Source organism: Aeromonas sp. 95A, from assembly GCF_051919235.1.
Taxonomy (GTDB): domain Bacteria; phylum Pseudomonadota; class Gammaproteobacteria; order Enterobacterales; family Aeromonadaceae; genus Aeromonas; species Aeromonas veronii.
This window is the reverse complement of sequence record NZ_JBQBFC010000001.1, coordinates 2,692,523-2,750,000: the sequence shown is the minus strand read 5'-3', so window position 1 is coordinate 2,750,000 and position 57,478 is coordinate 2,692,523. Positions and strand designations below refer to the sequence as shown.

At 61.2% G+C, this 57,478-nt stretch carries 49 protein-coding genes, 1 tRNA gene and 3 rRNA genes (2 of these 53 cut by a window edge); 37 read left to right on the top strand and 16 right to left on the bottom strand.

The features are described from left to right. The 11 genes from ACTG2U_RS12440 to ACTG2U_RS12390 form a co-directional block, all read left to right on the top strand. Positions 1-1,175 (top strand): 23S ribosomal RNA (locus ACTG2U_RS12440); it begins 1,715 nt to the left of the window's first position. 81 nt (positions 1,176-1,256) lie between these two features. After that, positions 1,257-1,371, top strand: a 5S ribosomal RNA gene (gene rrf / locus ACTG2U_RS12435). Between the two features lie 46 nt (positions 1,372-1,417). After that, a tRNA-Thr gene (locus ACTG2U_RS12430) sits at positions 1,418-1,493 on the top strand. A 27-nt stretch (positions 1,494-1,520) separates the two neighbouring features. After that, positions 1,521-1,635 (top strand): 5S ribosomal RNA (rrf, locus tag ACTG2U_RS12425). A 165-nt stretch (positions 1,636-1,800) separates the two neighbouring features. Continuing rightward, positions 1,801-2,766 carry a transcriptional regulator EbgR gene (gene ebgR, locus ACTG2U_RS12420; RefSeq protein ID WP_429013353.1) on the top strand — a complete coding sequence of 322 codons (966 nt, stop codon included), beginning with the start codon at positions 1,801-1,803 and terminating at the stop codon, positions 2,764-2,766. Positions 2,767-3,087: 321 nt separating this feature from the next. Beyond that, a complete protein-coding gene (gene ebgA, locus ACTG2U_RS12415) occupies positions 3,088-6,162 on the top strand; it encodes a beta-galactosidase subunit alpha (RefSeq protein WP_439974546.1) in 3,075 nt (1,024 codons plus the stop codon). Further along, entirely contained in the window at positions 6,159-6,614 is a 456-nt protein-coding gene (locus ACTG2U_RS12410; RefSeq protein ID WP_439974544.1) for a beta-galactosidase subunit beta, read from the top strand. Before ebgA ends, ACTG2U_RS12410 begins: the two co-directional genes overlap by 4 nt. A gap of 103 nt (positions 6,615-6,717) precedes the next feature. Beyond that, positions 6,718-8,163, top strand: coding sequence for an amino acid permease (locus ACTG2U_RS12405; RefSeq protein ID WP_439845270.1), 1,446 nt, complete (start codon positions 6,718-6,720; stop codon positions 8,161-8,163). Between the two features lie 76 nt (positions 8,164-8,239). Next, on the top strand, positions 8,240-8,578 hold the full coding sequence (locus tag ACTG2U_RS12400; protein WP_202005127.1) for a tRNA-binding protein: 339 nt from the start codon (positions 8,240-8,242) through the stop codon (positions 8,576-8,578). A 166-nt stretch (positions 8,579-8,744) separates the two neighbouring features. Further along, positions 8,745-10,190, top strand: coding sequence for an amino acid permease (locus ACTG2U_RS12395; RefSeq protein WP_439974543.1), 1,446 nt, complete (start codon positions 8,745-8,747; stop codon positions 10,188-10,190). 293 nt (positions 10,191-10,483) lie between these two features. Continuing rightward, positions 10,484-11,434: a bile acid:sodium symporter family protein gene (locus ACTG2U_RS12390; RefSeq protein WP_439974542.1), complete on the top strand. Its 951-nt coding sequence runs from the start codon at positions 10,484-10,486 to the stop codon at positions 11,432-11,434. A gap of 79 nt (positions 11,435-11,513) precedes the next feature. Here ACTG2U_RS12390 and ovoA read toward each other — a convergent pair whose 3' ends face one another. After that, positions 11,514-13,664, bottom strand: a complete 2,151-nt coding sequence (gene ovoA, locus ACTG2U_RS12385) for a 5-histidylcysteine sulfoxide synthase (protein ID WP_439974541.1) — start codon at positions 13,662-13,664, stop codon at positions 11,514-11,516. Between the two features lie 394 nt (positions 13,665-14,058). On the opposite strand from ovoA, the gene ACTG2U_RS12380 reads away from it, so the two are divergent. Beyond that, positions 14,059-14,781: a head GIN domain-containing protein gene (locus tag ACTG2U_RS12380; RefSeq protein WP_439974540.1), complete on the top strand. Its 723-nt coding sequence runs from the start codon at positions 14,059-14,061 to the stop codon at positions 14,779-14,781. A gap of 50 nt (positions 14,782-14,831) precedes the next feature. Here the strand turns inward: ACTG2U_RS12380 and fghA are convergent, their stop codons facing one another. Beyond that, positions 14,832-15,668 carry an S-formylglutathione hydrolase gene (fghA, locus tag ACTG2U_RS12375; protein ID WP_439974539.1) on the bottom strand — a complete coding sequence of 279 codons (837 nt, stop codon included), beginning with the start codon at positions 15,666-15,668 and terminating at the stop codon, positions 14,832-14,834. 48 nt (positions 15,669-15,716) lie between these two features. Beyond that, a complete protein-coding gene (locus tag ACTG2U_RS12370) occupies positions 15,717-16,844 on the bottom strand; it encodes an S-(hydroxymethyl)glutathione dehydrogenase/class III alcohol dehydrogenase (protein WP_227095630.1) in 1,128 nt (375 codons plus the stop codon). Positions 16,845-16,964: 120 nt separating this feature from the next. Here ACTG2U_RS12370 and ACTG2U_RS12365 point away from each other — a divergent pair, with 120 nt between their 5' ends. Continuing rightward, complete coding sequence (locus ACTG2U_RS12365) at positions 16,965-17,870, top strand: LysR substrate-binding domain-containing protein (RefSeq protein ID WP_019446199.1); 906 nt, start codon at positions 16,965-16,967, stop codon at positions 17,868-17,870. A 113-nt stretch (positions 17,871-17,983) separates the two neighbouring features. Here the strand turns inward: ACTG2U_RS12365 and ACTG2U_RS12360 are convergent, their stop codons facing one another. Further along, positions 17,984-18,847 carry a YicC/YloC family endoribonuclease gene (locus ACTG2U_RS12360; RefSeq protein ID WP_439974538.1) on the bottom strand — a complete coding sequence of 288 codons (864 nt, stop codon included), beginning with the start codon at positions 18,845-18,847 and terminating at the stop codon, positions 17,984-17,986. Between the two features lie 147 nt (positions 18,848-18,994). On the opposite strand from ACTG2U_RS12360, the gene rph reads away from it, so the two are divergent. The 9 genes from rph (at position 18,995) to ACTG2U_RS12315 (ending at position 28,460) form a co-directional block, all read left to right on the top strand. Further along, positions 18,995-19,711, top strand: coding sequence for a ribonuclease PH (gene rph, locus ACTG2U_RS12355; protein WP_005339589.1), 717 nt, complete (start codon positions 18,995-18,997; stop codon positions 19,709-19,711). A 75-nt stretch (positions 19,712-19,786) separates the two neighbouring features. Further along, positions 19,787-20,440, top strand: coding sequence for an orotate phosphoribosyltransferase (pyrE, locus tag ACTG2U_RS12350; RefSeq protein ID WP_010676102.1), 654 nt, complete (start codon positions 19,787-19,789; stop codon positions 20,438-20,440). A gap of 178 nt (positions 20,441-20,618) precedes the next feature. Then, positions 20,619-23,048 (top strand): heavy metal translocating P-type ATPase, encoded by a 2,430-nt coding sequence (locus tag ACTG2U_RS12345; protein ID WP_439974537.1) that lies wholly within the window; start codon positions 20,619-20,621, stop codon positions 23,046-23,048. Next, a complete protein-coding gene (gene cueR, locus ACTG2U_RS12340; protein ID WP_005356117.1) occupies positions 23,049-23,438 on the top strand; it encodes a Cu(I)-responsive transcriptional regulator in 390 nt (129 codons plus the stop codon). A gap of 127 nt (positions 23,439-23,565) precedes the next feature. Then, the gene (locus ACTG2U_RS12335; RefSeq protein WP_005339596.1) at positions 23,566-24,720 is read left to right on the top strand and encodes a GGDEF domain-containing protein; all 1,155 of its coding nucleotides are present in this window, start codon (positions 23,566-23,568) and stop codon (positions 24,718-24,720) included. Between the two features lie 30 nt (positions 24,721-24,750). Then, on the top strand, positions 24,751-25,014 hold the full coding sequence (locus ACTG2U_RS12330) for a YihD family protein (protein ID WP_005339598.1): 264 nt from the start codon (positions 24,751-24,753) through the stop codon (positions 25,012-25,014). A 155-nt stretch (positions 25,015-25,169) separates the two neighbouring features. Continuing rightward, positions 25,170-26,621, top strand: a complete 1,452-nt coding sequence (ccoG, locus tag ACTG2U_RS12325) for a cytochrome c oxidase accessory protein CcoG (RefSeq protein WP_005356121.1) — start codon at positions 25,170-25,172, stop codon at positions 26,619-26,621. Between the two features lie 103 nt (positions 26,622-26,724). Beyond that, on the top strand, positions 26,725-27,714 hold the full coding sequence (locus ACTG2U_RS12320) for a serine/threonine protein kinase (protein WP_439974536.1): 990 nt from the start codon (positions 26,725-26,727) through the stop codon (positions 27,712-27,714). A 137-nt stretch (positions 27,715-27,851) separates the two neighbouring features. Continuing rightward, entirely contained in the window at positions 27,852-28,460 is a 609-nt protein-coding gene (locus tag ACTG2U_RS12315; protein WP_005339604.1) for a thiol:disulfide interchange protein DsbA/DsbL, read from the top strand. Positions 28,461-28,531: 71 nt separating this feature from the next. Here ACTG2U_RS12315 and pncB read toward each other — a convergent pair whose 3' ends face one another. Then, positions 28,532-29,710 (bottom strand): nicotinate phosphoribosyltransferase, encoded by a 1,179-nt coding sequence (pncB, locus tag ACTG2U_RS12310; protein ID WP_005339605.1) that lies wholly within the window; start codon positions 29,708-29,710, stop codon positions 28,532-28,534. A gap of 101 nt (positions 29,711-29,811) precedes the next feature. After that, positions 29,812-30,447, bottom strand: coding sequence for a nicotinamidase (locus tag ACTG2U_RS12305; protein WP_005356142.1), 636 nt, complete (start codon positions 30,445-30,447; stop codon positions 29,812-29,814). Between the two features lie 74 nt (positions 30,448-30,521). On the opposite strand from ACTG2U_RS12305, the gene ACTG2U_RS12300 reads away from it, so the two are divergent. Together ACTG2U_RS12300 and ACTG2U_RS12295 are read left to right on the top strand one after the other, a co-directional pair. Then, positions 30,522-31,172, top strand: a complete 651-nt coding sequence (locus ACTG2U_RS12300; RefSeq protein WP_129504937.1) for an NUDIX hydrolase — start codon at positions 30,522-30,524, stop codon at positions 31,170-31,172. Continuing rightward, on the top strand, positions 31,169-31,675 hold the full coding sequence (locus ACTG2U_RS12295; protein WP_224969114.1) for a DUF523 domain-containing protein: 507 nt from the start codon (positions 31,169-31,171) through the stop codon (positions 31,673-31,675). The genes ACTG2U_RS12300 and ACTG2U_RS12295 overlap by 4 nt, the downstream gene beginning before the upstream one ends. Here the strand turns inward: ACTG2U_RS12295 and ACTG2U_RS12290 are convergent. From ACTG2U_RS12290 to ACTG2U_RS12280, 3 genes are all read right to left on the bottom strand, one after another. After that, positions 31,600-32,565 (bottom strand): acyltransferase, encoded by a 966-nt coding sequence (locus ACTG2U_RS12290; protein ID WP_439974535.1) that lies wholly within the window; start codon positions 32,563-32,565, stop codon positions 31,600-31,602. The two genes, ACTG2U_RS12295 and ACTG2U_RS12290, sit on opposite strands and share 76 nt — an antisense overlap. Positions 32,566-32,572: 7 nt before the next feature. After that, positions 32,573-33,472: an acyltransferase gene (locus tag ACTG2U_RS12285; protein ID WP_039039683.1), complete on the bottom strand. Its 900-nt coding sequence runs from the start codon at positions 33,470-33,472 to the stop codon at positions 32,573-32,575. A 132-nt stretch (positions 33,473-33,604) separates the two neighbouring features. Then, positions 33,605-35,122 (bottom strand): YifB family Mg chelatase-like AAA ATPase, encoded by a 1,518-nt coding sequence (locus ACTG2U_RS12280; RefSeq protein ID WP_039039682.1) that lies wholly within the window; start codon positions 35,120-35,122, stop codon positions 33,605-33,607. 384 nt (positions 35,123-35,506) lie between these two features. Here ACTG2U_RS12280 and ilvG point away from each other — a divergent pair, with 384 nt between their 5' ends. From ilvG to ompA, 6 genes are all read left to right on the top strand, one after another. Continuing rightward, positions 35,507-37,153: an acetolactate synthase 2 catalytic subunit gene (ilvG, locus tag ACTG2U_RS12275; protein ID WP_139739345.1), complete on the top strand. Its 1,647-nt coding sequence runs from the start codon at positions 35,507-35,509 to the stop codon at positions 37,151-37,153. Further along, positions 37,150-37,407: an acetolactate synthase 2 small subunit gene (gene ilvM, locus ACTG2U_RS12270; RefSeq protein ID WP_010676086.1), complete on the top strand. Its 258-nt coding sequence runs from the start codon at positions 37,150-37,152 to the stop codon at positions 37,405-37,407. Before ilvG ends, ilvM begins: the two co-directional genes overlap by 4 nt. Positions 37,408-37,419: 12 nt before the next feature. Beyond that, on the top strand, positions 37,420-38,364 hold the full coding sequence (locus ACTG2U_RS12265; RefSeq protein ID WP_039039680.1) for a branched-chain amino acid transaminase: 945 nt from the start codon (positions 37,420-37,422) through the stop codon (positions 38,362-38,364). A gap of 146 nt (positions 38,365-38,510) precedes the next feature. Further along, positions 38,511-40,352: a dihydroxy-acid dehydratase gene (gene ilvD / locus ACTG2U_RS12260; RefSeq protein ID WP_182938662.1), complete on the top strand. Its 1,842-nt coding sequence runs from the start codon at positions 38,511-38,513 to the stop codon at positions 40,350-40,352. A 3-nt stretch (positions 40,353-40,355) separates the two neighbouring features. Continuing rightward, positions 40,356-41,876, top strand: coding sequence for a threonine ammonia-lyase, biosynthetic (gene ilvA, locus ACTG2U_RS12255; RefSeq protein WP_058052051.1), 1,521 nt, complete (start codon positions 40,356-40,358; stop codon positions 41,874-41,876). A 235-nt stretch (positions 41,877-42,111) separates the two neighbouring features. Beyond that, positions 42,112-43,206 (top strand): porin OmpA, encoded by a 1,095-nt coding sequence (gene ompA, locus ACTG2U_RS12250; RefSeq protein ID WP_058052049.1) that lies wholly within the window; start codon positions 42,112-42,114, stop codon positions 43,204-43,206. A gap of 79 nt (positions 43,207-43,285) precedes the next feature. Here ompA and ACTG2U_RS12245 read toward each other — a convergent pair whose 3' ends face one another. The 6 genes from ACTG2U_RS12245 to ACTG2U_RS12220 form a co-directional block, all read right to left on the bottom strand. Continuing rightward, positions 43,286-44,395, bottom strand: coding sequence for a YeeE/YedE thiosulfate transporter family protein (locus tag ACTG2U_RS12245; RefSeq protein ID WP_231554903.1), 1,110 nt, complete (start codon positions 44,393-44,395; stop codon positions 43,286-43,288). A 123-nt stretch (positions 44,396-44,518) separates the two neighbouring features. Beyond that, positions 44,519-46,138, bottom strand: coding sequence for a methyl-accepting chemotaxis protein (locus ACTG2U_RS12240; RefSeq protein WP_439974534.1), 1,620 nt, complete (start codon positions 46,136-46,138; stop codon positions 44,519-44,521). Positions 46,139-46,306: 168 nt separating this feature from the next. Next, positions 46,307-47,203 (bottom strand): EamA family transporter RarD, encoded by an 897-nt coding sequence (gene rarD / locus ACTG2U_RS12235; protein ID WP_005356175.1) that lies wholly within the window; start codon positions 47,201-47,203, stop codon positions 46,307-46,309. Between the two features lie 125 nt (positions 47,204-47,328). Then, a complete protein-coding gene (locus ACTG2U_RS12230) occupies positions 47,329-47,499 on the bottom strand; it encodes a hypothetical protein (protein ID WP_005341999.1) in 171 nt (56 codons plus the stop codon). A 126-nt stretch (positions 47,500-47,625) separates the two neighbouring features. Then, positions 47,626-49,122, bottom strand: a complete 1,497-nt coding sequence (locus ACTG2U_RS12225; RefSeq protein ID WP_421319123.1) for an aldehyde dehydrogenase — start codon at positions 49,120-49,122, stop codon at positions 47,626-47,628. 124 nt (positions 49,123-49,246) lie between these two features. Further along, complete coding sequence (locus tag ACTG2U_RS12220; RefSeq protein ID WP_005339643.1) at positions 49,247-49,789, bottom strand: cupin domain-containing protein; 543 nt, start codon at positions 49,787-49,789, stop codon at positions 49,247-49,249. A 186-nt stretch (positions 49,790-49,975) separates the two neighbouring features. On the opposite strand from ACTG2U_RS12220, the gene ACTG2U_RS12215 reads away from it, so the two are divergent. From ACTG2U_RS12215 to ACTG2U_RS12190, 6 genes are all read left to right on the top strand, one after another. Next, the gene (locus tag ACTG2U_RS12215) at positions 49,976-51,307 is read left to right on the top strand and encodes an aspartate aminotransferase family protein (protein WP_201930952.1); all 1,332 of its coding nucleotides are present in this window, start codon (positions 49,976-49,978) and stop codon (positions 51,305-51,307) included. 81 nt (positions 51,308-51,388) lie between these two features. Continuing rightward, entirely contained in the window at positions 51,389-52,885 is a 1,497-nt protein-coding gene (locus ACTG2U_RS12210; RefSeq protein ID WP_439974533.1) for a CoA-acylating methylmalonate-semialdehyde dehydrogenase, read from the top strand. A gap of 83 nt (positions 52,886-52,968) precedes the next feature. Further along, a complete protein-coding gene (locus tag ACTG2U_RS12205) occupies positions 52,969-53,697 on the top strand; it encodes a glutamine amidotransferase-related protein (RefSeq protein WP_005357481.1) in 729 nt (242 codons plus the stop codon). Positions 53,698-53,880: 183 nt separating this feature from the next. Next, complete coding sequence (locus tag ACTG2U_RS12200) at positions 53,881-54,852, top strand: LysR substrate-binding domain-containing protein (RefSeq protein WP_005339651.1); 972 nt, start codon at positions 53,881-53,883, stop codon at positions 54,850-54,852. A 106-nt stretch (positions 54,853-54,958) separates the two neighbouring features. Then, the gene (locus tag ACTG2U_RS12195) at positions 54,959-55,798 is read left to right on the top strand and encodes a PfkB family carbohydrate kinase (protein WP_100647089.1); all 840 of its coding nucleotides are present in this window, start codon (positions 54,959-54,961) and stop codon (positions 55,796-55,798) included. A gap of 345 nt (positions 55,799-56,143) precedes the next feature. Beyond that, positions 56,144-56,596, top strand: a complete 453-nt coding sequence (locus tag ACTG2U_RS12190) for an Rrf2 family transcriptional regulator (protein WP_005339654.1) — start codon at positions 56,144-56,146, stop codon at positions 56,594-56,596. Between the two features lie 72 nt (positions 56,597-56,668). On the opposite strand, the gene ACTG2U_RS12185 is transcribed toward ACTG2U_RS12190, so the two are convergent. After that, entirely contained in the window at positions 56,669-57,190 is a 522-nt protein-coding gene (locus ACTG2U_RS12185; RefSeq protein WP_005339657.1) for a ferredoxin-type protein NapF, read from the bottom strand. Positions 57,191-57,330: 140 nt separating this feature from the next. Between ACTG2U_RS12185 and ACTG2U_RS12180 the strand changes: the two genes are divergently transcribed. After that, positions 57,331-57,478, top strand: partial view of a hypothetical protein gene (locus ACTG2U_RS12180; protein ID WP_021231493.1) — the 5' portion only. The gene runs 68 nt beyond the window's last position; 148 of the gene's 216 nt are visible here — the first part of the coding sequence; its start codon is at positions 57,331-57,333; its stop codon lies beyond the right edge, outside the window.

Sequence of the window (57,478 nt, the reverse complement as noted above, 5' to 3'; positions counted from 1 at the left end):
GCGGATGGAGCAGTTGGGAGTCGCAGTGACCAGATGGCTGGGACTGTTTATCAAAAACACAGCACTCTGCAAACACGAAAGTGGACGTATAGGGTGTGACACCTGCCCGGTGCCGGAAGGTTAATTGATGGGGTTAGCGCAAGCGAAGCTCTTGATCGAAGCCCCGGTAAACGGCGGCCGTAACTATAACGGTCCTAAGGTAGCGAAATTCCTTGTCGGGTAAGTTCCGACCTGCACGAATGGTGTAACCATGGCCATGCTGTCTCCACCCGAGACTCAGTGAAATCGAATTCGCCGTGAAGATGCGGTGTACCCGCGGCTAGACGGAAAGACCCCGTGAACCTTTACTACAGCTTGGCACTGAACATTGAACCTACATGTGTAGGATAGGTGGGAGGCTTTGAAGGCGTGACGCCAGTTGCGCTGGAGCCGTCCTTGAAATACCACCCTTGTATGTTTGATGTTCTAACGCAGGGCCCTGAATCGGGCTCGCGGACAGTGCCTGGTGGGTAGTTTGACTGGGGCGGTCTCCTCCCAAAGAGTAACGGAGGAGCACGAAGGTTGGCTAATCCTGGTCGGACATCAGGAGGTTAGTGCAATGGCATAAGCCAGCTTAACTGCGAGACGGACAGGTCGAGCAGGTACGAAAGTAGGTCATAGTGATCCGGTGGTTCTGAATGGAAGGGCCATCGCTCAACGGATAAAAGGTACTCCGGGGATAACAGGCTGATACCGCCCAAGAGTTCATATCGACGGCGGTGTTTGGCACCTCGATGTCGGCTCATCACATCCTGGGGCTGAAGTCGGTCCCAAGGGTATGGCTGTTCGCCATTTAAAGTGGTACGCGAGCTGGGTTCAGAACGTCGTGAGACAGTTCGGTCCCTATCTGCCGTGGGCGTTGGATGATTGAAGGGAGTTGCTCCTAGTACGAGAGGACCGGAGTGAACGAACCTCTGGTGTTCGGGTTGTCACGCCAGTGGCACTGCCCGGTAGCTAAGTTCGGAATCGATAACCGCTGAAAGCATCTAAGCGGGAAGCGAGCCCTGAGATGAGTCATCCCTGACCCCTTGAGGGTCCTAAAGGGCCGTTGGAGACCACAACGTTGATAGGCGGGGTGTGTAAGTGCAGCGATGCATTGAGCTAACCCGTACTAATTACCCGTGAGGCTTAACCATACAACACCCAAGAAGTGTTCTAAGGCTTGTAGCAAATACGAACGAATTACTTACATCAGCTTTCACAGATTGAAGAATTTGCCTGGCGGCCATAGCGCCGTGGAACCACCTGATCCCATGCCGAACTCAGAAGTGAAACGCGGTAGCGCCGATGGTAGTGTGGCATTCGCCATGCGAGAGTAGGACACTGCCAGGCACCCAATTTCAAGATTACGCCCAGCGTGGTCTTTACCGGTTAGTGTGCTGATATGGCTCAGTCGGTAGAGCGCATCCTTGGTAAGGATGAGGTCCCCAGTTCGATTCTGGGTATCAGCACCATTTTCAAGTTAGTTTTAAAAGCTTTTGCCTGACGGCAATAGCGCCGTGGAACCACCTGATCCCATGCCGAACTCAGAAGTGAAACGCGGTAGCGCCGATGGTAGTGTGGCATTCGCCATGCGAGAGTAGGACACTGTCAGGCACCTATTTAGAAGAGGCCTCCCATTCGGGAGGCTTTTTTGCATTTCTGTCTTCCAAAAATCTGCCCTGCCGCCGGCATTTTAGTAAAAGTGCTGGGCTATCAAGGGATTGCCCGTTACTCTTTAGCCGTTGCCGATTAACACGTGATGCTGCCAGCGAGGTATTGATGGCTACGTTGAAGGAAATTGCACAGGAAGCGGGGGTTTCTCTCGCCACGGTATCCCGGGTACTGAACGAGGATCCCAGCCTGAGCGTCAAGGAAGAGACCAAGCAGCGGATCTTCGAGATTGCCGAACGGCTGGAGTACAAGACCAGCAGTGCCCGCAAGGGGGTACACAAGAGCAAGCTGCACTTTCTGGTGGTCTATGCATATCCCCAGAGTACCGAGGTCAACGACCCTTACTATCTCGCCATCCGTTATGGTATCGAGACCCAGAGTGCCCGCCTCAATATCGAACTGACCCACCTCTACAACTGCGGTGAAGGGCGCGAACTGAGCGCCGTGGATGGTATTCTGGTGGTCGGAACCCTCACAGCCGAGCATCTCGTCCAGCTAAGGGCTTGTTCCAGCCAGCTGGTGTTTGTCGACTGCTGTTCACAGGGAGAGTTCGACTCGGTCGATGTGGATCTCGCCCTGATCAGCCAGCAAGTGGTGGATTATTTTATCGCTCAGGGACACCAGCGCATCGGTTATATCGGTGGCCAGGATGAGAATCCGGATCTGCGCGAACTGGCCTTCCGGGATTATGGTCAGCGGCTGGGGGTGGTGCAGGAGAGCGACCTCTATCGTGGAGATTTCTCCAGCGCTTCCGGCTACCAGTTGGCGAAGGAGATGCTGGCAAGGGATTGGCCCAAGGCGCTGTTCGTTGCCTCCGACTCCATCGCCATCGGTGTGCTGCGTGCCATTCATGAGAAGGGACTGGCGATTCCCCAGCAAATTGAGCTTATCAGCGTCAACGATATTCCAACTGCCAAGTTCACCTTCCCGCCGCTCTCTACAGTGCGGATCCACTCCGAGTTGATGGGCTCCCAGGGAGTCAATCTGTTGGTCGAACGGCTGCGTGACGAGCGTGATATTCCACTTCGGGTGCTGGTGCCGAGCAAGTTGACCCTGCGTGGCACCACTCGCTGATTTTAGTAAAACATTCTGCTTTTTAGTCGCGCCATCTTGCGGTGGTGCGACACCTCTCCCAAGCAAACCTCTTTCCCATATCATCCAGTAACTTCATATCATATTGTTTTATAGTTGATTTTATTGCTAATCAGCCAACTCTTATCAACATCCATGCCACTCATCCATATCTTGCCCTCCTTTATCTCCCGCTTCTGATCTCGCTCACAAAACCATCTGTTCATTGTGATCAGGTTAAAACTTTACCAACCTAAAGCTGATATTTAGTAAATGTTTATCTAGAGTTTACCCAGTTAACGTTGCCTTGTTCCGGGAGGACATGTGAATAACTGGGAAAACGTCCAATTCGTTGGTGAAAACAGGCTGGCCCCTCGCGCCTACTTCTTCTCTTATGCCGACCACGCGCTGGCGGCCACCTTGCAGCGCGAGCTGAGCCGCCGTTTTCTGAGCCTTGGCGGCCAGTGGCAGTTCCACTACTTCGACCACCCCCTGCAGGTACCGGAGGCCTTCTATCACAGCCCCATGAGCGAGTGGGGCCAGATCACCGTGCCCAACATGTGGCAGATGGAAGGGCACGGCAATCTGCAGTACACCGACGAGGGTTTTCCCTTCCCCATCGACGTGCCCTTCGTGCCGACCAACAACCCCACCGGTGCCTATCAGCGCAGCTTCACGCTGAGCACGGCCTGGGACGGCGAGCAGGTGATCATCAAGTTTGACGGGGTGGAGACCTACTTCGAGGTCTATGTGAACGGCCACTACGTCGGCTTCAGCAAGGGCAGCCGTCTCACCGCCGAGTTCGATATCAGCGCCTATGCCAAGGTTGGCGAGAACCTGCTGTCGGTGCGGGTGATGCAGTGGGCCGACTCCACCTATATCGAAGATCAGGACATGTGGTGGATGGCGGGGATCTTTCGCGACGTCTATCTGGTGGGCAAACCGGCCGCCCATGTGCAGGACTTCTTCATCCGCACCGCGCTGGCGGATGACAATCAAAGCGCCACCCTGAGCTGCGATATCCAGTTGGAAAATCTTGGTGCGCCCGCCCGTGATCACCGTCTGGTCTGGTCGCTGCTGGATCAGGGCAGTGAGATCGCCAGCGGCTCGCTCGATCATCTCGCCATCGACGGTAAGTGTGATTGCCGCTTCACGCTGGATCTGGCCAATCCCCATCTGTGGAGCGCCGAAGACCCTTACCTCTATCAGCTGCAACTCTCCCTCTACAACGGTCAGGGCGAGCTGCTGGAAGTGATCCCGCAGCGGGTCGGGGTGCGTGAAATCAAGGTCAAGGATGGCCTCTTCTACGTCAACGGCCACTACCTCAAGCTGCACGGGGTGAACCGCCACGACAACGACCACCTCAAGAGCCGCGCGGTCGGTATGGACCGTGTTGAACGCGATATCGTGCTGATGAAACAGCACAACCTCAACTCGGTGCGCACTGCCCACTACCCGAACGACCCGCGCTTCTACGAGCTGTGCGACCAGTACGGTCTGTTCGTGATGGCGGAGACCGACGTGGAGACCCACGGCTTTGCCAACGTCGGCGATCTCAGTCGCATCACCGATGACCCCTTCTGGGAGCCGGTGTTCGTGGATCGCATAGAGCGCCACGTGCACGCCCAGAAGAACCACCCCTCCATCATCATCTGGTCACTCGGCAACGAGTCCGGCTACGGCTGCAACATCAGAGCCATGTACCAGCGCTGCAAGGCGCTCGACCCGACCCGGCTGGTGCATTACGAAGAGGATCGCGATGCCGAGGTGGTGGATGTGGTCAGTACCATGTATTCCCGCGTCTCCCAGATGAACTGCTTCGGCGAGTTCCCGATGGCCAAGCCGCGCATCCTCTGCGAATACGCCCACGCCATGGGTAATGGCCCGGGTGGCCTCAGCGAATACCAGCAGGTGTTCGACCGCCATCCCCACATTCAGGGCCACTACATCTGGGAGTGGTGCGATCACGGCATTCTGGATCAGGACGAGCAGGGCCGCCCCGTTTACAAATACGGCGGCGACTATGGCGACTATCCCAACAACTACAACTTCTGCATGGATGGCCTCATCTATCCGGATCAGACCCCGGGGCCTGGCCTGCGCGAATACAAGCAGGTGATCTGCCCGGTCAAGGTGCGCGCGCTGGATCTGGCCAGCGGCAAGTTGGCGGTGGAAAACCGCTACTGGTTCTCCACTCTCGACGATATCCGCCTGCTGGTCGAAGTGAAGGCCGAGGGCGAGCTGCTGGCCAGCCAGCAAATCCGGCTGGAAGGTATTGCCCCCGGTGCCATCACCGAGTTGCAACTCGAGCTGCCATCCCTCGATGGGCGGGAAACCTTTGTCCAGCTGCGGGTCATCAAGGCCACCGCCACCCGCTATAGCACGGCGGAACACGAGCTGGGCCAGTACCAGTTCCAACTGAAGGCATCGACTCGCCAGCTGCGACCCTTTGCCAATCCCAACGCTACTGCACTGCAGATTGCCGACGAGCGCCTCGCGCTGACCTTGAGCGGCAGCGGCTTTGCCCTGCGTTTCTCGCGCCTCGACGGCAAGCTGGTGAGCTGGCAGCAGGATGGTATCGAGCTGATTGAGCGCTCGCCGCGCCTCACCTTCTTCAAGCCGATGATCGACAACCACAAGCAGGAGTACGAGAGCCTGTGGCACCCGAACCACCTGCAGATCATGCAGGAGCACTTCCGTACTCTGAGCTGGCGTCAGCTGGGTGACGCGGTCGAGGTGACGGTCGAGAGCCTGATCGCGCCGCCGGTGTTCGACTTCGGCATGCGCTGCCGCTACGTCTACACCCTGAGCCCGAACGGTCAGCTGCACGTGGCACTGTCCGGTCAGCCCTACGGCGGTTATGACGACATCATCCCCAAGATCGGCTTCGAGCTGGGCATTCGTCAGGATCTCGACCGGGTGCACTACTACGGCATGGGGCCGGGCGAAAACTATCAGGACAGCCGCCAGAGCAACTGGATCGACAGCTTCCAGAGCACAGTCGGCGAGATGTGGGAGCACTACCCCTTCCCGCAGGACAACGGCAACCGCCAGCAGGTGCGCTGGGCGACCCTGACCAACCGCCACGGCGCCGGTCTCTACGTGCGGCCTGATGCCCCCATCAACCTGAGCGTCTGGCCCTACAGCTGGGAGCATATCCACGCGGCGCAGCACATCAACGAGCTGGAACCGAGCGGTTATCTCACCCTCAATCTGGATCACAAGGTACTGGGGCTTGGATCCAACTCCTGGGGCTCCGAGGTGCTGGACTCCTGGCGGGTGCGCTTCGAGCCATTCAGCTTCGGCCTGACCCTGCTGCCCATCGCCCGTGGCAACCTCAATCCGGCTGCGCTGGCCGGGCTCGATCTCACCATCAACGGCGGGAGGAACCTCGCATGATCACCCTGGACAACCTGACCCTGTTCAAAAACATCTACCGGGAGGGCAAGAAGTGGGGCCGCTGCGTGGAGGCCATCAACAACCTGCCGAACCTCAAGCCCGGCATCTGCCACTCCATCGGAGACTCCCTCACCTACCGCTTGCAGGAGGGGGCCAGCCCGGCCACCTCCCTGTTCGAGGGGCAGCGCCACTACTTCGACGTCCACTACTACCTGGAAGGGGAAGAGACGGTGGAGTGGGCAGCCAAGAGCGAGCTGCGGGTCGAGCAGGCCTATGACGACACCACCGACCGCGAGTGGCTGGCTGGCGAGGTGCGCGAGCGCCAAAAAGTCGGCAACGGTCAGGTGGTGATCTTCGAGAACGACGAGGCCTACCGTTTCGTCGGCGACGGGCCGGTGCGCAAGGTGATCATCAAGGTCACCGTTGAAGGCGGCTACTTCAAGAACAAATAACAAGCCGCCGGTTCTGCACTGACAAAAGCCGGAAGGGCGGGGCTCACCCTACAAATCATGCCCCGCCCTTTCGCGGCAATAACTACAGGTCTGGAGATGCACCATGTCTGATTCCAAACGCAATACGATAGGCAAGTTTGGTCTGCTGTCGCTCACCTTCGCGGCGGTATTCAGCTTCAACAACGTCATCAACAACAACATCGAGATCGGTCTGGCCTCGGCCCCGATGTTCTTTCTGGCCACCATTTTCTACTTCATTCCGTTCTGCCTGATCATTGCGGAATTTGTGTCACTGAATAAGAACTCCGAAGCGGGCGTCTATGCCTGGGTGAAGAGCTCCCTTGGCGGTCGCTGGGCCTTTATCTCGGCCTACACCTACTGGTTCGTGAACCTCTTCTTCTTCACCTCGTTGCTGCCGCGGGTTATCGCCTACGCCTCCTATGCTTTCCTCGGTTACGAGTACATTCTCACCCCGGTGGCGACCACGGCATTGAGCATGGTGCTGTTTGCCTTTGCCACCTATGTCTCCACCAACGGCGCCAAGATGCTCGGCCCCATCACCTCGGTGACCTCGTCCCTGATGCTGCTGCTAACCCTCTCCTACATCCTGCTGGCAGGTGCGGCACTGGTGGGCGGCGTACAGCCGGCCGACCCCATCACGGTAGCGGCCATGGTTCCCGATTTCAGCTGGGCGTTTCTGGGCATCACCACCTGGATCTTTATGGCAGCCGGTGGCGCCGAGTCGGTCGCGGTCTACGTCAATGACGTGAAAGGGGGCTCCAAGTCATTCGTGAAGGTGATCATCATCGCCGGGATCTTTATCGGCGTGCTCTACTCCATCGCATCGCTGTTGATCAACGTGTTCGTGCCGAGCGGCACCCTGAAATATACCGGCGGCTCGGTGCAGGTGTTTGAAGGGCTGGCGGCCTACTTCGGTCTGCCGGAGATCCTGATGAACCGCTTCGTCGGGCTGGTCTCCTTCACCGCCATGTTCGGCTCCCTGCTGATGTGGACGGCGACCCCGGTGAAGATCTTCTTCTCCGAAATCCCGGCCGGCATCTTCGGCAAGAAGACAGTCGAGCTCAACGAGAACGGCGTGCCCGCCCGCGCAGCCTGGATCCAGTACCTCATCGTGCTGCCGCTGATGGTGATCCCGACCTTGGGCTCCAACACAGCGCAGGATCTGATGAACACCGTCATCAACATGACCGCTGCCGCCTCCATGTTGCCGCCGCTGTTCATCATGCTGGCCTACCTCAATCTGCGCCTGAAGCTCGACCACCTGCCGCGGGAGTTCAAGATGGGTTCGCGCACTACCGGCATCGCCGTGGTGTCGGTGCTGATCGCCATCTTCTCGGTGGGCTTCCTCGCCTCCACCTTCCCGACCGGCGCCGACATCATGACCATCATCTTCTACAACGTCGGCGGGATCGTGATCTTCCTCGGCTTCGCCTGGTGGAAATACAACAGATACGAGGCCTCCCTCAGTGCCGAAGCGCGTGCCAAAGAGGCCCAGCCGACAGCGCAGGTTGCCATGCAGACGCCATAGGCACGGTATTGAATACCAATCAAACCGGGTGGCCGTTGGCCACCCGCAAACCGTTGAACCAGAAAAGGAAAAGAGCATGAGCGAGACGATCGAGTTTGCGGAATTCAAACGGGTCGAGATGAAGGTGGGCAAGGTGCTGGAGGTGGTGCGCCACCCCGGGGCCGACAAACTCTACATCGTCCAGATCGACGTGGGTGGCGAGCGGCCGCTGCAGACCGTCACCAGTCTGGTGCCTTACTACAGCGAAGATGAGCTGATGGGCAGCGAGGTGGTGGTGCTGACCAACCTCAAGCCCACCAGGATGCGCGGCGAGCGCTCCGAGTGCATGTTGCTCTGCGCCGAGGCCCCGGACGAGAGCCAGAGCGTGCTGCTGCAACCACGGGTGCCGATGGCGCCGGGCACCCCGATCGTCTGAACGGTATCGCGAGCCGGTGCGGGAGACTGCACCGGTTCACCAACGAGGCCGTCCACGCGGCCCGATCATAACAAGAGAGTAAAGTGCGGGGCCGACAGACCCTTGCCGAACACATCACAGAGTCACAGCGTTACCCGCAGGGAGCGCGAGTCCACTGGAGGACACCATGTCTGAATCCGTACGCGGCACCATAGGCAAGTTTGCCCTGTTGTCGATGACCTTTGCCGCCGTGTTCAACGTGCGCAACATCGTCAACAACAACATCGAGCTGGGGCTCAGCTCCGCCCCTATTTTCCTGCTGGCGACCATCGTCTACTTCATTCCGTTCGTCTTCATCATCGCCGAGTTCGTCTCGGCCAACAAAAATTCCGAGTCGGGGATGTACGACTGGCTGAAAAAACCGCTCGGCACCCGGATGGCCTATCTGGGCTCGTTTCTCTACTGGTTCGTAAACCTGTTCTGGTTCGTCTCCCTGCTACCCAACGTTATCGCCTACGCCTCCTACGCCATGCTGGGCTATGAGTACAGCTTCTCGCCCATGGTCACCTCGATCATCTCCATCGTGCTGTTTGCGGCGGCGACCCATATCTCCACCAAGGGGGCGAGCTGGCTTGGCAAGATTGCCGAAATAGTGGCCTACGGTGTGTTTGCCCTGTTCGCCATCTATGTGCTGGGTGCCCTGATGGCCCTGAGTGGCGATCATGTGCCAGCACAGCCCATCACGCTGGAGGCGATGACTCCCACCGTCAACTGGGCGACGCTCGGCATCATGTGCTGGATCTTCCAGGCAGCGGGCGGTGCCGAGACCGCAGCGGCCTACCTCAATGACGTGAAGGGCGGCCAGAAGTCCTTTATCAAGGTGATCATCAGTGCCGGTATCGTCATCGGTGCCATGTATGCGGTCGGTTCCCTTTTGGTGAACGTGTTCGTACCGCGCGAGAGCCTCACCTATGCCGGCGGCATGGTGGAGATCTTCACCGGCATGGCGCAATACTTCGGGCTTTCCGAGGCGCTGGTGGGCCGCTTCGTCGGCGTGGTGCTGTTTATCGCCATGTTTGGTTCCATGATGATGTGGACCTCGGCGCCGGTGAAGATCCACTTCTCCGAGATCCCGCAGGGGGTTTACGGCGAGAAGACCACCCAGCTCAACAAGCACGGCGTGCCGGTGCGCGCCGCCTGGTGGCAGTTTGTCTTCGTGTTCGCGATGCTGGTGGTCAACGGCTTCGGCTCCGAGTCGGTACAGCAGATGATGAACACCGCCATCAACCTCACCGCGGGCACCGCCATGTTGCCGCCGATCTTCATCATGGTGGCCTACTTCGTGTTTCGCTGGAAACATGACGACACTCCCCGCGACTTCCGCATGGGCTCGCGCACCTTCGGCATGGCTGTGGTCTCGGTGCTGATCGCCATCTTCGTGGTGAGCATGAGCGCCTCCGCCTTCCCGGCCGGGGTGGATCTGGTGCGCGCCTTCTTCATCAACGTCTTTATGACTGCAGTCTTCTCGGCGCTGGCCTACTGGTGGATCTCCCGCTTCGAGAAGCGGCAGTCCCGCAAGCTCGCCGGCAATGACAAGAAGATCGGCAACGGCAAGCTGGCCAGCCAGCGCTGATCGGCAGAACGAAAAAGCGAGACGGGCGGCCTGGGTCGCCCGTTTTTTTATCCATTTCGCGCCGGTTTGGCGCTATCTGGCCGCGGGTCAGCAACTTCCGCTATTCAACAAAGCAAAGGCGTTAAGCATTGATGAACAATTAACCGCTGCCCAACGTTGCGCCTCTCCGTTATCGGGGTAAGCTGGAGGTTCGTTTTAGCGGGAGGTGCCAGACATCTCCCGCTCTGTTTCTTGTCCTCCCCAATCCTGACTGCCGTCACGGCAGCAGGATGCCCTTCTGATGGAGACCTTTCGTGCGTCTGGATCCCTTTACTATTGTGCTGATTGCGGTGGTCACCCTGGCCTCCCTCTTTCCCTGCGAGGGGCAGGTGGCTGTCTGGTTCGGTCTGCTGACCAAGCTGGCGGTGGCGCTCCTGTTCTTCATGCATGGCGCCAAGCTGTCGCGCCAGAACCTGCTGGCGGGCCTCGGTCACTGGCGGCTTCATCTGGTGGTGATGCTCAGCACCTTCGTGCTCTTTCCGCTGCTCGGGCTGCTGCTCACCCCGCTGGTACCGAGCTGGCTGAGCCCGGCTATCTACCTCGGCTTCCTCTATCTCTGCGCTTTGCCAGCCACCGTGCAGTCGGCCATCGCCTTCACCTCGATGGCAGGGGGCAATGTGTCGGCAGCGGTGTGCAGCGCCTCGGCCTCCAGCATCCTCGGCATCTTCCTCTCGCCGGTGCTGGTGGGGATGATGATCCACGTGCAGGGGGAGGGGATCGACACCTGGCACTCCATTCAGGCCATCATGATGCAGCTGATGCTGCCGTTCGTGGTGGGCCACCTGTCGCGCCCGCTCATCGGTCGCTGGGTCGACAGCCACCGTCCGCTCATCGGCAAGCTGGATCAGAGCTCCATCCTGCTGGTGGTCTACGTCGCCTTCAGCGAGGCGGTGGTGCAGGGGATTTGGCGTCAAGTAGGTTGGTACGATCTGGCCAGTATTGTGCTGCTGAGCTGCGTCTTGCTGGCGCTGGTGCTCTGCTGGAACGTCTGGATCAGCCGTCGCCTCGGCTTCGACAAGGCGGACGAGATCACCATTGTCTTCTGCGGCTCCAAGAAGAGTCTGGCCAACGGGGTGCCGATGGCCAACGTCATGTTCCCGGCCGCCAGCGTCGGGGTGATGGTGCTGCCGCTGATGATCTTCCACCAGATCCAGCTGATGGTCTGCGCCGTGCTGGCGCGCCGCTATCACGAGCAGGGGCATTGATACTCGCGACGTTTTTGCTGTCATAACAAGAGGGAGGCCCGTTGGCCTCCCTCTTCTCATCTGCATGCCGACCGGCGGATTAGCGTTTGCGCCAGACGGTCAGCTGCGCCACCGTGTGCTGGTATTTGCGGGCGGTCTCGCGGATGACGAAATGCACATCCCGCGGCGGGCAGTGCTCCTCGAATTCGGCCGCCAGCAGCCGTTGCAGCGCCTGATAGGTGGTGAGCGCCTCGCCGTTTTCACGAATGCCACCGAGCCAGTTGGCGGGCGGGGTATATTCCGCCAGCCAGGTGTAGGGGCTGGTGAGCACCAGCAGACCACCGCTGCGCAGCCGGGGAGCGATATCCCGCAGGAAGCGGGCGGGCTCCCGCAACCGGTCGATCAGGTTGGAGGCGAGCACCAGATCATAGTGGTCATATTTGGGCTTGAGGTTGCAGGCATCCCCCTGACTGAAGTGGATGCGCTCAGCCTGACTCGCCCCCAATCCGTGGCTCGACAGGCGTGCCTCGCAATACTCCACCAGTTCACCCTCCAGCGGAATGGCGTAGCGGAAGCTGTCCTGGCTGGCGAGGGCCAGCGCCACATCGATGAAGCGGGCCGAGTAGTCGACCCCGTCCACATGCTGGAAGTGGCGAGCCAGTTCGAAACTGGCGCGGCCGGTGGCACAGCCGATATCCAGCGCCCGCTGGTGGTTGCTGCACAGCTCGCCAGCAAGATCAGCAAGCGTCTTGGCGTAGTTGGCTACCCCGAAGTGGCTCGGGCCGTACTGGAAGTCGAGGTACTGGGCTACGAGCGTGTCGGTTTCATAGGGATTCACGATAACGGGTTCCTGATAACGGGAGACCAGATAGCGGAAACCCGCATGCTGGAAGAAGTGACGCCGGAAGGCGTAACGGGATGATTTGAGCGCTTCGTTGCCCGTGCTGATCCAGCTGCCCCCCTTGATCAGGGTGTGCTTGCCATCAAAGGTGGGGGTGGAGAAGTCGTCGTAGAGCGGGTGGATTTTAAAGCCATCGAAGCCATCGATGGCGGTGCTGGTCCACTGCCAGACATTGCCCACCAGATCGAAGAACTCCCCTTGCGGGCAGGCATCCACCGGGCAGGAGGAGGCAAAACGGGCCAGATTGATATTGCCGGGGACCTGTGTCCAGTCCGGCTGATCGCCGGGAACTTGCTCGCGCAGCAGCATCCATTCCGCCTCGCTCGGCAGCTGGATGGGGAGTCCGGTCTGGGCCGCCTTCCAGCGGCAGAAGGCGGCCGCCTCCAGCTGGTTGACCTCCACCGGCCAGTCCCATGGCATGGCGACCTGCTCGGTCATCAGCCGCAGCTGCAATTGCCCGTGCTCGGCGGGATCACCCACCCAGAAGGTGGGCATCTGCGCCTTGGCGTACTGGCACCAGCCCCACCCCTCCTCATCCCACCACTGTTGTTGGCCGTAGCCGCCCGCCTGGACGAAAGCGAGGTACTCGGCATTGCTCACCAGCATGCGGCTGGCCTGAAACGGGGTCAGCTTTATATGGCGCTCGCCATATTCGTTGTCCCAGCCGTAGGTGGCGTCCTGCTTGCCAAGGCGCACCTTGCCGCCGGCCACTGGCAGCAGGCTGTTGGCGGGCACCTGATCAATGCGGTGGCGGGCTTCGGTACTGGCGGGCCAATAAGGCTGTGGTCGCACCCAGGCGAGCGGCAACTGGCGGATCAGCACGCTGGAGGTCTCGAGGTGGATGCGCTCGTGCTCTATCCCCATCAGGATCACCCAGGCCGGGCTCTGCCAGTCGATGGGCAGAGTGAGCGGCATCTGGCGAATAAAATCGCACACCAGCGAACGGACTTTGGCCCGATAGCTGCGTAGCTCGCTGACTTTGGGCCAGTCGTAGTGGGTCTCGTCCAGATCGTCCCAGCTCATCTCGTCCACCCCGATGGCGACCATGGCCTCGATGCGGGCATCCAGCCGCTGGTCGATCAGGCGTGCCGCCAGCAGCTTGTTGATGAAGAAGGCGGCAGTGTGGCCGTAGTAGAAGATGAGCGGATGGCGCAGCGGGATCGCCTTGTTGAACCAGGCCCGCTCATCGGCCAGACAGTCGAACAGCGAGTCGTAGAGATCAAAGGTCTGGCAGAAGTAGGCGAGCAGCTCGCGCCGTTTCTGCTCGGGATCGCTGCCGGTCAGCAGCGGGGTGCGAGTCGGTTCCGGCAGACCGGTGGCGGTGGCATAGAGAGGGCTTGCTTGGGTCACGCTCTGGCTCCTTGTTGGCAGTGAAGACTGACAAGACAGTGGTAATGACATTACCGCAATGGAGAGCTTGGTACGCACGAAGTACCACTATTGGCTCAACAGACCGGCAGGGCAATTAAAAACTTCCACGGGCTGTCAGCATAGTGACCGGCAGGACGACCCGCCAGCCAGCTCTCCACCTGCCTGTTAGGGGGTGGTCAAATTCGCCAAATGGTGGTCTAAATGGATCTTTTTGTGCGTATCACATCTTACTGTTGATTTTATTTTTATTGAAAATCATATAGTTATGGTCTGGCATGGCCATTGCTAACTGTGGTTTCATACGGCCTCTATTTTTGTGGTTTCGAACAGGGCCAGTCAGGTGGCTTATCAATAAATAAAAAGGAGAACAGTTATGCGGTGGATGATTGGCGTCTTGGTGGCGTTGGTGATGGGAGGTTGCAACGTCTTTGCCGACACCGAGATCAAGGGGGAAGGTGCCCCGGTCGAGCGCCAGCAGGTGCTCGGTGACGGGGTGACCCGGGTGCTGGCGGGGGTGCCTGCCACCCTCCATCTGGTCGCGGGGGAGCCGCGCGGTATCCTGATCAAGGGGCAGGAGAACCTGCTGCCCTATCTGGAGCTGACCGAGAGCGGCGACAAGCTGGAGATCGAGGTGAAGGAGGGTTACCGGCTCGATCCTACCGAGCCGCTGGAGCTGACCATCACCTTGCCGGTGTTGAACGAACTGGCATTGGCCGGGACCGGCAATGGCGATCTGAGCGGCTTCAAGGGCGATGAGCTGGTGCTGTCGGTGGCCGGTACCGGTGACATCGTCGCCAGTCAGCTGGAGCTGAAACGGCTGGAAGGGAATATCGCAGGCACCGGCAGTCTGGAGCTGGGCAGCGGTTCGGCACAGGCCATCGAGCTGAACATTGCCGGATCTGGTGATGTGCTCGGGAGCGAGATGCGCGGTAAGGAGGTAGAGGTCAATATCGCCGGCAGCGGTGATGTGGCGGTGCGGGCGCAGGAGACGCTGAAAGTCGGCATCGCCGGTTCAGGCAACATCGCCTACTGGGGTGATCCCAAGGTGGAGCAGCAGATCGCAGGCTCCGGCGGCGTGACTCGAGCGGGCAGCTGATATCAACCGATCACCACAACTGAAACAGGCCCGCAACGGGCCTGTTTTGATCAGAGGTGGCGGGCGTGAAAGCGCAGGTGCGCCTCGATAAAGCTCGCCACGAAGTAGTAGCTGTGGTCATAGCCCTCGTGGCGGTTGAGTTCCAGCGGCCATCCCTTGCTGGCTGCCACCTCGGCCAGCGCATCGATATGCAACTGCTCGGCGAGAAAGGGATCATCCAGTCCCACATCCACCAGGGTGGGCAGCGGCGTGACCGGCTGGTGGCGCAGCAGCTGGCAGGCATCCCACTCCTGCCACAACAAGGGATTGCTGCCGAGGTAGGCGCCGAGCGCCTTCTGGCCCCAGGGGCAGCGGCTAGGGTGACAGATCGGGCTGAACGCCGAGACCGAGCGGTAGCGACCCGGCTCCCGCAGCGCGGCGATCAGCGCACCGTGACCGCCCATGGAGTGGCCACTGATGGCGCGGCGGGTCGAGACCGGGAAGTGGGTCTCTATCAAGTCAGGCAGTTCGCGGGTGACGTAGTCATACATCTGGTAGTGCGCCTGCCAGGGGCTCTGGCTGGCATTGACGTAAAAGCCCGCGCCCATGCCGAGGTCATAACCGGGATCGTCCGCTACGCCGTCGCCGCGGGGGCTGGTGTCCGGCGCCACCAGGGCGATGCCAAGCTCGGCGGCGATACGCTGGGCATCCGCCTTCTGCATAAAGTTCTCATCGGTGCAGGTGAGACCGCTGAGCCAGTAGAGCACGGGCACCTTCTGGCCGGTGAGGGCCTGAGGCGGCAGATAGATGGCAAAATTCATCTCGCAGCCGAGCACGCTGGAGTGGTGGCGATAGCGCTTGTGCCAGCCGCCGAAGCTCTTGTTGCTGCTGATAATCTCCAGATTCATCGAAGGACTCCTGCACCCCGCCCACGATGGCGGGCGGGGTGATCATGCTCAGTAGTGGATGACGGTGCGGATGCTCTTGCCTTCGTGCATCAGATCAAATGCCTCGTTGATCTGCTCAAGCCCCATGGTGTGAGTGATGAAGTCATCGAGGCGGAACTCGCCCTGCATGTAGCGCTGCACATAGCTCGGCAGTTCGCTGCGACCGCGTACCCCGCCGAAGGCGCTGCCGCGCCAGACCCGACCGGTCACCAGCTGGAACGGACGGGTACTGATCTCCTGACCCGCTCCGGCGACGCCGATGATGACCGACTCGCCCCAGCCCTTGTGGCAGCACTCCAGCGCCGCACGCATTACCTTGACGTTGCCGATGCACTCGAAGGAGAAGTCGACGCCGCCGTCGGTCAGCTCGACGATCACCTCCTGAATCGGTTTGTCGTAATCGTTCGGGTTGATGCAGTCGGTGGCGCCCAGCTTGCGGGCCAGCTCGAACTTGCTCTCGTTGATGTCGATGGCGATGATGCGACCGGCCTTGGCCAGACGAGCCCCGATCACCGCCGAGAGGCCGATGCCGCCCAGACCGAAGATGGCGACGCTCTCACCCTCTTTCACCTTGGCGGTGTTCATCACGGCGCCGATGCCGGTTGTGACGCCACAACCGAGCAGACAGACCTCTTCCAGCGGGGCGGCCGGGTCTACCTTGGCGATGGAGATCTCCGGCAGCACCGTGTATTCGCTGAAGGTGGAGGTGCCCATGTAGTGATAGATGGGCTGGCCATCTTTCGAGAAGCGGGTGGTGCCGTCCGGCATCAGCCCCTTGCCCTGGGTGGCGCGGATCTTCTGGCAGAGGTTGGTCTTGCCGGACTTGCAGAATTTGCACTCGCCGCACTCGGGGGTGTAGAGCGGGATCACGTGATCCCCCACCTTGACGCTGGTGACCCCTTCGCCGACCGATTCGACGATGCCGCCCCCCTCGTGACCGAGAATGCAGGGGAAGACCCCTTCCGGATCTTCACCGGAGAGGGTGAAGGCATCGGTGTGGCAGACGCCGGTCGCGATGATGCGCACCCGCACTTCGCCCGCTTGCGGCGGCATGACCTCGACCTCTTCGATGGAGAGGGGCTGACCCGGGCCCCAGGCGATGGCGGCTTTACACTTGATGCTTTGAACCTGTGCCATGAATGACATCCTTCTTGTTGAGCAGGGTGAACAGAGATGAGTTCGGACAGTCAGTGTAGTTTCCCGCCGATTTGGTGATAATGAGGGCAAATCTCAAATCACTTTTACACACAGGTAATAATGTTCGGCTGGGAAGGGATCTGTGAATTTGTCAGCGTGGCGGAGCAGGGGGGCTTTACCCCGGCGGCACGCAAGCTGGGAGTGTCGGTGGCGCAAGTGAGCCGTCAGGTGGCACAGCTGGAGGACAGGCTGCAGGCCAAGCTGCTGCTGCGCACCACCCGTCAGGTGCGGCTCACCGAGCTTGGCGAGATCTACTATCGCCACTGCCGTCAGCTGCTCGACAACCTCTACGAGGCGGAGCTGGCGGTGGGGCGCCATCAGGCGGTACCGCAAGGGTCGCTGCGCATCACGGCCCCCGTCTCCTACGGCGAGAGCCGCATCGCCCCGCTGGTGAACGACTTTATGGTGCGTTTCCCCCAGCTGGAGGTGACCCTCAACCTCACCAACCAGCTGCTGGATCTGGTGCACGAGGGCTACGATCTGGCGCTGCGGCTCGGCCACCTCAAGGATTCGACGCTGGTGGCGCGCAAGCTGGCGCAGCGGGTGCCCTATGTCTGCGCCTCACCGGCTTACACCGCCCGCCACGGCATGCCCAACAGCCTCTCCGAGCTGACTCGCCACACCTGTTTGGTGGGCAACAGCGACGAGTGGCATTTCACCCTGGATGGCCGCCCCCACAGTGTGCGGGTGCGCGGCCTGTTGCAGTGCAACAGCGGCCACGCCCTGCTGGATGCGGCGCTCAAGGGCATCGGCATTATCCAGCTGCCGGACTACTACGTGAGCGACCATCTGGCCCGAGGCGAATTGATCGAGCTGCTGCCCGAACTGCGGGCTCCGGCCGAGGGGATCTGGGCCCTCTATCCCCACAACCGCCACCTCTCCCCCAAGGTGCGACTGCTGGTGGATTATCTGGCCGAGCGGCTGAGCGACCCGCACCAACCGGCGCTGGTGATGCCGATAGGCTAGGGCTTCTCTTGCTCGTTGGCTCACAGGCGGCAAACCCCATGGCCTGAAAATAAAAGAGCCCTTGAGGAATCAAGGGCTCTTTTGCAGGTAGCGACCGGATAGTCAGAGATCCATCACTCGATGTTCTGAATTTGCTCGCGCATCTGCTCGATGAGGACTTTCAGCTCGACGGCGGACTGGGTCACTTCGGCGTTGATCGACTTTGAACCAAGCGTGTTCGACTCGCGGTTGAACTCCTGCATCATAAAGTCGAGACGACGACCGCAGGCGCCACCCTTCTTCATGATCTTGTTGGTCTCGCTGATGTGCATCTCCAGACGATCCAGCTCTTCGGCCACGTCGATCTTCTGGGCCAGCAGCACGATCTCCTGTTCGATGCGGGCCGGATCCAGCTCGACCTTGGCTTCGGCCAGACGGTCGGTGAGCTTCTGGCGCTGCCACTCGATGATCTGCGGCAGGTGGACGCGCACCTTCTTCACTTCCACCTGAATACCGGCCAGACGCTGTTCGATCAGCGCCTTGAGGTTGGCCCCCTCGCTGGCGCGGGAGGCGAGGAAATCTTCCATGGTCTGGTCAAAACCGCCGAGCAGCTCGGTGGCGACCGCGTCCATGTCCTGTTCGGCGGCAGCCATGACGCCCGGCCAGCGCAGCACGTCGACCGGGTTGAGCTGGCCCTGACCCGCCTCTCTCATTACCCAGCTGGCGCTGTCGATGATGAGCTTGGCCAGCTCTTCATTGATGTGCAGCTGGCTGGCGGCGGCTTGCGCGGCCTCAAAGCGCAGGTTGCACTCCACCTTGCCGCGCTGTAGTTTGGCGCGGAAACGCTCACGCAGAACCGGTTCCAGGCTGCGCAGTTGCTCCGGCAGGCGAATGTAGGTTTCCAGATAGCGCTGGTTGACCGAACGAATTTCCCAAACGGCTGTGCCCCAGTCGCCCTTGAATTCCTTGCGGGCGTAGGCGGTCATGCTGTGAATCATTGATTGTTCCGGGCTTGATGAAGTGTGCGGCCAGTATACTCAGCCCGGCCCTGCTCGTCAGCCGATGCCGTGGTTTTAGCGGCTGATATTTGGGGCGGGATCACTTATAATCCCCCGCCAATTTGAGCCAGCCCAGAGGTCCGTTCCATGTCCCGTCCAAGCGATCGCAGTGCCGCGCAACTTCGCCCGGTTACCATTACCCGCAATTTCACCAAACATGCAGAAGGCTCAGTGCTGGTGGAGTTCGGTAACACTCGCGTGCTCTGCACCGCCAGCGTCGACACCAGCGTGCCGCGCTTCCTGAAAGGAAAGAATCAGGGCTGGGTGACTGCCGAATACGGCATGCTGCCGCGCTCCACCCACTCCCGGATGAACCGTGAAGCGGCCTCCGGCAAGCAGAGTGGCCGTACTCTGGAGATCTCCCGTCTGATCGCCCGCTCCCTGCGCGCCGCGGTAGACCTGACTGCGCTGGGCGAGCACTCCATCACAGTTGACTGTGATGTGCTGCAGGCCGATGGCGGCACCCGCACCGCTTCCATTACCGGTGCCTGCGTGGCGCTGGTGGATGCGCTGAACTGGATGGTCGAGAAGGGCATGATCAAGCAAAGCCCGCTCAAGCAGATGATCGCCGCCGTCTCCGTCGGCATGTATCAGGGCGAAGCCATCTGCGATCTGGAGTACATCGAAGACTCCGCCGCCGAGACCGACATGAACGTGGTGATGACCGAAGATGGTCGCATCATCGAGGTGCAGGGCACCGCGGAGGCCGAGCCCTTCACCCATGAGGAGCTGCTGGAGATGCTGGCGCTCGCCAAGGGCGGCATCGCCGACATCATTGCGCTGCAGAAGCAGTCACTTTCATAATTTTAAAAACGCGGCATTGACCGCGTTTTTTTATACCCCCACACAAGACAACGACAAGCCAAGCAAGGAGCCAGAATGAAAGCCTACCAGCGTCAATTTATCGAGTTCGCCCTGGAGAAACAGGTCCTCAAATTCGGTGAATTTACCCTGAAATCCGGTCGTAAAAGCCCCTACTTCTTCAACGCCGGTCTGTTCAACAGCGGCCGCGATCTGGCCCGTCTCGGCCGCTTCTATGCCGCCGCCTTGATGGATGCCGGTATCGAGTTCGATGTGCTGTTTGGCCCGGCCTACAAGGGGATCCCCATCGCCTCCGCCACTGCCGTACAGCTGGTGGAGCAGCACGATGTGGACGTGCCCTGGTGCTTCAACCGCAAGGAGGCCAAGGATCATGGCGAGGGTGGCAATCTGGTGGGCAGCCCGCTCAAAGGGCGGATCATGCTGGTGGACGATGTCATCACCGCCGGTACCGCCATCCGCGAATCCATGGATCTGATCCAGGCCAACGGCGCCTCGCTGGCGGGCGTGCTGATCGCGCTGGACCGTCAGGAGAAGGGCAAGGGCGAGCTCTCCGCCATTCAGGAAGTGGAGCGTGACTATGGCGCTCACATCATCGCCATCATCCAGATGAGCGACTTGATCCAGTATCTGGAAGAGAAGCAGGCCGAACAGCCGGAGCTGGCAGCACAACTGGCGGCCATGAAGGCTTATCGCGCCCAGTACGGTATCTGAGTTCCGCTCGCACCGCGCAATAGCTGAATGCGGCGCCCGTTTGTTCTCTGGCAGCAAACGGGCGCCGTTTTTTCATCTGCAAAAAGTGGATCATGTGGCTTGAGCTTACCCTTACAGTAAAGGTTAGGGTTTGCCCGTCGGCGTTTTGTGGTGCCGACGGGTTCCGGGGAGGAACAACATGACCACTCATCTTCAATCACCCATTCATCTGCAGTTGCCGCTCAGCGGCATGAGCTGTGCCAACTGCGCAGGCCGCATCGCGACCAGCCTCAACAAACTCGACGGGGTATCGGCCACCGTCAACTTCGCGCTGGAGCAGGCGGCCATCGAGCTGGCCAGCGCCGACCGTCTGCCAGTGGTGCTCGACAGCATCAAGAATCAGGGTTACGACTACGGCAGCGAGACCTGTTTGTTTCAAATTACCGGTATGACTTGTGCAGGTTGTTCGGCTCGACTGAACAAGATGCTGGCCGCGCTGCCCGGCGTTATCTCGGCAGAGGTCAACTTCTCCATCGAACAGGCCCGGATCGTGCTGGTGCCCGGGATGCAGACCCCGGCCGCTTTGCGCGAGCAGATCGAGGCACTCGGCTTTGGCGCCCAGCTGGCACAAGGCTCGGCCAGCGGCCGCCGCCAGCAGTTGCTGGAGCGCGAAGCGCAGGAGGCCGCCACTGCCCGTCAGGCGCAAACCCGGGTCATCATCTCGGCTTTGCTCACCTTGCCGCTGCTGGTGGGGATGCTGGCCATGGCTGGACTGTTCCCCTGGCATCTGCCCGCCTGGCTCGAGCTGCTGCTCGCCACCCCGGTGCAGTTCTGGATCGGGGCCCGTTTCTATCGCGGCGCCTGGCTCGCCATCAAGAACCGTTCCGCCAATATGGATGTGCTGGTGGCAACCGGCACTAGCGCCGCCTACTTCTACAGCCTCTATCTGCTGCTGACGTTGGGGATGGCCGCCAGCGGCAAGCTCTACTTCGAGGCGAGCGCCATCATCATTACCCTGATTTCGTTGGGAAAACTGCTGGAGGCGAGAGCCCGCCGCAGCACCCAGTCCGCCATTCGCGAACTGATGGCGCTGCGGCCGGAAACCGCCACCGTCTGGCGTGGCGAGAGCTGGCAGAGTGTGGCCATCGACGAGGTGCTGCGCGGCGATCGGCTGCGGGTGCTGGTGGGTGAGCGGGTGCCGGTGGATGGCAAGATCCTGAGCGGCGCCAGCGAACTGGATGAGTCGATCCTCACCGGCGAGAGTCTGCCGGTGCCGCGCAGTGCGGGCGACAAGGTGCTGGGCGGAGCCATCAACCGCTCCGGCGTGCTGGAGATCGAAGCCACTACCGTGGGGGAGGACTCCAGTCTCAGCAAGATCATCGCACTGGTGGAGAGTGCCCAGATGGGCAAGGCACCGCTGCAACAGCTGGTGGACAAGGTCTCTGCCGTGTTCGTACCGGTGGTGATGGCCATAGCCCTGTTCACCCTGCTGGTGTGGTACGCCATCAGCAACGACTTTGCTCAGGCGCTGCTGGCTGCTGTGGCGGTGCTGGTGATCGCCTGCCCCTGTGCGCTGGGGCTGGCGACACCAGCGGCCATCGTCACCGGTACCGGGGTGGCGGCGCGCCACGGCATTCTGATCAAGGATGTGGATACCCTGCAGAAGGCCCACGCCATCAAGGCGCTGATCTTCGACAAGACCGGCACCCTCACTCAAGGCAAGCCGGTACTGGCGAGCTGGGGTGGCAATGACGAGCAACTGCGCCTCGCCGCCGCCCTGCAGCAGGCGAGTGAACACCCGCTGGCGCTGGCGATGCGCGAGGCGGTCGGCAGCGGGGTGGCACTGCCTCAGCCGGAGGCGGTCGAGGTGCGGGTCGGTGCCGGCATAGTCGGTCAGGTGGCGGGCCATAGGGTCGCTATCGGCAATGGCTCCCTGCTGGCCCAGCTCGAGATTGAAATGCCGCAACAGGATGAACAAGCCGCCGATGGGGCTACCCGGGTCTGGGTCGCTATCGACGGCGTGGTAGCGGGGATCGCGGCACTGGCCGATACCCTGCGCCCCGAGAGTCCGGAAGCCATCGCCACCCTGCGTCAACGTGGCATCGCCAGCTGGCTGGTGAGCGGCGATGCACCGGCTCCGGTGGCCCATATTGCCGCAAAGCTGGGGCTGGACGGTGCCTTTGACTCCGTGCTGCCGGCCGGCAAGGTGGAGAAAGTGGAGGCGCTGCGGGCGCAAACCCGCGGGTTGGTGGCCATGGTGGGGGACGGGGTGAACGACGCCCCGGCGCTGGCGGCGGCGGATGTCGGCATCGCCATGGGCTCCGGCTCCGATGTGGCGATGGAGACCGCCTCCATCACCCTGATGCGATCCGACCCACGGCTGGTGGCCGATGCCATCGATATCTCGGCGGCGACCTGGCGCACCATCCAGCAGAATCTGTTCTGGGCCTTCGTCTTCAACATCATCGGCATTCCGCTGGCGGCGCTGGGCTACCTGAGCCCCGAGCTGGCGGGAGCGGCAATGGCCCTGAGCAGCATCACCGTTTTGAGCAATTCCCTGTTATTGAAACGCTGGCAGCCCAGGGCGGCGCACGGGCCAGCATCCAACCCGATCAGTAAGGAGGCATAAATGAACATCAGCAAGGTTGCCAAGGCCACAGGGCTGACCGCCAAGACCATCCGTTATTACGAGAGCATTGGCCTCATCACAGCCCCGGTACGCAGTGACAACGGCTACCGCAGTTACACCGAGGGGGCGCTGCGCGAGCTGCGTTTCGTCAAGCGGGCGCGGGAGACCGGCTTCAATCTGGAGGAGTGTCAGGAGCTGCTGGCGCTCTATCGGGACGAACACAGAACCAGCGCCCAGGTGAAGAAGCTGGCGCAGGAGAAGATCGTCGATCTGCGCGCCCGCATTGCCGGTTTGCAGGCCATGCTTACCTCCCTGGAAGGGTTGGTCTGCTGCTGCCACGGGGATGAAAATCCCGAGTGCCCGATCCTCGACGAATTGGAGAAGGGGTGAGCAAGGACTCACCTGCCAGCGCAGAAGAAATCGTTATTGATTGATTAACTTCTTAATAAGCGGCGCTTTATTGTTGCGGGTCAGGGGGTAATGGTAGACTGCTCGGCTCTTGTACAGGAGTACTCAGTTGACCCAGAGTGTGACACGCCAGGTTAAGCAGGCCATTATGGCCCAGCTCTATACCCATGCATCGTTCAGTCTCCCCTGTTTGGGCGTGTTGGCATTTGGCTGGAGTCTGCTGTTTCACGACTATCTACCCGCCATCGAAGCGCTCGGTTGGCTGGCAGGCACTTTCCTGTGGTTGCTGGGTCGGGGCTGGCACCTGCGCTGGCGCCGCGCCCGCCTGCACCAGACTCCGCTGCCGGTGCTGGAGCGGGAGCTCTTTATCGGAGCCACCATCACCTCCATCATCTGGGCTCTCGGGGTGCTGCTCTACATGGACAAGCTGCCCGATACCTACCGGGCCGCCATGATGATGCTCTCCAGCCTCATTCTTACCGGCAGCGCCATCATGCTGTTTGGCAGCCGCCGTACCCTCTATGGTTCCGCCCTGCCGCTGGGCATGGCGATGCTGTTCGAGCTGGGCAATGGCAACGAGCAGGAGCGGATCGTCTCCTGCATGCTGGCGGGCTATCTGTTTGTCTTTCTGCCGACCCTGTTGCGCCGGATGCGGCGGGATCAGATCGCCTCGCTCCACCACCGTTTCTCCAACGCCGAGCTGGTGGCCGAACTGAAGGCGGTCTCCGAGCATTTGCGTCTCACCTCCCGCCTCGATGGCCTGACCGGCATCGCCAACCGCGCCCATCTCGACGACTCTCTGGAACGGGCCTGGCGCCGTTGCCATCGTGCCCGGGCGCCGCTGTCGCTGGTGCTGGTAGATGTGGATTACTTCAAGCAGTTCAACGATCTCTACGGTCACCAGCTGGGGGATGACTGCCTGCAACAGGTGGCGGGCTTGCTGGCCGAGGTGGAGCGGCGCGAGGACGATCTGGCGGCCCGTTACGGGGGCGAAGAGTTCGCCTTGCTGCTGCCCTGCACCGGCATGCAGGGGGCGCTGCAGGTGGCCGACAATGTGCGGCAGGCGCTCAAGGAGCTGGCCATCCCGCACCAGAAGTCACTGGTCTCCGGTCGGGTCACATGTAGTTTTGGTGTTGCGACACTGATACCGGACAACAGCATGAAAATCGCCGATTTGATCCAAAAAGCGGATGCGGCACTCTATCAGGCCAAGCATAATGGGCGGGATCGAATCGAAGTAGCCTTGATGGGTAAGGTTGCCTGAATTTAACGTGACAGATTAAAGAGGTTGTCTATGCAATGTCATCGTATCGAAGAGCTGCTGGAGTTGTTGCAGCCTGCCTGGATCAAGGAACAGGATCTCAGCCTGGTGCAGTTTGTTGCCAAACTGGCCCAAGAAGCGGGATTTGAAGGGCCTCTGTCCGAGCTGACCGACGACATGCTGATCTATCACCTCAAGATGCGGGAATCCGACAAGCAGGCGATGATCCCCGGTCTGGCCAAGGATCATGTGCCCGATTTCAAAGAGGCACTGCTCAAGGCACGCGGAATCAAGTGAATCTTTAGCGGAAGCGCATCACCTCGGGGTGATGCGCTTTTTTGTTGCCGAAAATTGAGATCCAACCCCAATATTAGATACATCTAATCCACACAATTAGCATGCTGTTTAAGATATAATCCGCTCCATAACAAATAAGGGAGCGATGTCTTGCAATGGCCGACCACGATAAAATCGATATCAAGGACGTCACCGACAAGGGCGTAACCGGGACCTTCAACCCCAATACGTTCAAAGCCAGCGACGACAGATTCAACCCGGGTAACCGCATCTATGTGCGGGCTCAGAAAGGGTATTGGCAGCGGATGCGCAAGGCCATGGGCTGGTTCTTTGTGGCGCTGTTCGTGCTGCTGCCCTGGCTGCGTTACGACGGGCGACAGGCGGTGCTGTTCGACCTCGGTCACCAGCAGTTCCATATCTTTGGCGCCACCATCTGGCCGCAGGATCTGACCCTGCTCGCCTGGCTCTTCATGATCGCCGCCTTCGGACTCTTCTTTATTACCACCTTCCTCGGTCGGGTCTGGTGTGGCTATCTCTGCCCGCAGACGGTCTGGACCTTCATGTTCATCTGGTTTGAAGAGAAGCTGGAGGGGCCCGCCAACAAGCGGCGCAAGCTGGACGAGGCGCCCTGGAGCGGCGAGAAGCTGGCCCGCAAGGGAGCCAAGCATCTGGCCTGGCTGGCGATCTCACTGGTGACCGGCCTGACCTTCGTCGCCTACTTCCAGGATGTGACTGAACTGGTGCCGGATCTCTTCACCCTGCAGGCCAGCGGATGGGTGCTGTTCTGGGTGCTCTTCTTCACCATCATCACCTACGGCAATGCAGGCTGGATGCGTGCCATCATGTGTATCCACATGTGCCCCTATGCCCGCTTCCAGTCCGCCATGTTCGACAAGGACACCTTCATCGTCGGCTATGACACCAAGCGTGGCGAGACCCGTGGCGCCCGCTCCCGCAAGGCGGATCCCAAGGCAATGGGGTTGGGTGACTGTATCGACTGCGATCTCTGCGTGCAGGTCTGTCCGACCGGTATCGATATCCGCGATGGCCTGCAGTATGAGTGCATCAACTGCGGTGCCTGCGTCGATGCCTGCGACCAGACCATGGAGCGGATGGGCTACCCGAAAGGGCTCATCAGTTACACCACAGAGCACAAGCTGGCCAACGACTCCACCCATGTGGCGCGGCCCAAGTTGATCGGTTACGGGCTGGTGATGGCGGTGATGCTGGGGGTATTTGTCTACAACGCCATGTCCATCATGCCGATGGGGCTCGATATCCTGCGGGATCGCAACCAGCTGTTCCGCGAAAACAGCGAGGGGCTTATCGAGAACACCTACACCCTCAAGATCCTCAACAAGACCCTGCAGTCCCAGACCTACCAGCTGGATGTAGAGGGCTTGCCCGAGTATCAGTGGTTCGGCCCCCGTGAAGTGACCCTGAAGGCGGGCGAGATCTACACCCTGCCGGTCAGTCTGGCGGTCGATCCCTACAACCTGAAACGGCCGGCGCTGGATATCCAGTTTGTGCTGAAACGGGAGGGGGCTGCGCCCGATGACAGCAAGGGCAACCTGCGCCAGGGCAGCAAGTTTATCAGCCGGTTGTAACTGCGTGTGGCTGCGGGCGGGGCGTGACACCAGTCCGGTCACCGGCGAGCACGGCAATGGCGGGTAGTAGTGATAGAATGGGGCGCAACGGCGCCCCTTTCTTATGGTGGATGACATGCGTTTCAACTATTCCGACCTCAATCCCGACCTCATCATGGATGCGCTCGATCTCAGTGGCCTGCGGCTCGACTCCGGCCTTATCGAGCTCAACAGCTACGAAAACCGGGTCTACCAGTTTCAGGATGAGGATCGTCGCCGCTATGTGGTGAAGTTCTACCGTCCCGGGCGCTGGAGCCGGACCCAGATCCTCGAGGAGCACGAGTTTGCCACCCGTCTCGCGGAGGCTGAGATCCCGGTCGCCGCACCGCTCGCCTTCGAGGGCGAGACCCTGCTGGAGCACGAGGGCTACCCCTTTGCCATCTGGCAGAGCGTCGGTGGCCGCCAGTTCGAGGTGGATAATCTCGACCAGCTTGAGTGGGTGGGGCGTTTCCTCGGTCGCATTCATCAGATCGGCGCCAGCAAGCCGTTTCATCATCGGGTGCGGCTCGATGTGGAGAGCATGCTGCACGAACCGCGTCAGCTGCTGGCGTCTGGCGAGTGGCTGCCAAGCGGGCTGGCGAAGCAATTCTTCGGGGTGCTGGACGAGCTGATTAAACATGTCAGCGATGCCATGACCCTGGATGTGGCGCAGATCTCCCTGCATGGCGATTGCCACCCGGGCAACATCCTCTGGCGCGATGGCCCCATGTTTGTCGACCTCGATGATTGCCGCACCGGCCCCGCGATTCAGGATCTCTGGATGATGCTGAGCGGCGAGCGCCACGAGCAGCAGATCCAGCTCGACACCCTGCTGGCGGGCTACGAGGAGTTTATGGAGTTCGACTCGCGGGAGCTGGCGCTGATCGAGCCGCTGCGAGCGATGCGCATCGTTCACTACATGGCGTGGCTGGCACGGCGCTGGGAAGATCCCGCCTTCCCCCGTCACTTCCCCTGGTTCAATACCGATCACTACTGGCGCCAGCAGATAGCGACACTGCACGATCAGCTGGAGGCACTCAAGGCGCCGCCGCTGAGCCTGATGCCAAACTGGTGAAATGGAAGGGATATTGCGCGGCCAGTGGGACTCGATCTCCGGCCCTAACCATTGACGTTAGCATGGCGAAACAATAGGCTTGGCACTGCTTCGGTTCGCCGGGCGTGCCTCACAGTGATCCCTTAACAGGAAACATCATGAAAAAAGTTCTATTTTTCCTTGCTGCCATGCTGATGATCCCCATGGTTCACGCCGCCCCCGAGTTCAAGGAAGGCGTCAACTACGATGTGGTCAAACAGACTGGCAGTGCCCAGCCGGAAGTGATGGAGTTTTTCTCCTACTACTGCCCGCACTGCGCCACCTTCGAACCGATCGTTGAACAGTTGAAGGCCGGGTTGCCAGAGGGTGTGCCCCTCAAGAAGAACCCGGTTGCCTTCCTCGGCCGCGAAATGGGCCCCGAGATGCAGCGTGCCTATGCCGTTGCCAGCCTGCTCAATGCCGAAGCCAAGCTGACTCCGGCCATCTTCACCAAGATCCACACCCAACGTCAGCCGCCGATGAGCCGTGACGATGTGAAGAAGATCTTCGTGGACAACGGCGTACCGGCTGAAGAGTTCGACGGTGCCGTCGACAGCTTCGCCGTCTCCGGCATGGTCTCCCAGTTCGATCGCAACACCGAGAGCTACAACATTCGCGGTGTACCGGCCTTCCTGGTGAACGGCAAGTACATGGTGAAGATTGAATCCATCACCTCTCAAGAGCAGTTCAACAAGCTGGTGCAGTTCCTGCTGGCCAAGAAAGACTGATACCCCTTGAGTCGATAAAAAGCCCGCCGGTGTGAACCGGCGGGCTTTTTGTTTTCTGGCGATCTCGAAGATCAGACCCCGACGTGGAACGCCTGTTTGAGGTTGCGGATAAACTCCGCATCCCGGCAGAGGGTCTTGCCCGGGCTGTCGGAGATCTTGGCAACCGGGCCGCCATTGCACTCGATCAGCTTGAACACGATGTTCATCGGGCTGACACCGGGCAGATCGCAGGTGAGCTTGGTGCCGATGCCGAAGCTGGTATTGATGCGGCCACGGAAGTGACGGAACAGCTGCACCGCCTTGTCGAGGTTGAGCCCGTCGGAGAAGACCAGGGTCTTGTCGGTAGGATCGATGCCGAGGCGCTGATAGTGGCTGATCGCCTTCTCGCCCCACACCACGGGATCGCCAGAGTCGTGGCGCAAGCCCTGATAGCTGCTGGCCAGCTCGAAGTCGAAGTCCCGCAGGAAGGCATCCATGGTGATGCAGTCGGTCAGGGCGATGCCGAGATGGTCGGTGAACTCGTCCAGCCAGCTGGTGAGGGCTGCGCGCTGGCTGTGTTCCAGCGGGAAGCCGAGCTGCTGGTGCGCCTGGAACCACTCATGGGCCTGGGTGCCGACCGCGGGCAGCTTGTACTTCTGGGCCAGCATATAGTTGCTGGTGCCGCGAAACGCCGGCAGTCGCTCCTTGAGGCGACCCACTACCGCATCCTGTACCGCGTGGGAGAAGCGGCGGCGGGTGCCGAAGTCGATGAGGTTGAACTCGCTCATCTCGTCGCTGCTCAGCTCCTTCTCCAGCTTGTCGATCTTCTGATCGAGCCGCTCCAGCGCGTGGCTGACGCCGAACTGGGGGTAGCGGAAGCGGTTGCGCATCTCGCTGATGATGGCGAGCACCGGGATTTCCCACAGGATCACATCCTGCCAGGGGCCCTCGACCCGCACATTGATGCGGCCATCCTGCTCGAACACCTTGAGCAGGGAGGCGTCGAGCGGCTTGCGGCGCAGGTGGTCGAGGTAGTCAGGAGTGAAGAAGGGGCGCTCGGCCAGAAAATCGAGCTCTGGCTTGGTCAGTCGCAGGGAGCCGGCGAGGCGCAGTTGCTCCTCGATCTGCCCCATCATGGGCAGCAGATCCTCTTCATTGCGGCTGTGAAACTCGGCCACCACCTCGGCATCCGGATAGCGATGGAACACCGCCTGCTGCATATGCAGCTTGTAGGCGTCGGTGTCGAGCAGGCTGGTGAGGATTGGGGGCATATCAGGCTCCTCGCAGACTGGTGAGCACGATGGAGCTCCCCTGCCGCATATGTAACGTGCAGGCATCGGTGTCGAGCAGGCTGGTAAGAATCGGTGGCATATCAGGCGTCCAGCAGGCGTTGTACATCGATCAGGGTCTGGGCCAGTTCGGCCCCTGCCTCGATCATCTGGGTGTGGGCGCTGGCAACCGTCGCGGGTGCAATACCACGGCAGGCATCGAGATGGACGATTACCCGGAAACCGGCGCGGCGTAGTTGCAGCACGCTGGTTTTGACACAGTAGTCGGTGGCGAGGCCGCCGACCAGCACGGTATCGACCTGGCGGGCTTGCAGGAATTCGATGAGTCCGGTGCTGCGCCGTTCGGCCAGGTCGTGGAAGCAGGTGCCGTAGGGATGCAGATCAGGCTCGACCCCCTTCCAGACGAAGAAGTCATAGTCGATGGGGGCGGGCAGGCCGTCGAGCAGCTCGAACCCCTTGCTGCCCGGTACACAGTGCACCGGCCAGGTGAGGTCTGCATTGGGCAGATCCAGCGGCAGCAGCATGCCGGCGGGGTCAGAAACGGCCCAGTCGGCATTGGCGGGGTGAGAGTCCTTGCTGCCGATCCGCAGCGTGGCGAGGGTGGCCTGAGCGTTGAGCGCAGCCACAATATCATCACCGCCCGCAACGGGCAGTTCGTTCGGGCAGAGGGGGGTAAAGCCCTTCTGCGCATCAATATCCAGGCTGGCGACGGTTCCCATGATTGGCTCCTGCACATACTATTCGTGTGATATTATCTACCAAACATTAATGGAAGGCGAGCAGGGCGATCGGCATGCTGAGAATGAGTCTGGATATGGTGGTGCTGCGGTTGCATGAGGAGCGGCTCGAGCTGCTCCTCGAGACCCGCGATCGCCCCCCCTTTGCCCACTGCTGGCAACTGCCTGCGCTGCGCATCGACGAGACCCGGGATCGGGATCTGGATGCCGCCCAGCGCCGTCTTTTGGCGGAGTGGGGTCTGGGTGACTGCTACAGTGAGCAGGTCTGCACCCTCGGCAATCTGGAGAGGGATCCCCGCGGCTGGTCCACGACCCTGGTCTATCTCTGCCTGGTGGATCCGGAAGTGGAAGCGATCCACGGTTGCTGGCATCCGCTCGCCAACCTGCCGGGGCTGAGCCTCGCCTTCGACCATGTCCAGCTCATCGCCAAGGGGCTGGAGCGGCTGCGGATCAAGAGCCGCTACAGCACCCTGCCGCTGCAACTGCTGGGGCCCGAGTTCACCCTCTCCGAGGTGCAGCGCGCCTTCGAAATCATCCTGCAAACACCCATGAATACGGCGGCATTTCGCAAGCGGATCCATCGCGCCGACATTCTGGTAGATACCGGCCGCAAACGCACCGGCAAACAGCGCCCCGCCATTCTCTATCGGCTGGAGAGCCCCTGCTGCGTGATGTTCGATCAGGTGATGCATGGAGCGGAAGCATGAGTGAGACCGGCGTGCACAAGGTGCTGGTGAGTGCCTGCTTGCTTGGTCAGCCGGTGCGTTACGACGGTCAGAGCAAGGGGATTGTCAGCGACTGGCTGAGTGAGCTGGGTGCCGAGGGGCGGGTGCTGGCCTTCTGCCCCGAAGTGGCTGGCGGTTTGCCGACCCCACGCCCCCCTGCCGAGCGACAGGGCGAGCTGGTAGTGACGGCGAGCGGGCTGGATGTGACTGAAGAGTTTGATCGCGGCGCCGAGCTGGCGTTGGCTATTTGTCAGGCGCAGGGCATTCGCTTTGCCCTTCTGAAAGAGGGGAGCCCCTCATGTGGTAGCGGCCGTATCTATAACGGCCGCTTCGAAGGTGTTTCTGTGGCGGGCGAGGGCAAGACCACTGCCCTGCTGCGCCGCCACGGGATTGCAGTCTTTTCCGAAGATCAGTTGGCCGAGTTGGCCTCGGCACTCTCTTTGGATTCCTCCCCGGATTTGGCGGCAACTGGCAGCGGTGACTGACCGCTCTGCCACCCCTCCAGCACCTCGTCCTTCTCCTGCCAGCGCTGGTTTAGCCACTCCTGAAAACCGCGCTTGAACTGCTTGTCGTTGAAGTAATCTCCAATCAGCTGCTCATTCACCGGCAGCTCCTCAATCCGCACCTGAATGCGTTTTACCCGCCCCATCAGGAAGTCCTTGAACGGGGTCTCGGCGTTGTCCGGATAGCGGATGGTGACGTTGATCAGGCTGTCGAACTGCTCGCCCATGGCCGCCAGTGTAAAGGCCAGTCCTGCCGCCTTGGGCGGCATCAGGTGACGATAGCGGGAGCGGGCCGCATCCCGTTTCTGCTCGGTGAAGCGGGTTCCTTCCACGAAGTTGATGACGGTGGTGGGAATGTGGCGAAACTTCTCGCAGGCGTTGCGGGTGGTCTCGATGTCCTTGCCCCGCAGATGCGGATTTCTTAACAGAAACTCTCTCGAATAGCGGCGCATAAAGGGCATGTCCAGCCCCCAGCACGCGAGCCCCAGCAGCGGGATGTAAATGAGCTCGTGCTTCATGAAGAACTTGGGCACCGGCAGACGATTGCGAAACAGGTGGCCGAGCACCACGATATCGGTCCAGCTCATGTGGTTGCTGATGATGAGATACCAGCCATCCTTGCGCAGCCGGGTATTGTCCTCAATCTGCCAGTCGATGCGGGTAGTGAGGCGGATCACCAGGGCGTTGCAACCGAGCCACAGGCCCATGAAGCGATTGTTGAGCCGGCTGCAGGCGCGACCAAAGGCCGGCACGGGCAGCAGCAGTTTGGCCAGAGAAACCAGCAGGATCAGGCTGGCACACAGGGCGGTAAACAGTATGGTCAGGCCGGCGCTGATGAACAGCACCAGGGGGCCCGGGAGCAGGTTTGGCATGAGTGTCTTACTGCGTCTTGTCCGCCAGCAGCTTATCCAGGGTCTGGTCCTTCTCGTGCCAGATCCCGTTCAACCACTGTTGAAACTCTTGTTGGAACTCGGGGTCATTGAAGTAATCCCCCACCAGATTGCGTTCGATCGGCAGAAAGCGGACCCGAACCTTGATCTCCTTGACCCGACCGCACATGAAGTCCCAGTAGCTGGGGACGCCGCCGGGATAGGCGATGGTCACATCCACCAGCTTGTGCAGTTGATCCCCCATGGCCGCCAGGGTGAAGGCGATGCCCCCTGCTCTCGGGTGCAGCAGATGACGATAGGGTGCCCCTTGCCTGTCGTGCTTGCCGACGGTGAAGCGGGTCCCTTCCACGAAGTTCATCACACTCACCGGCATATGGCGGAAACGGGCACACGCCTTGCGCGTGGTTTCTATGTCTTTTCCCCTCAGATGCGGGTGCTTTTCCAGAAATTTTCGGGAATAACGCCGCATGAATGGGAAATCCAGCGCCCACCAGGCCAGACCGAGAAAAGGTACCCAAATCAGTTCTTTCTTGAGGAAAAACTTCAGGAAGGGGATTTTTTGATTAAAAATCCGCTGCAATACCAGTATGTCGACCCAGGATTGGTGGTTGGCAATCACCATATACCACTCATTCCGGCGCCCTTTGTCCACTCCGACCACATCGAAAGGGGTGTTGATGATGGTTTTCTGGATCAGATTGTTAAAACCTATCCAGTGGGTGGCGCAGCCGTCCAGGAGTGTGTTGCAGAGACGTCGCGCCCCCTTGAAGGGCAGCAGCAGCTTGATGAGGCCAAGCAGCAGGACGGGGACAAACCAGAACAGGGTGTTGATGAAATAGAGCAGGGTCGAGAGGCTGCCGCGCAGTCGCTCTATCAGCTTGTTGGGCATGGTGGAATCCGTCTTCGTATCGGTGGATGGCAACCAAGTGGTCAGATCTGTTGCCATAATATCAGCCGGCCCACGACTAGACCATGGTGGCGCCCTTTCCGAGTCGGGTGGTGGCTGCTGCCGTTCCCCCGCTCACTGGCCCCCGCGCAGCCGCGACAACAGCCTGTCCATGGCACGATAGCCCAGGGCTTCGATCAGATGGGCTCTCTCGATGGTGGCGTGCCCCGCCAGATCGGCGATGGTGCGCGATACCCGCAGGATGCGGTGCCAGGCCCGGATGCTGAGCCCCAGCTTCTGGATGGCACCTTCCAGAAACTCGGCATCCTGTGGCGATAATCTGCAAACATCTTCGATTTCACGACTATCCAGCAGGTTATTGAGTTTTCCGCTGCGACTCAGCATGCGCTCTCGCGCCCCCAGCACCCGTTCGCGTATCTGCTGGCTCGATTCCCCCCGCTCCGCCTTGCCGGTCAGGCTCCCCCTGGGCAAGAGCGGGACCTCTACCGTCAGATCGAACCGGTCGAGAAAGGGGCCGGAGAGCTTGCCCAGATAGCGCAGGATCTGATCCGGGCTGGAGCGGGTCTGGCCGTCGCCATAATGGCCGCAGGGGCTGGGATTCATGGCACCCACCAGCTGGAAGCGGGCGGGAAAATCCACCTGGCGGGCGGCACGACTGATGGTGATGTGCCCGGTTTCCAGCGGCTCGCGCAGGGAGTCGAGCACCTTGCGCTCGAACTCCGGCAGTTCATCCAGAAACAGTACCCCGTTGTGGGCGAGGGAAATTTCGCCAGGCCTGGGATGGGTACCCCCGCCCACCAGCGCCACCGCCGAGGCGCTGTGATGGGGCGTGCGATACGGCCTGTGGTGCCAGTGGCCGGCGCGGGGGGTGAGGCCGCCGATGGAGTGGATGGCGGCGGTCTGCTGCGCCTCCTGTTCGCTCAGCGGTGGCAGAATGCCGGGCAGACGGCTGGCCAGCATGCTCTTGCCGGTGCCGGGGGGGCCGATGAACAGCAGGTTGTGGCTGCCAGCTGCGGCGATCTCCAGCGCCCGCTTCGCCTGGGACTGACCGATCACATCCTGCAGATCCGGCACGTCGGGCAGGATCTCCGCGCTCTGGGGTTCCGGCAGCGGTAGTTCGTACTGGCCCGCCAGCCAGGCGGTGACTGCCAGCAGCTGGTGGGCGGTGCGCACCTCGGCATCCTGTATGAGGGAAGCCTCCGGACCGTTCTCCCGTGGGACCAGCAGGGTGCGCCCTGCGTCGCGGCAGGCGAGCACCGAGGGGAGCACCCCAAGCACGGGGCGGATCTCGCCCGTCAGGGCCAATTCCCCTAAAAATTCGTGATCGAGCAGGTATCTTGCGGGTATCTGCTTGGATGCGGCGAGAATGCCGATGGCGATGGCCAGGTCGAAGCGACCCCCCTCTTTGGGCAGATCCGCAGGGGCCAGGTTGACCGTGATGTGTTTGCTCGGGAACTCGAAATTGCCGTTGAGCAGGGCGCTGCGCACCCGATCCCGCGACTCCTTCACCGAGGTTTCCGGCAGCCCCACCATGTTGAAGGCGGGCAGGCCGTTGGAGAGGTGCACCTCCACCGTGACTTGCGGCGCCGCTATCCCCAGGCTGGCACGGCTATAAACAACAGCTAATGACATAAATACCGTCCTTGGTTTGATGTATATGCTGGTTAACCGTTTTTTATTAGTTTTTTGTTCCAGTTGTCAGGTTTCAGAGCAGTTAAAATCAGAGTCTTGTCAGGTAAAAAGTGCTTGCCCAATAAAAATCACCGTGCTAGTTCTAATAGCCATTCGCGGCAAGCTCCGCTCCCATTTCACAGGATTTCCGGTTGTAACTATGAACATGGCCTCCCGTTTCGTCAGCATTATTGTGGTCCTAGTGGTGATTATTATCTCACCGCTCGGGGCTCGTTTGGCTGCACGGAACAAGGGATAGACCCACCACCGGACAGAACGAAACAAGCGACCCCCGAGCCTCACGGCCCGGGGGTTTTTTTTCGACCAAAGGACAGGATTTTCCACATGAACGGCGCGCAGTTTTTGGTACAGGCTCTCAAGAAACAGGGTGTGACCCAGGTGTTTGGTTACCCGGGCGGGGCCATCATGCCGGTCTACGACGCCCTGTATGACGGTGGCCTGGCCCATCAGCTCTGCCGCCACGAGCAGGGGGCCGCCATGGCCGCGGTGGGTTATGCCCGCGCTTCCGGTCAGGTGGGGGTCTGCATCGCCACCTCTGGCCCCGGCGCCACCAACCTGGTCACCGGCCTCGCGGAGGCACTGCTCGATTCGGTACCGCTGGTGGCCATCAGCGGCCAGGTGCCCTGCGCCGCCGTCGGTACCGATGCCTTTCAGGAAGTGGACGTGCTCGGCATGTCCCTCTCCTGCACCAAGCACTCCTTCATGGTGACGGACCCGGCGGATCTGGGACGGGTCATTGCCGAAGCCTTCGCCATCGCCACCGAAGGGCGTCCGGGCCCCGTGCTCATCGACCTGCCCAAGGATGTGCAACTGGCCGCCGTTCCCTCTCAAAGCCCGCTGTTTGCCGTGGAGGAACCCGACCCCCTGAATCCGGCCGAACTGACGGTCGCCCGTACCCTGCTGGCCGGTGCTGAGCGTCCGGTACTCTACGTCGGCGGTGGGGTGGGCATGGCCAATGCCGAGCAGCAGCTGCGCTACTTTGCCGCCACCACTGGGATGCCGGCGGTCACCACCCTCAAGGGGATTGGTGCCCTCGACCCCGACAGCCCCGTCTATCTGGGCATGCTCGGCATGCACGGTACCAAGGCCGCCAACCTGGCGGTACAGCAGTGCGATCTGCTGGTGGTGGTAGGCGCCCGTTTCGATGATCGGGTGACCGGCAAGCTGGAAGAGTTTGCCCCCGAGGCGAAGGTGATCCACCTGGATGTGGACGCCGCCGAGTTCGGCAAGCGCCGCGCCGCCGATGTGGGCATCACCACGGATCTCAAGCGTGTGCTGCCCGCCCTGGCGATGACGCTGACCCTCGACCCCTGGCGCGAGCACTGCGTCACCATGGCTCGGGAATACGCCTTCCGCTACGACCATCCGGGTCAGGCCATCTACGCCCCGGCCCTGCTCAAAGAGCTTTCAAGCCAGCTGTCTGACACCAGCGTGGTGGCCTGCGACGTGGGTCAGCACCAGATGTGGGTGGCCCAGCACATGCGTTTTACCAGCCCGCGCAACCATCTCTCCAGTGCCGGCCTCGGCACCATGGGCTTCGGCCTGCCCGCCGCCATCGGCGCCAAGATGTCGCGCCCCGATGATGAGGTGGTACTGGTGAGCGGCGACGGCTCTTTCATGATGAACGTGCAGGAGCTCGGCACCATCCGCCGTGCCCGGCTCAAGGTGAAGATGGTGCTGCTGGACAACCAGCGCCTCGGCATGGTGCGCCAATGGCAGGAGCTGTTCTTCGACGGTCGCTACAGCGAGACCAATCTGTCCGACAACCCCGATTTCGTCGCCCTGGCTGCCGCCTTCGGCATTCCCGGCGAGACCATCACATGCAAGGAAGAGATAGGTCCGGCACTGGATCGCCTGCTGGCGAGCGAGAGTGCCTATCTGCTGCATGTGGCTATTTCAGAGGAAGAAAATGTCTGGCCCCTGGTGCCGCCAGGAGTCGCCAACCACAAGATGATGGAGCAACGCCCATGAACCAGCTCAATACCAGCACCCTGGAAATCCATGCCCAACCCAGACCCGAAGTGATGGAGCGGGTGCTGCGGGTGGTCCGTCACCGCGGTTTCAATCTCTGCGCCCTCAACATGGAGCAGGATTGCCAACAGCTGCGGATCACGGTTACTGTCGAATCGGTACGTCCCATCCAGCAGTTGTGGAGCCAGCTGGTGAAGCTGGTGGATGTCTCCCGGGTCGATGCACTGGAACAGCAACCCCGGATCAGAGCTTAAGGAGCCAAGCCAATGTCACAGCCTTCCCAATCCGCCGCCCACCCCCAATACATCTGGTTCAACGGCAAGCTGGTCCCCTGGCAGGATGCCCAGGTGCATGTCATGAGCCATGCCCTGCACTACGGCTCCTCGGTGTTCGAGGGGGTGCGGGCCTATGACACTCCCAAGGGGACCTGCATCTTCCGCCTGCAGGAGCACACCCGCCGCCTGTTCGACTCCGCCAAGATCTACTGGATGGACGTCCCCTACAGCGAGTCCGAAGTGAATGAAGCCTGCCGCACCGTGGTGCGCGAGAACGGCCTGAAGAGCGGCTACCTGCGCCCGCTGGCCTTTGTCGGCAACGTGGGGCTGGGGCTGCATCCGCCGCTGGATGCCAAGGCCGACCTCATGGTCGCGGCCCTGCCCTGGGGCGCCTACCTCGGAGAAGAGGGGCTGAAAAACGGGGTGGATGTGTGCGTCACCTCCTGGAACCGGCTCGCTCCCAACACCATCCCGACCGGTGCCAAGGCGGGGGGCAACTATCTCTCTTCCCAGCTCATCAGCCGCGAGGCCAAGCGCAACGGCTTCGCCGAGGGGCTGGCGCTGGATGTGAACGGCTATCTGAGCGAAGGGGCGGGGGAGAACTTGTTCCTGGTGAAGAACGGCGTGCTGTTCACACCGCCCGCCACCGCCGCCATCCTGCCCGGCATCACCCGCGACACCATCATGACGCTGGCGCGCGACTTGGGTTACGAGGTACGCGAGCAGGCGCTGCCCCGTGAAGCGCTGTACGTCGCAGACGAAATCTTCATGACCGGCACCGCCGCCGAGGTGACCCCGGTGCGCTCGGTGGATCGGATGAAGGTGGGCGCCGGTTGCCGTGGCCCGGTGACCGAGCAGTTGCAGAACGCCTTCTTCGGCCTGTTCAACGGCAAGACCGAAGACAAGTGGGGCTGGCTGACGCCGGTCAACGACTGATGATAGCGGGGAGGCGTCACGCCTCCCCGAGTCGCTTCCGGTGAAGGCTCCCCGAGGTGCCTTCACCAGGATCGATTCCCGATCCGCGAATCACACATTCATGTTGAAAGACAATGCGCCCCAGGGGCATTCAGGGAGTAGAGACAATGCCGAAGTTGAGATCCGCCACCACCACCCACGGACGTAACATGGCCGGGGCCCGCGCCCTCTGGCGTGCCACCGGCATGACCGATCAGGATTTCGGCAAGCCCATCATCGCCGTGGTCAACTCTTTCACCCAGTTCGTGCCGGGCCACGTCCACCTCAAGGATCTGGGCCAGCTGGTCGCCCGCGAAATCGAGGCGGCTGGCGGGGTCGCGAAGGAGTTCAACACCATCGCCGTGGATGACGGCATCGCCATGGGCCACGGTGGCATGCTCTATTCCCTGCCGTCCCGCGAACTCATCGCCGACTCGGTGGAGTACATGGTCAACGCCCACTGCGCCGACGCCATGGTCTGCATCTCCAACTGCGACAAGATCACCCCGGGGATGCTGATGGCTGCCCTGCGCATCAATATCCCGGTCATTTTTGTCTCCGGCGGCCCCATGGAAGCGGGCAAGACCAAGCTCTCCGACCAGATCATCAAGCTGGATCTGGTGGACGCCATGATCCAGGGCGCCGATCCCAAGGTCTCCGATGCCCAGAGCGAACAGGTGGAACGTAGTGCCTGCCCCACCTGCGGCTCCTGCTCCGGCATGTTCACCGCCAACTCCATGAACTGCCTGACCGAAGCGCTCGGCCTCTCCCAACCGGGCAACGGCTCCATGCTGGCAACCCACGCTGATCGGGAGCAGCTGTTCAAACTGGCGGGTCAGCGCATCGTGACGCTGGCCAAGCGCTGGTATGAGCAGGATGACGAGAGCGCCCTGCCGCGCAATATCGCCACCAAGGCGGCGTTCGAGAACGCCATGGCGCTCGATATCGCCATGGGCGGCTCCACCAATACCGTGCTGCACCTGCTGGCGGCGGCGCAAGAGGCCGGTGTGGACTTCACCATGGCCGACATCGACCGCATGTCCCGCAAGGTGCCCCAGCTCTGCAAGGTGGCGCCCTCCACCCAGAAGTACCATATGGAAGATGTGCACCGCGCCGGTGGCGTGGTCGCCATTCTGGGCCAGCTGGAAAAAGCGGGTCTGGTACACGGCGATACCCGCACCGTGCTGGGTTGCTCCCTCGTCGAACAGCTCAATGAATATGACGTCAGCCGCCAGCCGAGTCAGGAGGTGGTGGACTTCTACCGCGCTGGCCCGGCCGGTATCCGCACCACCAAGGCATTCAGTCAGGATTGCCGCTGGCCGGAGCTGGATCTGGACCGCGCCGAGGGCTGCATCCGCTCGCTGGAAAATGCCTACAGCCAGGAGGGCGGCCTTGCAGTGCTCTCCGGTAACCTCGCGCTCAATGGCGCCATCGTCAAGACTGCCGGGGTAGATGAGGAGAACCTCACCTTCCGTGGCCCGGCCCGGGTGTTCGAGAGCCAGGAGAGCGCGGTGAGCGGCATTCTGGACGGCACCGTGAAAGCGGGCGAGGTGGTGGTGATCCGCTACGAGGGTCCGAAAGGGGGCCCGGGCATGCAGGAGATGCTCTACCCCACCACCTATCTGAAATCCATGGGCCTCGGCAAGGCGTGCGCTCTCATCACCGACGGTCGCTTCTCCGGCGGTACCTCGGGCCTCTCCATCGGCCACGTTTCGCCGGAGGCCGCTTCCGGCGGCACCATCGGTCTGGTGGAGGATGGCGACATCATCAGCATCAATATCCCGGCCCGCAGCATGGTGCTGGAGGTGGCCGACAGCGTGCTGGCTGCCCGCCGCGTCGCCGTGGAAGCTCGTGGCTGGAAGCCGCTCGATCGTCAGCGTCAGGTCTCCTTTGCCCTGCGCGCTTATGCCATGTTCGCCACCAGCGCCGACAAGGGTGCGGTGCGTGATCGTTCGATGCTGGGGGAGTAAGTCATGGTCTCTGCGGCTGATTATCTACGCAAGGTGCTGCTCTCTCCCGTCTATGAGGCGGCGCGAGTGACCCCGTTGCAAACGTTGAAAAAACTCTCCGAGCGGCTCGGCAATCATGTCAGTCTGAAGCGGGAGGATCTGCAACCGGTCCACTCCTTCAAGCTGCGCGGTGCCTACCACAAGATCGCCACCCTGACCCAGGAGCAGAAGGATCACGGCGTCATCGCCGCCTCTGCTGGCAACCACGCGCAAGGGGTCGCCCTGTCTGCCGCCAAGCTGGGTATCAAGGCGATCATCGTGATGCCCAAGACCACGCCAGACATCAAGATCGATGCGGTGCGCCGTCAGGGTGGCAACGTCATGCTGTTTGGCAACAGTTTCGACGAGGCCTATGCCGAGAGCCGTCGCCTTGCCGAGCTGGAGGGTTACACCCTGATCCCGCCGTTCGACGATGTCGAGGTGATCGCGGGGCAGGGCACCATTGGCAAGGAGCTGCTGGATCAGGACATTCACCTCACCCACGTCTTCGTGCCGGTGGGCGGCGGTGGTCTGGCCGCCGGGGTGGCGGTCTATATCAAGCAGCTGCTGCCGGATGTGAAGGTGATCGGGGTGGAGGCGGAAGGCTCAGCCTGCCTCAAGGCGGCCATGGCGGCGGGCGAGCCGGTCAATCTGGAGCGCGTCTCGTTGTTTGCGGACGGGGTGGCGGTCAGGCGCATCGGCGAGGAGACCTTCCGCCTCTGTAACCAGTATCTGGACGAGGTGGTGACCGTCTCCAACGACCAGATCTGCGCCGCCCTGAAAGACATTTTCGACGACTGCCGAGCCATTGCCGAGCCGTCGGGCGCCCTGTCGCTGGCGGGGCTGAAAGCCTACAGCGAGCGGGAGCAGGTCAAGGGGGCGCGGATGGCGGCCATTCTCTCCGGCGCCAACGTCAACTTCCACAGCCTGCGCTATGTCTCCGAGCGCTGCGAGATCGGCGAGAAGCGCGAGGGCATGCTGGCGGTGACCATCCCCGAGCGCAAGGGGGCCTTCCTCGACTTTTGCCGTCAGCTTGGACCCCGCATGGTGACCGAGTTCAACTATCGCTATGCCGATGCCGAGCAGGCCTCGCTGTTTGTCTCGGTGCGCCTCACCGGCGGTGACGAAGAGCTCGGCCAGATCATCGATCAGCTCGGCGGCAACGGCTATCCGGTGGTCAACATGACCGAGAGCGAGCTAGCCAAGAACCACGTGCGCTACATGATTGGCGGCCGCCCGGCCCGGCCCCTCGGTGAGCGTCTCTACAGCTTCAAGTTTCCGGAGCAGCCGGGCGCTTTGATGCGCTTTCTCGAGACCCTGGGTTGCCGCTGGAACATCAGCCTGTTCCACTACCGCAACCACGGTGCCGACTACGGCCGGGTGCTCTGCGCCTTCGAGCTGCCGGACGAGGACGTGGCCGCCTTCCACGACTACCTGCACGAGATTGGCTACGGCTGGAAAGAGGTGAGTGACGACCCCGCCTACCGGCTGTTCCTGGCCAGTTGACGGGTCAATGACGGATGAGGGGGGCCAAGGCCTCCCTCCTCTTTTCAAGATGATGGCCCCATGACCGATGGTTTTTGCAGCGGAGAATGTAGCCAAGCTCACACTCCTGGTGGCTTGGTCATTTGAGGCTGCGTTCGGATGGGATACCCTGATTGACGGAGAGGCCGCCTGACGGCTTCACACAGGGATAGTGCGCACTCAGGCGCCCATAACGACTTATTGCAGAGGCGAACATATGAATAAATCCATGCTTGCGGTATTGGTCAGTGGTTTGCTGGCGGCCGGGGCCGTACAGGCCGCCGCTCAGGACAATACCTGGTATGTCGGTGGCAAGGCCGGTTGGTCGAACTATTACGGTGTTGATCACAACGAGTATGCCGAGGCGATTTCCCAATCCTTGGGCAATACCAGCGAGAACACGGATGATCTGGGACTGGGCCTGTTCGCCGGTTACCAGCTCAACCCCAATCTGGGCTTCGAGCTGGGTTATGACTGGCTTGGTAAATATGAGGGCAAGGCGGGGACTGGTAGCAATACCCTCAATACCGAAGCCAAAGGCCAGATGATTCAGGCCACCATGAAGATCAGCTTCCCGGCAACGAATGTGCTCGATCTTTATGGCCGACTGGGGGGCGCCTATGCCTGGACTGAAAATGAAATCAGCTTCGCCAATGTCAGCGAGACTGGCAAGAAGCATGGTGCCGCCTTCGTCGGGGCGCTGGGTGCCGAATACACCATCGATCGTGACTGGGCTGCCCGTCTGGAGTACCAGTACACCACGCCGCTGGGCGATACCTCGCTCGATCGCTCCGGCATCGAGCTGGATAACGGTCTGATCTCGTTCGGCATGCTCTATCGCTTCGGTCAGCAAGGTGGCGAGGTTGCCGCACCGGCGCCTGCTCCGGCTGCCGAACCGGCCCCTGCGGTCGTGGTGGCGCCCAAGACCTTCAGTCTGAGTTCCGATGTGCTGTTCGAGTTCAACAAGGCGACCCTGAAACCGGCGGCCAATCAGGCGCTCGATGCCCTGTTCAGCCAGATTGTGGCTGCCAATCCGAAGGATGGCGTCGCGACCGTGGTGGGTTATACCGACCGCATTGGCTCCGACAACTACAACCTGGCCCTCTCCGAGCAGCGCGCCCAGAGCGTGGCCAGCTATCTGGTTTCCAAAGGCTTGTATGCCGACAAGGTGCGGGTCGAAGGTCGTGGCAAAGCCAACCCGGTTACGGGCAACAGCTGTGCCAGCCGTTCCAAACAGGAACTGATCGCCTGTCTGGCACCGGATCGCCGGGTGGAGATCAATCTGGAAGGGGTGTCCCAGCCCGCTCAATAAGCCGAGCGACGGGATCGATAAACGAAAAACGGGAGGCCTGGCCTCCCGTTTTCTATGGCGTGCATTGCGATGCCGGGCGTCAGAGCCCGAACAGCGGGCGCAGGCGAATGCCGATCAGGCTGCCAGCGAGGGCCATCAGCATCCACACCCAGCCGTGCAGACTGCCGGACGCCGTGCCATCGAAGAAGCCGCCAAGGTTGCAGGCGGCGTACATGGCCCCCATCCCCATCAGCAGGCCGCCAATGATGGATGCCAGACTGTTGCCGATCCGCATCGGGGCGAAGTTGCCGCCACCGCTCAGGCAGCGCGCCAGCATGGCCCCCAGAATGCCGAGCCAGAACATGCCGACCATGGGGTTGATAAAGAGCGGCTGGGCCAGTTTCGGGTTCCCCTCGAACAGGCCGAACAGGGAGGCACCGCGCAGCGCCATGTCATAGACGGCGCCGGTGATGGTCCAGGCCGAGCCGTGCAGGGCGACCACGGCAGAGTTGAGCAGGGCGATGATGATGCCGCCGGTCAGCACGGTGAAGCGGCCATCGCGCCAGAACAGGTTGCCACCGCTGAAGAGGGGCTTGAGCTCGCCGGTGCGCTTGAGCTCGCTATTGCGAAACAGCATGAACAGCACGGCAACCAGCGCCAGGTTGAGCAGCATGCCGCTCCAGATGTTGCCGGTCAAATCCTTGGCCAGCACTACCTGGCTGGAGAAGGTGGCGGTCAGCTCGGGACGGAACTGGTTGCTGATGAGGGTGCCGATGCCGTAGCAGATCAGCACCAGCCAGAAGCGGGGTTGCCCCTCGCCACAGCAGTAGAGGGTGCCGGTGGCGCAGACGCCTGCCAGCTGCATGCCGATGCCGAACAGGAAGGCGCCGACAATAAAGGGAATGCCGATAGCCATCACGTTGCCCACCATGGCATCGCCAAACAGGGCGTGGCTAAAGGAGAGGAAGCAGGTGAACAGCAGAATTTCGATGGCGATGGTAAGCAGGTGAACCCGCACATAGTAGCTGTTGCGCTTGGTCAGCATCTCGCGCCAACCGAACACGATACCGAAGCGGCTGAAGGAGAGGGTGAAGCCGAAGCCGAATCCGATCAGGGCCATCAGAGCCCATTTCATACCAAAGGTGTTGCCTAGCCAGAGTAACGCTCCCCCCGCGAGAGCCACGATGGGGAGCGACCATTTTCGAGTCATGTCAGTTGATCCTTGCAGTTGGTTTTTTAGAGGGGCGGATCCTATTCCCTCATGGAGTCCAATGCTACCCATTTTGCCAACGCAGAGGAAAATGGCGGCGCTGACGCCCGTCAGCGCCCCGGATCAGTGGCGGGGGGTGTCGAGATGGAAGTGACGAGTCTGCCTGGTCAGGATGCGGGCGTGCTGGGCGACCATGGTCGCCTCTTCGGCGGCGTGACTGGCGCTCTGGTTGACCTCGGCCGCCAGCCGCGACATCTCGCCGACCTGATGGTGGATCCCCTGCACCAGCCGGGTTTCATCGGTCATCAGCTGATCGACCTGAGCGATGCGCAGGTTGATCTCCTCGCAGCTCTGCGCTATCCGGGCGACGCTCTGGCCTGCTGTCATCGCGTGGGCGACCGCCTGTTCGACCCGGGTCAGCTCGGTATCCATCTCGCTGGCGGCACGCAGGCTGACATCCTGGATCTTGCCGATGATGGTGTTGATCTCGGTGGTGGCACTGCCGGTGCGGGTCGCCAGCAAGCGCACTTCATCGGCCACCACGGCAAAACCGCGCCCCTGTTCGCCCGCTCGGGCGGCTTCGATGGCGGCATTGAGCGCCAGCAGATTGGTCTGTTCCGCAATGCCATGGATAGCGCCCGCCAGCCCGGCAATCTGCTGCGAAAGACCGGCCAGATCCGAAATGGTGCGCGAGACCCGCTTCACCCCCGCTGCTTGCTCCTCGATTACCTGTTCAACGGTGTGAATAGCGTGAGTGGCTTCTTGTGCGCGGGTGGCTGACTGGAGGGTTTGCTCCCCAACCTGATGCAGCTGGCTACCCGCCTGCTCGATGGAGTGGGTGAGCTGTTCGATGGCCTGCTCGATATGGTGGGCCGCCCCGACCTGCGCCTGACTGTCATCGGCGTGCCGTTGCGCCATCGACGTCAGGTTGGTGGCGCGCTCATCCAGCGTACTGGCGCTGCGCTGCAGCGACTCCACCAGGGTGGCAAGCTGGTCACGCATGGCCCCAATCTGGCGGATCAGCTCGCCAATGGCGTCGAGGCCCGGCTCCGGCATGGGGCGGTTCAACTCCCCTTCGGCGATGGCGGCGGTGGCCTTACCGGCGGCCAGCAGTCGTTGTTGGGTGGGGCGTCCCAGCCAGAAGATGAGTCCCGCCCCCATCAGTGCGGCGCACAGCAACAGGCCGTAACAGAGTCGGGTGGTGTTGGCGAGATGGGCCATCTGTTCGGCGGCATACTGGTTGCCGCTGATGACGGTGGCGTCCACCCCGAGCCGGTGGGCGTTATAGAGGGTGTGCAGACGCGCAGCAATCGCTCCCGCCTGTGTCAAATCGCCCGCCTTGATCGCGGGGACAAACTTGGCGTTGAGCAGTTGCCAGAACAGCTCTCCCTGTACTTTTTGCTCCCCCAGTAGCCGCTCCCTGAGGGGCTCGTTCAGATTGCTCTCTTGCCAGAAGCGGTTGCGGCTCTCGAACTCTTGCTGAAGCCGGGTGAGGGTTTGCAGCAGGTGCTCCCGCTCCCCCGGTTTGGCATGGAGCAGGGTGTAGACCTGCAACTGGGATTCGATGAGGTAGAGAGGCGGCGGCAGAATATCGGCTACCACATCCTTCCCCTGTCCCATCTGATCGGCTGCGCTCCGGACCGAGTAAAGCCCAAAAAAGCTGATGGAGATCAGCGTGATAATGACCATGATCCCCAGAACCTGACCAAAAAGCAGGGATCTGTCGTGAATGTGCTTGAGCATGTTGCCTCCATTCGGCTCCGTTCATGGATAGCATAGCTCTCTGGCGGGATGGTGCGACTCGGGTGTGGCCTGTTGATGGCGAGTCGGCTCTGGAGAAGGGGAGGTCGCAGTCAGAAGGCCGCTGGTGGCACGAAAAAGAAAGCCGGGGTCGCTGGTGGTGAGGCGGTGTCAGGTCCGGCTTGGCGCGGCTTTGCCGCTGCGCAGCCCATCCAGACTGAACAGTACCAGCGCGCTCCAGATGCAGGCAAAGGTGAGCAGTTTGTCCATCGCCAGCGCTTCCCCATAGAGGGTGACCGCGAGGATGAACATCAGGCTGGGGCCTATGTACTGGAAGAAGCCCAGGGTGGAGAGCTTGAGCCGGGTCGCAGCGGCGGTGAAGCAGAGCAGGGGGGCCGTGGTGACGGCGCCAGCGGCGATCAGCAGCAGGTTGAGGTGCCAGTCGTTCTGGGTGAGATGGCTGGTGGGGCTGTCGGCAAAGCCCCACAGATAGATGGCCGCTGGTGGCAGCATGATCATGGTTTCGATCAGCAGACCGGTGAGGGCATCGAGGGCCAGTTTTTTGCGCACCAGCCCATAGATGGCAAAGCTCGACGCCAGCACCAGCGCAATCCAGGGTAAGGAGCCAAAGGCGATAAGCTGGATCGCCACCCCGGCAAAGGCCAGCGCCACCGCCCACCACTGCAGGCGGCGCAGCTTCTCGCTCAGAAACACCATTCCCAACAGTACGTTGAACAGCGGGTTGATGTAGTAGCCGAGGCTGGCATCCAGCATATGGCCGTTGTTGATGGCCCAGATGAACAGCAACCAGTTGCCGCCGACGGTGACCGAGGTAAACGCCAGGGTGAGCAACACTTTTGGCTGGCGCAGCACCGCCTGCACCTTGTGCCATTGACGGCCTGCCAGGGTCAGAACCATCAGCAGTACGCAGGACCAGATCATCCGGTGGGTCAGGATTTCGGCGGCCGGAACGGCAGAGATGGTCTTGAAATAGATGGGGGCTATGCCCCAAAGGGTATAGGCGCACAGGGCGTAGATGACGCCCTGACGCTGGATCTGTTGCGGCATGCGGATGACCTTTACTGAAGCGTTGGATGCGGGAAAACATCGCAAAAAATCAGTGTAGCGATCCTTTTGCGGGGAAAGAAGCGAATAAACGAAGTTTGAGGGAAAGGAGGTGTGTTGCTGGCCGGTCAGCCTTTACCACGGCGGATCTTGTCGACGTCCATCAACAGCCACAACATCAGGGCGATGGCTGAGATCCAGGGGCCCCAGGTCACGTAGGCCTCGCCGTGCCCCAGCACGAAGAACAGCAGGGGCAAACCGATCACCAGAAAAAGTACGCTTCCCAGAAAAAATAGCATTTTTGTCTTTATATTTAACATGTTGGCTTTTTTATCATTATAAGGATTGAGCTTGGTGATGGAAGGCCAAAAATGCAAAAGGGGGATTTCTCCCCCTTTTTGATCCGATAGTGCTGCTTTGTCGTGTTATTCCAGCTGAATCCAGGTGCTTTTCAGCTCGGTGTACTTCTCCAGCGCATGAAGTGACTTGTCGCGGCCGTTGCCGGACTGTTTGAAGCCGCCAAACGGCATGGTCATGTCACCACCGTCCCAGTTGTTGACGAACACGGTACCGGCGCGCAGGGCGCGCGAGCCCTTCACCGCCTTGTTGAGATCCGCCGTCCAGATCGCCGCCGCCAGCCCATAGTCGGTGTCGTTGCCCAGCGCAATGGCCTCTTCCAGCGTATCGAAGCCGGTCACCGCCAGCACAGGGCCGAAGATCTCCTCGCGGAAGATGCGCATCTGCGGGGTCACGTCGTCGAAAATAGTGGGTTCGATATAGAAGCCGCCACTCTCCATATTGGTGCGGTTGCCGCCCAGCAGCAGCTTGGCCCCCTCCTGCTTGCCAATCTCGATATAGCGCAGCACCTGTTCCATCTGGATGTGATCCACCATGGCACCGATGCGGGTCGCAGGGTCGAGCGGGTTGCTCGAGATCCACTCGCGGGCATGGGCCAGCAGTCGCTCCATAAATTGCGGTTTGATGCTGTTTTGCACCAGCAGGCGGGAGGCAGCGGTGCATACTTCGCCCTGGTTGTAGAAGATGGCGCCAGCGGCGCTCTTGGCCGCGGCGTCCAGATCCGGCGCATCCGCCAGTATGATGTTGGGGCTCTTGCCGCCGCACTCCATAAAGGCGCGCTTGAGGTTGGACTTGCCGGAGCACTGCACCAGATGTTTGCCGATCTTGGTGGAGCCGGTGAAGGTGATGCAATCCACATCCATGTGCATGGCCAGCGCCTCGCCCACGGTATGGCCAAAGCCCGGCAGCACGTTGAACACCCCGTCCGGAATGCCCGCCTCCTTGGCCAGACCCGCGATACGCAGGGCGGTCAGGGGGGATTTTTCGGAAGGCTTGAGAATGACCGAGTTGCCGGTAGCGAGCGCCGGACCCAGCTTCCAGCAGGCCATCACCAGCGGGAAGTTCCACGGCACGATGGCGGCGACCACCCCGAGCGCTTCGCGGGTCACCAGCGCCAGGGCGGATTCCTCCACCGGGGCGACCTGATCGTAGATCTTGTCGATCGCTTCTGCGTTCCAGGCGATACAGTTGGCGGCAGCGGGGGCGTCATAGCCCATGGCATCGCCGATGGGTTTGCCCATATCCAGCGACTCCAGCAGCGCCAGCTCCACCTTGTTGAGGCGCATCAGCTCGGCGAAGCGCTGCATGATCTGTTTGCGCTGTTTCGGCGGCAGGCCGCTCCAACGCTTGTCGTTGAAGGCGTCACGCGCAGCCTGTACCGCCAGTTCGGCATCGGCGGCATCGCAGGCCGCCACCTTGGTCAGCAGCTTGCCGTTGGCCGGGTTGATGCAATCGAAGGTGGCGCCATTGACGGCATCCCGATAGCTGCCGTTGATAAAGGCTTGCGAGGGCAGGGTCAGATGGGCGGCCTTGTGTTGCCACTGGGCCAGGGTCAGGTCACTCATGTTCACTCCTTGAACCGGCAAAAGTCAGTTTCCGCGTATCAATATGCTAAACATCCTGCCGCTTGTAAATCCATCTTGTAACAATTCATTAAACATTGCTCCCCTGCCGACGCGCGTCTGAATGTCAGAAACTGGCGGGGGTGTTGGCCGAGATCAGCACGCACTCCTGCTCGCCGCTATTGCGAAAACGGTGGGGGGTGCGGCTGTCGAAGTAGTAGCCATCCCCGGCGCCCAGCAGGTAGATCTGCTCGCCCACGGTCACTTCAACCTCGCCCTTGATGACGATGCCGCACTCTTCACCCTCGTGGCTCAGCATGTCGTCGCCGGTGTCGGCGCCAGGTGGTAGCACCTCCTGCAACATGCCGATGGCGCGGTTGGCGCGGCTGTGCCCGACCAGCCGGTAGCTGATGGGATGCGTGCCGAGATCTGGCATATCGGCGGCGCGGAAGATCACTTCGGTGCCCATTTCGGTCTCTTCGGTGAAGAAGCTGGCCAGCGACATGGGGATGCCTTCCAGCACCTTGCGCAGGGAGGCGACAGAGGGGCTCACCTGATTTTTCTCGATCTGGGAGATAAATCCGTTGGTCACACCGGAGCGCTTGGCCAGCTCGCGCTGGGAGAGGGCTGCCTTGGTGCGAACCGCCTTGAGGCGGTGACCGATATCCATCTATAGACACTCCTTGACTGTTTACTATTATTAAAATTGTGTTAAATATCTTATACCACCCTGCTGATGCGTCTAGCTAGGGGTGGCACCAGACAGGGCGATAACGGGCCCTTTTTTATGGATTCAGGTGTTTAATTTAATAGGCATTGGCCGACAGTTGCTAAACACCTTAAGGATGAGGTGACCATGAAACCGATCAGCGACATCAATACGCCCTCCGACATGTCCGCCTTCTGGATGCCGTTCACCGCCAACCAGCAGTTCAAGGCGGCGCCGCGTATCCTGAAGTCGGCAGAGGGGATGTATTATCACTCAGAGGATGGCCGCAAGATACTGGATGGCACAGCCGGACTCTGGTGTTGCAACGCGGGCCATGGTCGGCGCGAGATTGCCGAGGCGGTCTCCCAGCAGATTTCCCACCTCGATTTCGCTCCCACATTCCAGATGGGCCACCCCCTGCCGTTCGAGCTGGCCAACAAGCTGGTGGAGATTGCCCCCAAGGGCTTTGGTCACGTCTTCTACACCAACTCGGGTTCCGAGTCGGTCGATACCGCGCTCAAGATTGCGCTGGCCTGGCAGCGGGCTCGCGGTCAGGGCACCCGCACCCGGCTGATTGGCCGCGAGCGTGGCTATCACGGGGTCGGCTTTGGCGGCATCTCTGTGGGGGGGATTCCCGGCAACCGCAAATGGTTCGGCTCCCTGCTGACCGGGGTGGATCATCTGCCCCATACCCTCAACATCGCCAAGAACGCCTTCACCAAAGGGCTGCCCGAGGAGGATGTGGCGCTGGCCGACGAGCTGGAGAAGATCGTCTTTCTGCACGATGCCAGCAATATCGCGGCGGTGATCGTCGAGCCCATCGCTGGCAGTACCGGTGTGTTGATGCCCCCCAAAGGCTACCTCAAGCGGCTGCGGGAGATCTGCACCAAACACGGCATCCTGCTGATTTTTGACGAGGTGATCACCGGTTTCGGTCGCCTCGGCTCCCCCTTCGCCTCTCAGGAGTTCGATGTCATCCCCGACATGATCACCTGCGCCAAGGGGCTCACCAACGGCGCTATCCCCATGGGAGCTGTGCTGGTGCAGAAGCACATTTATGACGACATGATGGCGGCAGGCAAGGGGGCCATCGAGCTGTTCCACGGCTACACCTACTCCGGCCATCCGGTGGCTGCTGCTGCGGGTCTGGCGACCCTCGAGATCTATCGCAACGAGAACCTGCTCAGCCGCGCCGCCGATCTGGCTGGCTACTGGGAGGAGGCGGCCCATTCGCTGAAGGGCTGCAAGCATGTGAAGGATGTGCGCAACTACGGGCTGGTGGCGGGTATCGAGCTGGAATCGATGCCGGATGCACCGGGCAAGCGCGCCTATGAGGTGTTTGTCCGCTGTTTCGAGAAGGGGGCATTGATCCGGGTGACCGGCGATATCATCGCCCTGTCGCCGCCCCTCATCATCGAGCGCAGCCAGATCGACGATCTCTTCACCTTGCTGCAGGATGCCCTGCAGGCACAACCTTAACACATTTGATGGCCCCGCACTGGCGGGGCCTTGCGTTGGTTTGCTCAGCGCATTTACCACATCAGTTATCACGGAGGATACATGACATACAGGGTCAGCAACTTCATCAACGGCCAACCGCAGGAGAGTCGCAGCGAGCGGCAAGGGGCCATCTTCAATCCCGCTTGTGGCAAGCAGGAGGGGAGCGTGGGGCTTTCCAGCGCCGCCGAGTGTCAGGAGGCGATCGCCATCGCCGAGCGCGCCTTTGCCGACTGGTCGCAAACCCCGCCGCTGGTGCGGGCCCGGATCTTTTTCCGCTTCAAGGAGTTGATGGAGCAGCATAGGGACGAGCTGGCCCAGCTCATCAGTCGCGAGCACGGCAAGGTCTTCTCCGATGCGCAGGGTGAGCTGACCCGCGGGCTGGAGGTGGTGGAGTTTGCCTGCGGCATTCCCCATCTGCTCAAGGGGGAGCACTCCCTCAACGTCGGCCGTGGGGTAGACAGCTACTCCATGATGCAGCCTGTGGGGGTCTGCGCCGGTATCACCCCGTTCAACTTCCCGGCCATGGTGCCGCTCTGGATGTTCCCGGTCGCCATCGCCTGCGGCAACACCTTTATTCTCAAACCCTCCGAGAAGGATCCCTCCCTCTCGCTGCGAATGGCCGAGCTGCTCAAGGAGGCCGGTCTGCCGGACGGCGTGCTCAACGTGGTGAACGGTGACAAGGAGGTGGTGGATGTGCTGCTGACCGACCCGCGAGTGGGTGCCGTGTCGTTTGTCGGTTCCACCCCCATCGCCCAGTATATCTATGCCACCGCCTCGGCCCACGGCAAACGGGTACAGGCGCTGGGCGGCGCCAAGAACCACATGGTGGTGATGCCGGATGCGGATCTCGATCAGGCGGTCTCTGCCTTGATGGGGGCCGCTTATGGGGCAGCGGGCGAGCGCTGCATGGCCATTTCGGTGGCCGTGGTGGTGGGTGACGAGACCGCCGATGCGCTGGTGGCCAAGCTGACGCCGTTGGTGGAAAAACTGCGGGTGGGCCCGGGGTTGGGCCAGAGCCCGGAGAACGAGATGGGACCGCTCATCAGCAAGGAGCATCTGGCCAAGGTCCGCGGCTACGTTGATCAGGGTGTGGCCGAAGGGGCCGCGCTGCGGGTCGATGGCCGCACGCTGAGCCACGACGAGGGTTACTTTATCGGTGGCTGCCTGTTTGACGAGGTGACCCCCGAGATGCGCATCTATCGCGAGGAGATCTTCGGCCCTGTGCTCTCCATCGTGCGGGTACCGGACTACGAGACGGCGCTGCGCCTCATCAACGAGCACGAGTACGGCAATGGCACCGCCATCTTTACCTGTGACGGCGACACCGCGCGGGACTTCACGGCGCGGGTGCAGGTCGGTATGGTAGGGGTGAACGTTCCCATTCCGGTGCCGATGGCGTTTCACAGCTTTGGCGGCTGGAAGCGCTCCATCTTCGGGCCGCTCAACATGCACGGGCCGGACGGGGTTCGCTTTTATACCCGGATGAAGACGGTGACGGCGCGCTGGCCCCAGAGCCTGCGCAGTGGTGCCGAGTTCTCCATGCCGACCATGAAGTGACGCGCTGGCGCGTGCTCATGGCCTAACCTCTTGCCCCCGCCGGTCGTTGATTGGCGGGGGCGAACTCTGTAAAGGAACAACAGATGCGATTGGGAATTCTCGATTGTGACCGGCTCGATCCCGATCTGGCGGATCGTTTTGGCCCCGTTTACTCCGAGATGTTTATCAGGGGCTTTGCGGCCCTGGCCCCCGAACTGGAATTTCGGGTCTGGTCGGCTCTCGATGGGGAGCTGCCGGAGGATCTGCACGAGTGCGATGCCTGGCTTATCACAGGTTCGCGCCACGATGCTTACAGCGATATCCCCTGGATTCAGGCATTGCGGGCGTGGATCCGTCAGGCGCACGATGCCGACGTCAAGCTGGCCGGTGTCTGCTTCGGTCATCAGGTGATCGCCCAGGCACTCGGTGGCGAGGTGGTGAAGTCCACCAAGGGATGGGGGCTGGGAGTGTCGGTGCATCCCATGCTGGCAGATGAGCCCTGGATGGCGCCAGCGCGGGATCAGATCCGCATTCTGGCCAGCCATCAGGATCAGGTGGCCCTGCTGCCGCCGGGGGCAACCCGACTGGCGGGTAACGATTTTTGTCCCAACTTCATGTTTTTGCAGGGGGATCACATCGTCGCCATTCAGGGGCATCCGGAGTTCTCGGTGGAGTACAACAGGGCGCTGATCGAGCGGCGCCGCGGCCTGTTGCCCGACGAGCGCTACCAGAGCAGCCTCTCCTCGCTGGAGGGGGAGGTGGATTCGGCGACCATGATGCAGTGGCTGCTGCAGTTTCTGGGGATCCTGCCGCTGCGGGCTGGCGCGGCCTGAACCCGGTTTGTCAGCCACCCCTTCGGATGCTAGATTTTGTAGCAAAATGAAGGATCAAGCGCTGAGATGTCGGGATCGGATGGTACACTGGCCGCCCATGTGGCGGCCTGTTTGTCTGGCTTGATTGCCGTCCCGGCCTGAGCCAAACCTGTCTGAGCCAAACCAGTGTGAGAGTGTGACGCCTTGAAACTACAGCAATTGAAGTATTTGATCGCGATCCGGGACCACAACCTCAATGTGTCCGTGGCTTCCGATGCGCTCTTCACCAGTCAGCCGGGGGTCAGCAAGCAGATTGGCCTGCTGGAGAGCGAGCTGGGGGTGCGGATCTTCGAGCGCCGTGGCAAGCATTTGCACCGCATTACGCCGGTGGGGGAGGAGATCATCAAGTGTGCCGAGGCGATGCTCAATATCGAGAGCAAGATTAAGGCGATCTCCCGCGAGTATCTGGATCCGACCGTGGGCACTCTCAATATTCACACGACCCACACCATCGCCCGCTATCTGCTGCCCAAGTCGGTCACTTACTTCACCAAGAAGTATCCCAAGATCTCGTTCCACCTCCATCCGGTGATGTCGGCGAGCAAGGAGCAGATCAGCAAGGGTTACTCCGATTTTTCCATCGTTGCCCACGAGATTGGCTTCGACAAGGAGCTGATCGCGCTGCCCGCCTACCTCTGGACCCTCTCGCTGGTGGTGCCGCAGGATCACCCGCTGGCCAAGGTGAAGAAGCCGACGCTGGAGCAGCTCTGCCACTACCCGATCCTCAGTTACGAGAGTGGCGCCACTGGTCGGCAGGTGCAGGACGAGGTGTTTCAGGCGGCGGGGCTGACCCCGAGTTACTACATGACGGTGATGGACGCCGGGGTGATCAAGCGCTACGTGGAGCTGGGCTTTGGCATCGGCATCATCTCCTCGTTGGTGGCCAACGACACCGACAGCCCCGGGCTGGTCTCCATCAATCTGGAGCACCTGTTTAAACCCTGTCCGGCGCAGATCTGTTTCAGCAAGAGCATCCTGCTGCAGAACTATATGTATGACTTCATCAGCTCCTTCTCGCCCCACCTCACCAAGGAGGTGATCCAGAGTGTGATGCAGCAGCCGAGTCAGGCGCGCATCGACGAGCTGCTGGCCGGGGTGGAGCTGCCCATCTATTGATCCCGATCGGATTCCCGATCGCTGCCGGTTGTCTCTTCTGTCAGGCTGGGCTCTACTCGGGGTTCAGCCTGTCTCTTTTGGGCTATCTCCATCGTCCGAGGTCTCTATGTCCCGCATTCTGCTGCTTGCCAATCTCAACTGTGATCATGTGCTCTCCCTCTCCGAACCTCTGGTGGCGGGGGCCCGGCTGCAATATGTGGATCAGGGGCGCAGGCTGGGGGGCGGCGCCGCCAACACCGGCATCGGGCTGGTATGGGCGGGCCACGAGGTGACCATCGCCTCCCGTATCGGGTTGGACGAGACCGGCGACTGGCTGCTGGAGCAGGCGGCCGGTTACGGGCTGGATTGCAGCCATGTGGAGCGCTTTGGCGGCGAGACCGGCGAGCTGCTGATCCTGGTGGACTCCACCGGCGAGCGCACCATACTGCGCCGCCCGCGGCGTCCCGACCTGCCCGGCGATCTGCCGCTGGATGGGGTGGATTGCCTCTATGTGAACTATCCCGGCACCGCCATCATCAGTTACATGCGCCAGATGCTCGGCAAGAGCTTCGTGGTAGCCCAGTATCCCAAGGGCGGCCAAGCGCGCCGTCCCTGCCATGTGCTGGTGGCCTCCCGCTCCGATCTCGGCGAGGTGAGCGACCCCTGGCAGCATGCCCGCCAGCTGGCGGGGGAGCAGCTCGAATGGCTGGTGCTGACCGAAGGCAAGGCAGGCGCAGTGGCCATCCACGGCGATGAGCAGATTAGGGTTGCCGCCCGTCCTGTTTCGGTGGTCGATACCACGGGGGCAGGGGATGCTTTCGCTGGTGGATTGATTCACGGTCTGGCGCGGGGCATGGCGATCAAGGATGCGTTGCAGTGCGCGGTGGACTGGGGGGCGTTTGCCGTCGCCTCCGAGAGCTCCATCCCCTCGGTTGCCCTGAAAAACTGGTTGAAACAACCCCACTGAACCACCTCCTTGACTGTCGATTGAAGGGCGGTTCGCAGGCCATATGGCTGCTGGTCGAAGGGGCTTGGTGAGGGGGACTATTCGGGAGATTTACCCGCCATAAAGCGGGTAAACGCCGGGCTAACCCGGCAAGTTTGCGATCAATCAAAGAAAGTGTCGATTTATGTGCATCTTCATCGACACCCGGTTGTGCTGCTCTTAACCTGTCACTCCGCAACTCAGATTAAGAGACAGGCCCCCCTCTGGCGAACCAATGGGCAAACAGAGGCAAACCGGTTGTCTCCTGCCTCTTAGCTCAACGTTGTCGTCCTGATTCCTGGCTTGTAGTAAGAGGCAAGTGCGACCATGCAACTGACACGATTTACCGACTACGCCCTGCGTACCCTGACCTTCCTGGCGGTTCAGCCGGGGGATCGTCTGTCGACCATTACCGAAGTGGCCGATACCTTCGGCATCTCTCGCAACCACGTGGTCAAAATTGTGCACCAGCTTGGCATCAAGGGGTATATCGAGACGGTACGCGGCAAGCACGGTGGCATCCGCCTCGGTCGCTCAGCGGTCTCCATTAACCTGCGGGATGTGGTGATGGACATGGAGCATGTGCTCTGTCCGGTCGACTGCAAGCGCGAAAACTGCCGTCTCTCCGGTGGCTGCCGCATTCAGGGCATTCTGCGCCGCGCCATGAACGCCTTCCTCGAAGTGCTGGGTGAATACACCCTGGCCGATGCGGTGCGCGATCCCAATCGTCTCTGCCACCTGCTGGGTATCGAGCAAGAGACTATTGTGACCATGGCCTGACGGGACGCGGAAAATTGAACAAGATGTGAAAGGGGCCTGATGGCCCCTTTTGCTTTTGTACGCAGGTGGTTTTTAGCGACTGCCTGGCTGGCGGATCAGGGTGATGGCGCCGTGCAGGCAGGCGAGGCCGCAGGCACCGCAGCCATTACAGGCATCCATATTGACGTTGATGCCGTCGGCTGTGGCCTTGATCGCCTGTTGCGGGCAGGCATCTTCACAGAGCAGGCAGTAGAAGCCCTGCCGTGCCTGACAGCTCTCTTCAATCTGCACCCGGGTCTGCACCTGCCGACCTAGTTGCAGGTCGAGGGCGCCGGTGGGACAGGCTCTGGCGCAGCTGCCGCAGTAGCTGCACTGGCCGCAGGCGAGATCGAGCACCGGGGTACCGGCGATGGGGCTCCCCTCGTACTCCTCCTGGGTGGCCGGTTTGAGCAGACCACGCGGGCAGGCCTTGAAACACTCGCCACAGCGGGTGCAGAGGGAGAGGTACTGGGACTCCTCGATGGCCCACGGCGGGCGCGCTTCATGGCAAACCACGGCGGGCTTGCGGGAAGCTTGCCAACCTTGTGTCAGCCAACGGAGGAAATAGTGAGTCATGCTCGCCCCTGATACCTATTAGGGGTTAATTTTATCGAAGTTTCGGGAAGCAGGCCAGAGAATAGCGGCCGTCAGGATCGCAAGCGCAGTTGCCCTTGTGTAAGCTAGGCGGGTCTTTTTACGTGGTTGAATGAAAACATATGTGGCTATTTCTCTGGCGTGCGTCCCTGCTCTATGTCTTTCCCCTGCTGATGTGGGCCTACTGCCGCATCAAGGATATCGAGTTCGCCGAGCTCGATACCGGCGTCAACACCCACAAGTGGGTGGTGCTGGCCGCCTACCTCATCT

Coding starts and splice junctions, on each gene's coding strand:
- ebgR (WP_429013353.1), top strand. CDS start 1,801: ATGGCTACGTTGAAGGAAATTGCACAGGAAGCGGGGGTTTCTCTCGCC.
- ACTG2U_RS12410 (WP_439974544.1), top strand. CDS start 6,159: ATGATCACCCTGGACAACCTGACCCTGTTCAAAAACATCTACCGGGAG.
- ACTG2U_RS12405 (WP_439845270.1), top strand. CDS start 6,718: ATGTCTGATTCCAAACGCAATACGATAGGCAAGTTTGGTCTGCTGTCG.
- ACTG2U_RS12400 (WP_202005127.1), top strand. CDS start 8,240: ATGAGCGAGACGATCGAGTTTGCGGAATTCAAACGGGTCGAGATGAAG.
- ACTG2U_RS12395 (WP_439974543.1), top strand. CDS start 8,745: ATGTCTGAATCCGTACGCGGCACCATAGGCAAGTTTGCCCTGTTGTCG.
- ACTG2U_RS12380 (WP_439974540.1), top strand. CDS start 14,059: ATGCGGTGGATGATTGGCGTCTTGGTGGCGTTGGTGATGGGAGGTTGC.
- fghA (WP_439974539.1), bottom strand. CDS start 15,668: ATGAATCTGGAGATTATCAGCAGCAACAAGAGCTTCGGCGGCTGGCAC.
- ACTG2U_RS12370 (WP_227095630.1), bottom strand. CDS start 16,844: ATGGCACAGGTTCAAAGCATCAAGTGTAAAGCCGCCATCGCCTGGGGC.
- ACTG2U_RS12365 (WP_019446199.1), top strand. CDS start 16,965: ATGTTCGGCTGGGAAGGGATCTGTGAATTTGTCAGCGTGGCGGAGCAG.
- ACTG2U_RS12360 (WP_439974538.1), bottom strand. CDS start 18,847: ATGATTCACAGCATGACCGCCTACGCCCGCAAGGAATTCAAGGGCGAC.
- rph (WP_005339589.1), top strand. CDS start 18,995: ATGTCCCGTCCAAGCGATCGCAGTGCCGCGCAACTTCGCCCGGTTACC.
- pyrE (WP_010676102.1), top strand. CDS start 19,787: ATGAAAGCCTACCAGCGTCAATTTATCGAGTTCGCCCTGGAGAAACAG.
- ACTG2U_RS12345 (WP_439974537.1), top strand. CDS start 20,619: ATGACCACTCATCTTCAATCACCCATTCATCTGCAGTTGCCGCTCAGC.
- cueR (WP_005356117.1), top strand. CDS start 23,049: ATGAACATCAGCAAGGTTGCCAAGGCCACAGGGCTGACCGCCAAGACC.
- ACTG2U_RS12330 (WP_005339598.1), top strand. CDS start 24,751: ATGCAATGTCATCGTATCGAAGAGCTGCTGGAGTTGTTGCAGCCTGCC.
- ccoG (WP_005356121.1), top strand. CDS start 25,170: ATGGCCGACCACGATAAAATCGATATCAAGGACGTCACCGACAAGGGC.
- ACTG2U_RS12320 (WP_439974536.1), top strand. CDS start 26,725: ATGGTGGATGACATGCGTTTCAACTATTCCGACCTCAATCCCGACCTC.
- ACTG2U_RS12315 (WP_005339604.1), top strand. CDS start 27,852: ATGAAAAAAGTTCTATTTTTCCTTGCTGCCATGCTGATGATCCCCATG.
- pncB (WP_005339605.1), bottom strand. CDS start 29,710: ATGCCCCCAATCCTCACCAGCCTGCTCGACACCGACGCCTACAAGCTG.
- ACTG2U_RS12305 (WP_005356142.1), bottom strand. CDS start 30,447: ATGGGAACCGTCGCCAGCCTGGATATTGATGCGCAGAAGGGCTTTACC.
- ACTG2U_RS12300 (WP_129504937.1), top strand. CDS start 30,522: ATGCTGAGAATGAGTCTGGATATGGTGGTGCTGCGGTTGCATGAGGAG.
- ACTG2U_RS12295 (WP_224969114.1), top strand. CDS start 31,169: ATGAGTGAGACCGGCGTGCACAAGGTGCTGGTGAGTGCCTGCTTGCTT.
- ACTG2U_RS12290 (WP_439974535.1), bottom strand. CDS start 32,565: ATGCCAAACCTGCTCCCGGGCCCCCTGGTGCTGTTCATCAGCGCCGGC.
- ACTG2U_RS12285 (WP_039039683.1), bottom strand. CDS start 33,472: ATGCCCAACAAGCTGATAGAGCGACTGCGCGGCAGCCTCTCGACCCTG.
- ACTG2U_RS12280 (WP_039039682.1), bottom strand. CDS start 35,122: ATGTCATTAGCTGTTGTTTATAGCCGTGCCAGCCTGGGGATAGCGGCG.
- ilvG (WP_139739345.1), top strand. CDS start 35,507: ATGAACGGCGCGCAGTTTTTGGTACAGGCTCTCAAGAAACAGGGTGTG.
- ilvM (WP_010676086.1), top strand. CDS start 37,150: ATGAACCAGCTCAATACCAGCACCCTGGAAATCCATGCCCAACCCAGA.
- ACTG2U_RS12265 (WP_039039680.1), top strand. CDS start 37,420: ATGTCACAGCCTTCCCAATCCGCCGCCCACCCCCAATACATCTGGTTC.
- ilvD (WP_182938662.1), top strand. CDS start 38,511: ATGCCGAAGTTGAGATCCGCCACCACCACCCACGGACGTAACATGGCC.
- ilvA (WP_058052051.1), top strand. CDS start 40,356: ATGGTCTCTGCGGCTGATTATCTACGCAAGGTGCTGCTCTCTCCCGTC.
- ompA (WP_058052049.1), top strand. CDS start 42,112: ATGAATAAATCCATGCTTGCGGTATTGGTCAGTGGTTTGCTGGCGGCC.
- ACTG2U_RS12245 (WP_231554903.1), bottom strand. CDS start 44,395: ATGACTCGAAAATGGTCGCTCCCCATCGTGGCTCTCGCGGGGGGAGCG.
- ACTG2U_RS12240 (WP_439974534.1), bottom strand. CDS start 46,138: ATGCTCAAGCACATTCACGACAGATCCCTGCTTTTTGGTCAGGTTCTG.
- rarD (WP_005356175.1), bottom strand. CDS start 47,203: ATGCCGCAACAGATCCAGCGTCAGGGCGTCATCTACGCCCTGTGCGCC.
- ACTG2U_RS12230 (WP_005341999.1), bottom strand. CDS start 47,499: ATGCTATTTTTTCTGGGAAGCGTACTTTTTCTGGTGATCGGTTTGCCC.
- ACTG2U_RS12225 (WP_421319123.1), bottom strand. CDS start 49,122: ATGAGTGACCTGACCCTGGCCCAGTGGCAACACAAGGCCGCCCATCTG.
- ACTG2U_RS12220 (WP_005339643.1), bottom strand. CDS start 49,789: ATGGATATCGGTCACCGCCTCAAGGCGGTTCGCACCAAGGCAGCCCTC.
- ACTG2U_RS12215 (WP_201930952.1), top strand. CDS start 49,976: ATGAAACCGATCAGCGACATCAATACGCCCTCCGACATGTCCGCCTTC.
- ACTG2U_RS12210 (WP_439974533.1), top strand. CDS start 51,389: ATGACATACAGGGTCAGCAACTTCATCAACGGCCAACCGCAGGAGAGT.
- ACTG2U_RS12205 (WP_005357481.1), top strand. CDS start 52,969: ATGCGATTGGGAATTCTCGATTGTGACCGGCTCGATCCCGATCTGGCG.
- ACTG2U_RS12195 (WP_100647089.1), top strand. CDS start 54,959: ATGTCCCGCATTCTGCTGCTTGCCAATCTCAACTGTGATCATGTGCTC.
- ACTG2U_RS12190 (WP_005339654.1), top strand. CDS start 56,144: ATGCAACTGACACGATTTACCGACTACGCCCTGCGTACCCTGACCTTC.
- ACTG2U_RS12185 (WP_005339657.1), bottom strand. CDS start 57,190: ATGACTCACTATTTCCTCCGTTGGCTGACACAAGGTTGGCAAGCTTCC.